The organism is Nostoc sp. JL31, assembly GCF_017114965.1.
Classification (GTDB): domain Bacteria; phylum Cyanobacteriota; class Cyanobacteriia; order Cyanobacteriales; family Nostocaceae; genus Nostoc; species Nostoc punctiforme_A.
In genome coordinates this window covers 5,880-52,183 of record NZ_JABXKO010000056.1, presented here as the reverse complement: position 1 = coordinate 52,183, position 46,304 = coordinate 5,880, and the positions used below count along the sequence as shown (strand labels likewise).

At 42.4% G+C, this 46,304-nt stretch carries 30 protein-coding genes; 14 read left to right on the top strand and 16 right to left on the bottom strand.

All coding sequences use genetic code 11. The features are described from left to right. Positions 1-175: 175 nt before the first annotated feature. From HWQ43_RS14145 to HWQ43_RS14130, 4 genes are all read right to left on the bottom strand, one after another. Complete coding sequence (locus HWQ43_RS14145) at positions 176-1,549, bottom strand: alpha-amylase family glycosyl hydrolase (RefSeq protein WP_292734521.1); 1,374 nt, start codon at positions 1,547-1,549, stop codon at positions 176-178. A gap of 177 nt (positions 1,550-1,726) precedes the next feature. Next, positions 1,727-2,599 carry an FkbM family methyltransferase gene (locus HWQ43_RS14140; protein WP_292734518.1) on the bottom strand — a complete coding sequence of 291 codons (873 nt, stop codon included), beginning with the start codon at positions 2,597-2,599 and terminating at the stop codon, positions 1,727-1,729. 111 nt (positions 2,600-2,710) lie between these two features. Then, positions 2,711-5,374 (bottom strand): CHAT domain-containing protein, encoded by a 2,664-nt coding sequence (locus HWQ43_RS14135; protein ID WP_292734515.1) that lies wholly within the window; start codon positions 5,372-5,374, stop codon positions 2,711-2,713. Between the two features lie 404 nt (positions 5,375-5,778). Next, a complete protein-coding gene (locus HWQ43_RS14130) occupies positions 5,779-6,750 on the bottom strand; it encodes a calcium-binding protein (RefSeq protein ID WP_292734512.1) in 972 nt (323 codons plus the stop codon). A 293-nt stretch (positions 6,751-7,043) separates the two neighbouring features. Between HWQ43_RS14130 and HWQ43_RS14125 the strand changes: the two genes are divergently transcribed. Beyond that, on the top strand, positions 7,044-7,211 hold the full coding sequence (locus HWQ43_RS14125; RefSeq protein WP_292734510.1) for a hypothetical protein: 168 nt from the start codon (positions 7,044-7,046) through the stop codon (positions 7,209-7,211). Here HWQ43_RS14125 and HWQ43_RS14120 read toward each other — a convergent pair. The 6 genes from HWQ43_RS14120 to HWQ43_RS14095 all read right to left on the bottom strand — a co-directional run bounded on the left by HWQ43_RS14120 (position 7,205) and on the right by HWQ43_RS14095 (position 22,833). Beyond that, positions 7,205-9,988: a filamentous hemagglutinin N-terminal domain-containing protein gene (locus HWQ43_RS14120; protein WP_292734508.1), complete on the bottom strand. Its 2,784-nt coding sequence runs from the start codon at positions 9,986-9,988 to the stop codon at positions 7,205-7,207. The two genes, HWQ43_RS14125 and HWQ43_RS14120, sit on opposite strands and share 7 nt — an antisense overlap. 124 nt (positions 9,989-10,112) lie before the next feature. Beyond that, positions 10,113-13,301 (bottom strand): S-layer family protein, encoded by a 3,189-nt coding sequence (locus tag HWQ43_RS14115; RefSeq protein ID WP_292734505.1) that lies wholly within the window; start codon positions 13,299-13,301, stop codon positions 10,113-10,115. 249 nt (positions 13,302-13,550) lie between these two features. Then, complete coding sequence (locus HWQ43_RS14110; protein WP_292734502.1) at positions 13,551-17,774, bottom strand: filamentous hemagglutinin N-terminal domain-containing protein; 4,224 nt, start codon at positions 17,772-17,774, stop codon at positions 13,551-13,553. A 453-nt stretch (positions 17,775-18,227) separates the two neighbouring features. Further along, a complete protein-coding gene (locus tag HWQ43_RS14105) occupies positions 18,228-19,730 on the bottom strand; it encodes an HlyD family efflux transporter periplasmic adaptor subunit (RefSeq protein WP_292734499.1) in 1,503 nt (500 codons plus the stop codon). Between the two features lie 191 nt (positions 19,731-19,921). Continuing rightward, entirely contained in the window at positions 19,922-22,141 is a 2,220-nt protein-coding gene (locus HWQ43_RS14100) for a peptidase domain-containing ABC transporter (protein ID WP_292734496.1), read from the bottom strand. A gap of 332 nt (positions 22,142-22,473) precedes the next feature. Then, positions 22,474-22,833, bottom strand: coding sequence for a hypothetical protein (locus HWQ43_RS14095; RefSeq protein WP_292734494.1), 360 nt, complete (start codon positions 22,831-22,833; stop codon positions 22,474-22,476). Positions 22,834-23,163: 330 nt separating this feature from the next. Between HWQ43_RS14095 and HWQ43_RS14090 the strand changes: the two genes are divergently transcribed. The 9 genes from HWQ43_RS14090 to HWQ43_RS14050 all read left to right on the top strand — a co-directional run bounded on the left by HWQ43_RS14090 (position 23,164) and on the right by HWQ43_RS14050 (position 33,312). Further along, complete coding sequence (locus HWQ43_RS14090; protein ID WP_292734492.1) at positions 23,164-24,363, top strand: sigma-70 family RNA polymerase sigma factor; 1,200 nt, start codon at positions 23,164-23,166, stop codon at positions 24,361-24,363. 58 nt (positions 24,364-24,421) lie between these two features. After that, complete coding sequence (locus tag HWQ43_RS14085) at positions 24,422-25,573, top strand: DUF1822 family protein (protein ID WP_292734490.1); 1,152 nt, start codon at positions 24,422-24,424, stop codon at positions 25,571-25,573. 511 nt (positions 25,574-26,084) lie between these two features. After that, entirely contained in the window at positions 26,085-28,442 is a 2,358-nt protein-coding gene (locus tag HWQ43_RS14080) for a CHASE2 domain-containing protein (protein ID WP_292734488.1), read from the top strand. A gap of 324 nt (positions 28,443-28,766) precedes the next feature. Continuing rightward, the gene (locus HWQ43_RS14075; protein ID WP_292734486.1) at positions 28,767-29,582 is read left to right on the top strand and encodes a DUF928 domain-containing protein; all 816 of its coding nucleotides are present in this window, start codon (positions 28,767-28,769) and stop codon (positions 29,580-29,582) included. Positions 29,583-30,232: 650 nt separating this feature from the next. Beyond that, the gene (locus HWQ43_RS33765) at positions 30,233-30,529 is read left to right on the top strand and encodes a chaplin (RefSeq protein WP_366932825.1); all 297 of its coding nucleotides are present in this window, start codon (positions 30,233-30,235) and stop codon (positions 30,527-30,529) included. 171 nt (positions 30,530-30,700) lie between these two features. After that, complete coding sequence (locus HWQ43_RS14065; RefSeq protein ID WP_292734484.1) at positions 30,701-31,036, top strand: rodlin; 336 nt, start codon at positions 30,701-30,703, stop codon at positions 31,034-31,036. Positions 31,037-31,094: 58 nt separating this feature from the next. Beyond that, positions 31,095-32,039 carry a MauE/DoxX family redox-associated membrane protein gene (locus HWQ43_RS14060; protein WP_292734482.1) on the top strand — a complete coding sequence of 315 codons (945 nt, stop codon included), beginning with the start codon at positions 31,095-31,097 and terminating at the stop codon, positions 32,037-32,039. Beyond that, positions 31,996-32,391, top strand: a complete 396-nt coding sequence (locus HWQ43_RS14055; RefSeq protein ID WP_292734532.1) for a hypothetical protein — start codon at positions 31,996-31,998, stop codon at positions 32,389-32,391. The genes HWQ43_RS14060 and HWQ43_RS14055 overlap by 44 nt, the downstream gene beginning before the upstream one ends. 294 nt (positions 32,392-32,685) lie before the next feature. Then, positions 32,686-33,312 (top strand): Uma2 family endonuclease, encoded by a 627-nt coding sequence (locus HWQ43_RS14050; RefSeq protein WP_292734480.1) that lies wholly within the window; start codon positions 32,686-32,688, stop codon positions 33,310-33,312. An 11-nt stretch (positions 33,313-33,323) separates the two neighbouring features. Here HWQ43_RS14050 and HWQ43_RS14045 read toward each other — a convergent pair whose 3' ends face one another. The 4 genes from HWQ43_RS14045 to HWQ43_RS14030 form a co-directional block, all read right to left on the bottom strand. Continuing rightward, positions 33,324-34,247: a tetratricopeptide repeat protein gene (locus HWQ43_RS14045; RefSeq protein WP_292734478.1), complete on the bottom strand. Its 924-nt coding sequence runs from the start codon at positions 34,245-34,247 to the stop codon at positions 33,324-33,326. 168 nt (positions 34,248-34,415) lie between these two features. Continuing rightward, a complete protein-coding gene (gene petJ / locus HWQ43_RS14040; RefSeq protein WP_292734530.1) occupies positions 34,416-34,751 on the bottom strand; it encodes a cytochrome c6 PetJ in 336 nt (111 codons plus the stop codon). Positions 34,752-35,113: 362 nt separating this feature from the next. Next, complete coding sequence (locus HWQ43_RS14035) at positions 35,114-35,608, bottom strand: GNAT family N-acetyltransferase (RefSeq protein WP_292734476.1); 495 nt, start codon at positions 35,606-35,608, stop codon at positions 35,114-35,116. Between the two features lie 163 nt (positions 35,609-35,771). Then, positions 35,772-36,944 carry an RpoD/SigA family RNA polymerase sigma factor gene (locus tag HWQ43_RS14030; RefSeq protein ID WP_292734528.1) on the bottom strand — a complete coding sequence of 391 codons (1,173 nt, stop codon included), beginning with the start codon at positions 36,942-36,944 and terminating at the stop codon, positions 35,772-35,774. Positions 36,945-37,753: 809 nt separating this feature from the next. Between HWQ43_RS14030 and priA the strand changes: the two genes are divergently transcribed. Continuing rightward, positions 37,754-40,369 carry a primosomal protein N' gene (gene priA, locus HWQ43_RS14025; protein WP_292734474.1) on the top strand — a complete coding sequence of 872 codons (2,616 nt, stop codon included), beginning with the start codon at positions 37,754-37,756 and terminating at the stop codon, positions 40,367-40,369. 435 nt (positions 40,370-40,804) lie between these two features. After that, the gene (locus HWQ43_RS14020) at positions 40,805-43,003 is read left to right on the top strand and encodes an Ig-like domain-containing protein (protein WP_292734472.1); all 2,199 of its coding nucleotides are present in this window, start codon (positions 40,805-40,807) and stop codon (positions 43,001-43,003) included. Positions 43,004-43,090: 87 nt separating this feature from the next. On the opposite strand, the gene HWQ43_RS14015 is transcribed toward HWQ43_RS14020, so the two are convergent. Together HWQ43_RS14015 and HWQ43_RS14010 are read right to left on the bottom strand one after the other, a co-directional pair. Then, positions 43,091-44,626 carry an ATP-binding protein gene (locus HWQ43_RS14015; RefSeq protein ID WP_292734470.1) on the bottom strand — a complete coding sequence of 512 codons (1,536 nt, stop codon included), beginning with the start codon at positions 44,624-44,626 and terminating at the stop codon, positions 43,091-43,093. Beyond that, complete coding sequence (locus HWQ43_RS14010) at positions 44,623-45,306, bottom strand: response regulator transcription factor (RefSeq protein WP_099104024.1); 684 nt, start codon at positions 45,304-45,306, stop codon at positions 44,623-44,625. The genes HWQ43_RS14015 and HWQ43_RS14010 overlap by 4 nt, the downstream gene beginning before the upstream one ends. 148 nt (positions 45,307-45,454) lie before the next feature. Between HWQ43_RS14010 and HWQ43_RS14005 the strand changes: the two genes are divergently transcribed. Together HWQ43_RS14005 and HWQ43_RS14000 are read left to right on the top strand one after the other, a co-directional pair. Further along, positions 45,455-45,724: a hypothetical protein gene (locus HWQ43_RS14005; protein ID WP_292734467.1), complete on the top strand. Its 270-nt coding sequence runs from the start codon at positions 45,455-45,457 to the stop codon at positions 45,722-45,724. Positions 45,725-45,870: 146 nt separating this feature from the next. Further along, on the top strand, positions 45,871-46,304 hold a 434-nt coding region (locus HWQ43_RS14000; RefSeq protein ID WP_292734524.1), incomplete at its 3' end, for a hypothetical protein.

Genomic DNA, 46,304 nt, shown 5'->3' with positions numbered 1-46,304 from the left:
CCCAGCCATACACAGATACACCCCTCTCATACGAGAAGTAGATTACCATATTTCGGTATTAGTGGGATAGGTTCATCACCAAAACGCAATAAATCGCCGTCAAGATGAAAGACTAATTATTGTAGAGACGGCGATTCATCGCGTCTCTTGCCTTGCTAAGAGCAGGATGGAGCGTCTACACTTGACATTGATTAAAAGGTTCTCGAATAAAATAGAGTGCATCGCGTTTTTGAACTTCCATACCGCCTCTATTCCAGCTTCCCCAACGAGTTATAAATTTTTTCTTGCGATCGCGACGTTCAATAGCAACAGTAAAATTATTACGGAGTTCTCGATAACATCCATCCAAATTCGTCAAGGTCAAATCTAGTGCTGGGATATTAAATTTATTCTCCCCTTTATTGACAACAAAGAATCCTTCACTGCCTCGCTCCATTAGTAATACAGTCGGACTATCAATTGCTGCTAAAACATTTTCTTTGGTATTTTTTCCTTGAGTTCTTCGTTGATGCATAATTTGGCGGAATTTGACACCATATTTGATAAAAGCAGCATCTCTATTATCCCAGTTCAGTATTAAAGGAGTGCCACTTTCTCTCGCCAGGATATATGCTGTTGCGAGGAAAGAGTCAGAAGGATCGCTATAGGGGTTAATGGCATTGGAATTAATCTCGCGGATAGTATCGTGATTTCTGCCAAAAGTGACACTACGCGGATCGTTTATGGCTGTGGGAACTCGCAGAGAACGCAAATCTCCACCAAAGCTGAAGGCATTTTTCATTGAATTGTAGAGAACAAAATCTGTGACAGCAGCAATCCAGTTATAATTTTCTGCACTGGTGTCGCTATCTGTGATTACCTCAAGATAATTCCATGCTTTTCCTTGACTTTGTTGATCCACATAGCTGATGTACTCTTTGACAACATCTGCTGGGATATGCTTGGCAGCATCAAACCGAAATCCATCAGTCCCTAAATCTAGCAATTTTTTTAGATGAGCTTTTTGAATTTTTTTAACATTATTGGTAAATCTCAATTCAGGAAGTCCACCTAACCAACAGTTAATTTCTGAATCTCTGTTGTTATCACTATAATTAATGTTACAAGATTTTTTTCCTGGACGGTTTGAGTCCGAATTAAAGTCATTGATAGAAAGGCCTGGAAATTTAGTTAAATCTTCAAAATCATCATTGCCATCTAAATTAGCCATGTGATTGAAAACAACATCAGCAATCACTTTGACATTACAATTGTGGGCTTGACTAATAAGTTTTTTTAAATTGAAGAGTGAACCTCTACCTTCGATAATGCTGTAGTCTACAGGTTGATAGCGTGCCCACCATTCTGGAGCAGGATTAGATTTTTGGGCTGGAGAAATTTGAATGTGAGAATATCCTTGCTTCCCTATTTCACAGACAAACTTTTCAATATCAGTGTACTGCTGATTAAATGCATGAAAAATCGCAGAAGGTTTTTCTCCTGCTGATGTCTTAATCGGGTAAATACAAGTTGTGCAGATTACAACTGCACAGATGAAAATATTTTTCATCAAAGATATTACTCCTAAACCTTATCGTGTTTTACTATGCCATAAAATTTCCTGGGAAAACCTTTAATTCTTCTTTGTCGATTTCTGCGATCGCTTCTCCCGATAGAATATAAATCCCAATGCCTGGATACTAAATTTCTGTGTATACGTTCGTGGCAAAAAGCTATTGTTGTTTTTTCAGATCGGCGTACCGAACTCTCGCAAAGCATACATATTGCAGATACCAGTACCTTTGAGATATTTTTCTTGCTCTACTATAACTTTATTAAATCCCTTATCTCTCAATAATCTTGAAATTTTATCTACTCTATTTTCTAGATCGTGTACTTCAAGAACAATCTGTTTAATCTTTGACCAATCTTGTTCTTTGATGCCTAAAAGTACATCTAATTCACTTTTTTCTACATCTATTTTTAGTAAGTCAATTTTATGAATTTTGTACTCTTGTATAACTTCAGATAAAGTTTTTAACTGACAGGTGACTTGTTTTACGATGAAAGCTTTCTTGAATTTATAGTCAAGTATCAACGAAAGCAAGAAACGAGGTATTTTAGTATACCAATATAAAGGTGAAGATAAATCGTTACAATCGCGAATAGCATCGATTTTTTGAAAAGCAGCTTTTTTAAATTTATCTATTTCCTTTTTTGAACCATCTGGGTATGCAGTGGATATAGATGTAGTATTAGGATAGTAAGCAAATGTCTCAACCTTTGATGTTTGTGAAATACCGCAAGCTATTGTCTTTATTTTTTCTGGATCGAGGCTTTTAACATTCTGTTCCAACACTTGATATGTTTGAGGAATAGGCTCAAACGCATAAATATTTACATTTTTATTACACAATTTGTATACCCATAAAGAGAATATACCAATATTAGCTCCTACATCAAACACTGTATCACCTTCATTTAGTTCAATTCCATATCTAAAATACTCTTGTACTTGCTCGTACATTAAAAATATTTCTTCATTTTTTTGCAGACAAAGAATCTCACTACTATTAGGAAGCGTTACCTTTGGTAAGTTAACTTTTTGATTGAATGACATAAGTTTTAGTTCTAAATTAAAAATATTTAAAATTAGTTCACTACATTACATAGCCCTTTTGTACACACTCCAAAAGGGCAATCTCTAGAAACTTCAATAAGTGGATATTCGTCAAAGCCAGTTACCAACTAAAACATAAGGTGCCCAGTAACCAGGACGACTGTAATTAGGATAATCTTTTAACAACTTTACTTGGGCACGACGCAAGGCTTCAGCCTTTGTCACCTTAGTTTTAACTAACTCACGATAAAATTCACCAATTAAGATAGCAGTAGATTTATCGCTGATATGCCATAGTGAAGCCAAGGTACTACGAGCGCCAGCTTTCACGGATGCTCCTGCTAGCCCTAGCGTGGCGCGATTATCACCAGTAGCGGTTTGGCAAGCACTTAACACCAGCATTTCCAAGGCTTCTGAGCGAGTTTGATCTCGACGACGCAGTAGGCTATCAAATTGCGTAACGTTGATCGGCCCATCATCTGCAAGTATAAAAGTATTCTCAACATTGGAACTAAATTGACCATGAGTTGCCAGATGCAACACATTAAATGGCACAGTATTTACCTTACTCTCTAGGTTTTTGCTGTTGAAGTCTCGGTCTAGTAACTGGGTGGTAGATGCGATCGCTTGGGAAATAGAGTCGAATTCTGATTTAATTTCTGGTAGCGGTGGAAATTGCTGTTGAAAGCCTTGTGGTGGTTGCACTAACCCGGCAGCTAGTACATTGAGTTTTGTTTGTGTCAAGGGTTTGAGTGCGAGTAACTGGAGTCCTAAGCTGAGTGCTACAGCGTATTTTTCTACCAGATATTGCTGACCGTCATACAATATAGCCATTGGCACATTTCGCAATATGCCATCCAGTACAAATACAAGGGTTTTGACTCCACCATCTTTTAAATCTGACTCAATTTCCTTGATTAACCACCCATAGACTTCCTGTGATAACGCTTGCACTTCCTCAGACCGATCGGGTTCTAATATATACTCTCTGAGTTTTTTAATAGTACCTTCTACCTCATTCTGGGACTTATTTACTGTATAATTACGCAGTGGTTGGTTAGGAATTTTGATAATCACTTGCAGTTGATCAGGCAGAATAATTGGATAAATAATTGCGGCTGTGGGATTATCTTTATCTACCACTGTGTCAAGCAAAACAGTTTTGGCATTAATGCAAGCTTCCCGGAAAAAGTCGTCTAATTCCGCTAGTTGCAGTGCTTCAATCCTCTGTCTAGCTTTGTCTAGGATTGGTTCGCTCGGATGAGTTTGCTGGAACTGCAACAATAATTCTACGGACTCTCGATATACAGGTTCTACACTTTCTTTAAAGGAAAACTGGACATCTCGATTCACAACTACTAAGTCACTACGGAGAGTCTGCAACTCACCGATCGCAGTATCATAGCTGGCAATAGCGCCCTCAATCTCTCTTTGCTGTTTTAACAAGCGTCCCAACTGCCAATGCCAACGATAAGCGATATCTGGGGCGTTGATTGTTTCGGCTATGTTCAGTGCCTGTTGGGTGAGGTTCTGGGCTATTGACCATTGTTTTGTTTGTTCGTATACACTGCCTAGAGTCCCAAGGGCAAAGCTCTCGGCTCGTTTATCTGCCAAATTTTGAGCTTGTTGCAAGGCTCTCGCGCAGATTTGAGCGATCGCTTGGGGTGTAGTCCCGAATTTCATCAAGCTTTGAGCTAGATTAATCTGGGCATAAATAGTTGTTACAGAAGCAGGTAGTTGTGTCAATTGAGTTTGAATTTGCGGCAATAGTGTCTGCACGGGGGCTGTTTGTCCCGTGTTCACTAGTAAATTCAACTGATTAACTTGAGCCTGAACTTTGCTAATCGGGTTAGGAGCGATCGCAGCAGCTTGCTGATAGAACTCTATTGCCCCTTTAAAATCTTGCTGTCCTTGTGCCGTGTTGCCTAAACTGAACAAAGCCGCGCTCACATCCTGGGGAGAATCCAATTTTTGGGCAATTGACAAACTTTGCTTTAATACCCGACGGGATTGATCCAAATCTCCTGCTAATTGCAAAGCATCCCCGAAAGACCGTAATTCTACTGCTTTACTAACTGAATTAGGTTTTGATTGTAACTGCTGCTGCAATTGAGTCAAGATTGTCAAACCCCGACGGTAAAATCCCAAAACTTGCCATGCTTGAGCTTGATTGATGCGATCGCGGATAATACCATTGCGATCGCCTAATTGCTTATAGCTGGCTTCCGCACGTTGCCAGGTATTAAGTGCCTGTTCAGCTTGTCCCAAGTCTAGTTGAATACTACCTTGAATATCTAGAATTGGAGCTAAAACCTGAAGATTTTCGGCAGGAGAGGATTTTTCGAGCAACTTCAAGCTATCCGTAATTGCCTGTTGCGCTGGTGGCAAATTACCCAGTTTTTGATATGCCAACGCCAAATTACTTAATGCCACAGCTTGCTGCAATTCATTACCTTGGCTGCCAAAACTTTTAACTGCTTGTTGCAAAACTCTAACCGCTTCTGCAAATTTTCCTGCCTCATACAGCACTTTCCCCTCTTGCAGCAAGTCTTGTGTTTGTGCAGGAGGATTTTTGATTGACACTCCAAGAGTTACGATATTTTGTGTCTCTATAGTTGCAGCAACAGGAAAAGCAGTAATGCACAAAAAAGCTGTCACCAGAACCAAGAGTATGAAAACAGGCAACTTATGGATTTTAAAGGGATGAATCAACCATATATTAAATCCGTCACATATCCGTTGCCACTGATTGTTTTTATGAATCTTGGGTTTCATCAGAATTCCTCCCTTGAATCTTGGAGTAACGAATTATTGACCACAAGACATGGCAGAGGGAATAAAAGAACTTTGCACAAATGGAGCCACAAGCATAATATCACCCTTACCATCAACAATCCATCCTTGAGCCTCCACAATCTAATTAACCTGATACTGTTTCTTTGTGAAGCTGCGCCAAATCTCTTAATTTCTTATTTCTTCTCTTCGAGACGCTTCGCGAAGGCGTACTTGGCGCTCTTGGCGGTTCGTTCTTTATTTCTTGCACTATAAGCGCATTTTCATACAGAATTGGTATGAGTTCGGGATCAGGAAAAGGACAGGTAGCTGAAAATAACAACAAATCCAGTAACCTGTCCTATGTTTTGTCATGTAGATGATTTCTGTAAAGCGTTTTGTCGTCATTAAACCAAAACGATGTCAACACTAGGAAGAAATCCGCTCCCTAAGTTGGTTTGGAGAGAGGCAAATTGAACCGATGCGATCGCATCAAACGGAGATTTATCAAAAGACAAAGCACCTGTGCTGTTGTTATAACTAAACTGACTGGTAGAACTCGCACCAAATCCAAATTTAGAAATCTGAATTTTATCTCCTTCAAAGTACTTAAAGTCTGCAATGTAATCAATTCCATCAGACAGAGAATCGAAGACAAATTTATCGGCTCCACTTCCTCCCACAAGGTAATCGTTGTCTGTACGACCATTTAAAATATCATTGCCGTCGCCTCCGTAGAGAGAGTCATTACCACTGCCGCCATTAAGATAGTCATCAAATGCCCCGGCATCCAAGACATCATTGCCACCATTACCGTATAGGGTGTCAGTGGTATTGTTGAAGGTAAAATTATCAACTCCGTTACTGCCATTGAAGGAAACTTTTTCGATGTTATTGAAGGAAAAGCTGTAGGGATCGCTGACATTAAAGTAGTCGACTACGAGTAAATCAATCCCCGTGCCGCCATCTATATAATCATTAACTCCAGATCCAGGATTAAGGGTATCGTTACCATCGCCTCCGTAGATAGAGTCACTTCCACTGCCGCCATTAAGATAATCATCGAAAGCCCCAGCATCCAAAATATCGTTGCCACCATTACCGTATAGGGTATCAGTGGTGTTGTTGAAGGTAAAATTATCAACTCCGTTACCGCCTTTGAAGGAAATTTTTTCGATATTATTGAAGGAAAAGCTGTAGGGACTGCTGACATTGGAGTAGTCGGCTACGAGTAAATCAACCCCCGTGCCGCCATCTATATAATCATTAAGTCCAGACCCAGGATTAAGGGTATCGTTTCCTCCAAACCCAAAGATACTATCAGTAAAAATACTACCGATAATATTGTCATTTCCGTTAGTCCCACTATAGGTTGGCATTTTAGTTATTCCTCTGAGTAGTAAAAGTAAAAGGTTTTAGTTTTTTGGTTTCAGCAAGGTCTATCTAGGGTGATATTTCATCACATAGAGACGCAATTGGAAGTCCGGTTTTAGCTCGACTTTATCGGTTTTGTTGGTAACAAGATATCTGCAACAAAACGCTAAAGAAGGTCTACACTATCCCTGAAACCTTTAAGGGAAGGCAGTTTTACTTAAAAAGCATTTGCCCAAGAGCCAGGGTTTTTGCTGAAGAAAGTTGAGCTAAGTGAATCTCCCTGCTGAACTCATATACGATGAGTTTTATTTTTTATGCACCCCAAGCAGAAATTTTGTATTATCGGTCGATAGACATCTTGCAGAAGTTGCTTTTGCAAGATGTCAGAGAAATGTTAAAGGTTACTGGGTTTGTTGAAAATTCCATACCTTTCCCCTTTACCCCACAATGCCAAGAAGTCTATTGACTACAAGACATGGCAGAGGGAATAAAAGAACTTTGCACAGATTGAGCCACAAGCATAATATTACCGTTACCATCAACGATCCATCCTTGAGCCTCGACAATCGGATCGGTAGATTTGGTCATAGATGCAGTAGATAATTTGTCCGTAATGGCTGTTGCTTGCGTGGGCAAATCTACCCAACCAGTAATCACTGCTCGTCCTCGCAACGGTTCATTAGGGCTTTGGGGTAATCCACCGCGTCCGGTAGCGATAAAACGACTAGCGGTTTGTCGTCTTCTGGGAGTGCAACCTTGAGCAATTTGTCGGGATGCATCCACGAGGTTGGAGGGTAGTTGAGTTAATCCGCGACTAGGGTCAGTATCTGGACTGTTGATAGTTACTTGACCGTTTAAAGTAGGACTTGTCTGGGAAATTGCCGTGATGCTACTTGGAAGCCGTTGAAGGTCGAGTTCAGCTAGGTCGTTAGTTCCCAACAGTCGCACCAAGTCTTCTCGACTCAGCACTGTCATACCAAAAATACCAGTAGCATTGATTGTGACTTTGCCACCAGAGCCTTTGAACGCATTGGCAGTAATATTGCTATTTTCTTTGGGAACGGCGACGATGAAGCCCGATGGGATATTGATGGTGATATTACCGCCATTTCCTTCTTTTTGGTCAGTACCAGCAGTAGTGGAGATTTGGCTGGTACGACGCAAGGTTAACAGGTCTTGCACGTTAAACGTAATATCTCCACCATTGCCTGATGTAGTTCTAGCTTGAATACTGCCTTTGTTATCAAGACGAATAGAACGGGCTGTAACTCCTATGTCGCCTGCATTACCCTGTCCTATATTACTGGTAGCTAACTCAGCACTGTTAGTTATAGAAAGTAACCCTGTGGTGATGTTGATGTTGCCGCCTGTGCCACTGCCCTGGCTGTTGACGGAGATCGTGGCTCCATCTTGAACAAACACAGACAATACTTGATTAACAGCTTGGGGTTGGAGGATAATGCTTCCACCCTGTCCGCTATTTGTAGTTCTAGCAAGCAGTCCGCTTGGCTCATTGAAGGAGCCTTGGTTGAGTCTTCCACTGAGAGAAATAAAGTCACGGACATTGACGATAATGTTTCCAGCATTCCCTTGCCCAAAGGTGTTGGCGGTGAGTTGTCCACCATTGGTAACGAATAGAGATCCGGTGGTGATGCGAATATCTCCCCCTTGCCCACTGCCACCGTCTATACCACTAATGATTTGACTGAGTGCAGGTTCTCCATTTTTTCGAAGCATCACTTGCCCATTTTGATCCACTCCAAACCCATCCACCTTAACCGTATCCCTGGCATTGATCGCTACATTCCCGGCATTCAATCCATTAGTGGTGTTGGCAGCAATTTGAGCACCTCCGGTAACCGAGAGCGATCGCGTATCAATGAAAATATTGCCTGCATTTCCTTGTCCAGCGGTAGCTACATTTAGCGTTGATCCGTTCGTGAGAGAAAGGGTATTCGTCTTAATAAAGATACTCCCGCCTTCTCCACTAACAGCCGGGTTCGCATTACTGAAAATCCCACCCCCCTGAAACCCTGTATCCAGGAAAACCGTTGGAGCGGCGATCGCGATATTGCCTGCATTGCCTTGCCCAAAGGTGCTGGTGTTGATTTCGCCGCCATCAGTGACCGAGAGCGATCTGGCTGTAATCAGAATGTTTCCGGCATTGCCAACAGAATTCGCCTGACTCACCGTGTTAGAAAGCTGACTCCTTTCCCCATCACTGGATTGACCGCTCAAGGTAATTGCACCCGTTGCATTTAACCTAATATCTCCTGCCTGCGTTCCGTTTAACCCTTCCCCAATCCCAGCTAAAAGTTTGCTGCCTTCCAAAATGCGGATATCTCGTGCATAAATTGAGATATTGCCGCCACTTTCAGCAAGAACACTGATTGTACTTCCGTGCCTGAATGATACATCTCCCCGTGCCAACTGATCTGGAAAACTTAGGCTCAGAAGGTTACCATCCGGTGTTGGCATTCTGGAGAGTTGGACAATGCCAGCCCCAGCAATACTCCCCAGTTCAACTTGCCCTTCCAGAATGTCAGCGGTACCTAAAACGCTTGATGTACCGTCTGGACTACTGCCTTCAGAATCGAAGCTGAGATTTCCGCCGAGTAAGACCAAACTCTGCCTTCCCTGAACTGTGAGGGAACTACCGAAGGTTTGAATGCTCCCAGGTTGCCGCTGAGAAGCCAGGAAACCACTCGGATCGCCTACTATCGTCAGTAAGCTACTCGGTTCACCGGGATTAGTTGCACTAAATTGAGCACCATTAGGAAACACGATCGCATCGACCGTTGTTGCCAAAAAAGAACCGACACTTAAACTGGCATTACGTCCAAAAATAATTCCATTGGGATTAAGTAGAAACAGGTTAGCGGTGCCGTTAGTTTGGATTAACCCATCAATATTAGACACCGCTCCACCTGTTACTCGGCTGATAATGTTCTGAATATCAAGAGCATTGTTAAAAAAAGCAATGCCACCAGTAGGAATAGAAAACTCGCTAAAACTGTGGAACAGATTGCCACCCGCTTTGGTTCCGCCTTCAATAATTCTGGTGTTCCCTTCTAGTTTGATGGTGGAATTATTCGGTAGAGTGGTATCGGGGGTAATTTGAGCAAAAGCGCAATTTGCCCAAAAAGCTGCGATCGCAATACCCATCCCCACAGAAACAGCAATTGTTGAATCAAGGTTAGTTTGTATAGTGATTGTGGTGATGGGTATTTTAAGCTGTGTCATCGCTTTGGCGATTCGCTTTAATGCTTTGGCCTAATTTTATTTTGCTAAGAGTAGTGAAAAGTAATAACTTTTCTGAAGAAATACTTAGATAAATAGAAATTCCTCCCCCGATTGGAGTAATGAATTATTGACTACAAGACATGGCAGAGGGAATAAAATAACTTTGCACAGATTGAGCCACAAGCATAATATTACCGTTACCATCAACGATCCATCCTTGAGCCTCGACAATCGGATCGGTAGATTTGGTCATAGATGCAGTAGATGATTTATCCGTGATGGCTGTTACTTGTGCGGGCAAATCTACCCAACCAGTAATCACTGCTCGTCCTCGCAACGGTTCATTAGGATTAAGGGGTAATCCACCGCGTCCGGTAGCGATAAAACGATTAGCGGTTTGTTGTCTTCTGGGAGTGCAACCTTGAGCAATTTGTCGGGATGCATCCACGAGATTGGAGGGTAGTTGAGTTAATCCGCGACTAGGGTCAGTATCAGGACTGTTGATAGTTACTTCCCCGCTCACCCCTAATTCCGAACTCGCTGTAATGTCACTGTTTTCGGTTGGGCGTTTTTGGGGAACAAGACCGAAAATACCGTTTGTTGTAATGTCAACTTTACCACCAATCCCTGTGAAGGCATTAGCGCTGATATCGCTATTTTCTTTGGGAACAGCGACAATGAAAGGGCTATTAATGATGAGATTACCGCCATTGCCACCGAATTCGCTACTGCCGGCAGTGGTAGAAATTTGACTATGATTGCGTAGTAATAATAAGTCTTGCAACTTCAGGGTAATATTACCACCATTCCCCGATCTGGTTATGGCGGCGATCGCTCCTTGATTATCCAGACTCAGAGAACGAGCTTGGATCTCAAGGTCGCCTGCCGTCCCCGCTCCGGTACTACTGACAGTGACTTCACCTCCATCCCGAACACTCATCTGCTCAGTTTCAATCTTTAAACTTCCCCCACTACCAGTACCTTCTGGCGTCACCGCAGCGCTGATTTGGCTGTTAAAGTTACTATTTGGTGATTTCCCAACGACTTCCACAGATTTCGACGCATGAATTCGCAATCTACCTGCATTGCCCACTCCAGCAGTGCCAACCGATATTATTGCACCACCTCTCACACTCAAGCGATCGGTTTCAATTGTTAAATCGCCACCATTGCCTCTAGGTGGAATAACTGTTTCGTCTGCGTCTAGTTCAATACCTGCATTGATTACTGTAGCATAGAGGTTATCAACAGGTGTATCAAATACTTCTACTTCAGAAGCCCGAATTGTGAGATTACCAGCGTCGCCTTGACCAAAAGTAGCGACTTGCACTTTGCCTCCATGACTGACACTCAAGCGTTTTGTCTCAATGGTCAAGTTGCCACCGCGACCTTCACCTCTAGGGTTTACCTGAGCAAATAAGCCAGCAGGATTTTCAATATTAGATGTAAACGATTTGATTTTTCCACTGATTTCCACTGACTCGGCAGCGTGAATAGTCAAATTTCCTGCAAACCCTTTACGGTAAACACTGCTTCCCACTTGACTATCAATGATATTCATGGTGACAGTTTCAATGTTTATATTGCCAGCATTCCCTTGTCCAAAAGTACTGGCAGATAGTTGTCCTTCTCGGACAATCAACTGATTGGTGTTAATTACCAAATCTCCTGCTGTTCCTGTACTCAATGTTTGAGTCACCAAGCTGCTGGGAAAGGGAAATAGACTATTACTATTAGTAGCAGATCCTATCAGTTTAACTGATTGGGAGGCATTTATCGTCAAACTTCCTCCAGCCCCACTACCGCTAGTTCGAGCTGAAATCGCTGCTCCATCTTGGATTAACAACTGATTGGTATTAATCGTAATCTTTCCTGCGGGCCCTGTGCTATAAGCGTTAGAACTTATTTTGCTAGGATACCATCTATTAGGAAACTGTGGAAGAATCGCAGTACCGACTAGCTGCACTGATTCGGCATTTACTGTTATACTCCCTCCAACCCCTTTACCTTCGTTATCGGTTATGATTCCGGCTCCATTTTGGATGAGTAACTGTCTAGTGTTAATCGTGATGTCTCCGGCGTCTCCCACTCCATTAGATGCAGCAAACATACCACTAGAACCTAAATTGGGATTATCTGGAATACCAATTAGTTGCACTGATTCTGAGGCATTCACGATCAAATTTCCTGCCAAACCTGCATTTGTTGTACTAGATGAAATCTTTCCTCCTGCTAAGATTTGTAACTGTCTGGTGTTAATTGTCAGGTTTCCTGCGCTTCCTGTTCCAAAAGTTTCAGCAAATAAACCGCTACGAATTCCAGTAGGTGATTCTCCAACGACTTGCACTGATTCGGAAGCATTTACACTCAATCCTTTTCCAGGTAATGCTCCTAAAGTGCTGGCTTCAATCTGGGAACCTCCACTGACTGTAACTCCTTTACCCCACACCTGAATAGCGCCGCCACCTTCGCCACTGGTACTGACCAAGGCTTGATTACTGAGTGAGATATCGGCTTTAGCTACATTATCAGGAACAATCAAACTCAAATTATTACCATCCACATTCAGTCCGACTGTCCCCTCACCTGCAATTCCTGCCAATTCCACTCGCCCACCCGGAGCATTCAATTTACCTTCGTTGATGGCAATTTCTCCACCCACTAATAGCAAACTCTGACCATCTGGCACTCGTAAACCAAAGATATTATCTTCTACTGGTGCAATTGACCTGTTTTCAATTCTGCCAGCCTGAAGTTGATTGAATAGTAAAGCAGAAGGATTAACTGTTAGTAATGAAGAAGGATTCTGAGGATTAGTTGCACTAAATTCCAACCCATTGCCAAACACAAAAGAATTCGCCGTACTCCCTACAAAGGAACCCGCTACATCCAGCTGTGCATTATTCCCAAATAAAATCCCATTGGGATTAATAAAAAACAAATTTGCGCCACCATCTACCCCTAAAGTGCCGAGAATATTAGAGATATTACTTCCCGTCACCCGTGTGAGAATATTGGAGATTCCCGTGGGATTGGCAAAATAAACACGTTGGGATTCTCCCACATTGAATTCCTGGAAACTATGGAACAGGTTTGCACCGTGAGTTGCTCCACCATCAATGCGGTCAGCCGGAAGTCCTTTAATATTGACATTGGGAGTGATTATTGAAGAGTTATTATCCAATGTTCCATCAGGCGTAATCTGGGCTAAGGCGTGATTTTCAGAACAAAATATGCCGTGAGCAAGCACTCCAATAATGCCAAAAACTCCTAATAAATCTGAGTGCCAATTCCTATCTTTACAGGTTGTCATATCAGAACCAGCCTCGCTTGCTCATTTCCTACCTGTGAATATGCAATTTTCTTACGCCACAGCTTTTAGCCACATCTTCAAGGGTTTTCAGCTAGCCGTTCCGATCAATTTTTCTACAATTAATTTCAGCAGATATTTTAACTAGATGAAAGTAAAGTTTTAAAAACTTAAAATTAGGTAATGCATCTGATTGTTTTGATCACTCTTGGGTCTCATCATAATTCCTCCCCCGACTCTTGGAGTAATAAATTATTGACTACAGGACATGGCAGAGGGAATAAAAAAACTTTCAGGAGATTGAGCCACGAGCATAATATTACCATTAGCATCGACAATCCATCCTTGAGCCTCCACAATCTGATCGTCAGATTTGGTCATAGATGCAGTAGATGATTTATCCGTGACTCTGTGTGTTGCTTGTTCGGGCAAATCTACCCAACCAGTAATCACTGCTCGCCCCCGCAACGGCTCGTTAGGATTAAGAGGTAATCCACCGCGTCCGGTAGCGATAAAACGACTAGCATTTTGTCGTCCTCTGGAAGTGCAACCTTGAGCGATTTGTTGCGATGCATCCACGAGGTTAGAGGGTAGTTGAATTAAGCCGCGACTAGGGTCAGTGTCTGGGCTGTTGATAGTTACCTGCCCACTCACTCCCAATTCCGAACTCGCTGTAATGTCGCTCTTTTCGGTTGGGCGTTTTTGCGGAAAAATACCGTAAATACCGTTTGTTGTAATGTCAACTCTACCACCAATCCCTGTGAAGGCGTTAGCGCTGATATCGCTATTTTCTTTTGGGACGGCGACAATGAAAGGGCTATTAATCGTGATGTTGCCGCCATTGCCACCGAATTCGCGATTCCCGGCAGTGGTGGAGATTTGACTGTTGCGACGGAGTAGTAGCAGATCCTGCACCGTTAGAGCAATATCTCCACCTTGACTGCTGTTTGCTATTGCCGAGAGGAAAGCCTTATTGTCAAGGGTAAGAGAGCCTGCTTGTACCTGTAAGTTGCCACCCTTTCCGATTCCTTGGCTATCTACGGCGATACCCCCACCATCTGCGATCGCTAACCGCATCGGGTCAATGAAGATACTACCACCATTTCCACTAGAGCCAGTCGCGGTGTTGGCAAACAACCCTGCTTCTGGGCGAACAGGATCAATTGTAGTCTTGGCTTGCTCCTCACCAAAGACTTTAGCAACAGAGTTAAAGCGATCGCTGAAGGTGGAATCACTGCCTGAAATAGTGATCCGGTCTTTAACTTTGACGGCGATGTTACCTGCATCGCCGCTGTTGAAGGCAGTGGTCAGAAATTGCCCACCATTTATTACTTCAAGCACATTAGCATTAACAGTGATATTACCACCCTTGGAGCCGCTTTGGCTGCGGGCGCTCAAAACCGCCCCATCTGATACACGTAAGATACCAGTAGTAACGCCCAGTTCACCACCTTGTCCACTGGCTCCTTTGCTGGTGTTCGTAAACAACCCACTAGAGAATCCGCCTGCACGACCATCTTCAAGGACTGGGAACGAAGCAACTCCAGATAGTTCAACAGAATCTGTTGCATTGACCAAAATATTTCCTGCATTTCCCCGTCCTTGAGTGCTAGCTGCTAGTTCAGCGCCACTGGTCAAAAAGAGCGAACCAGCAGTAATATCGATCTCACCACCCTTGCCTACCGCTTCAGGAAACACATTACTGAAGATGCCAGTGTCACTGCCTGCTAGAGAAACTGAATTTTTCGCTTGGACAAATACGCTACCAGCATTCCCCTGTCCAGCAGTACTGGTTTGCAGTTGAGCACCATTGGTCAAGGAGAGTGAACCAGCAGTAATATTGATATTGCCACCCTTACCATTGCCGACAATTCCTTGATCTGGTATCAATCCTAAAAATCCAAAAGTCTTGCCAGCTGGTAGCGCTCCCACTCCGCTGTAAACGCTGCTTGCTACAGGGATACCACTTATTTTCGCCGCACCGTCCAATAAAACTGCACCATCAGCTTTAATAGTTACGTTACCAGCATTCCCCTGTCCACCAGTGAAGGTACTCAATTCAGCGCCATTGGTTAGAGAAAATGAACCTGCAATGATATTAATGTCGCCACCATTGCCAATGCCCACACTTCCTAGAGTTGCTACTGGTATCACCCCGCTGTAAGCCCCGCTACCTCTAGGAAAGCCATCTATTACCCGCACACCGTCAAAGGAAACTGCACCATCAGCTTTAATCGTCACATTTCCTGCATTCCCCTGTCCAGGAGTGGCAGTAAGTAGAGCAGCGCCATCAGTTAAGGAAAGCGAGTCGGCGGTGATATTGATGTCGCCCCCCGTTCCTACTCCTACAACATTGCTAGAGATGAAGCTGGCACTTGCAAGCGAGACTCTACCCGATGCCTGTACAAACACGCTGCCTGCATTCCCTTTTCCAAGGATGCTGGTAACTAGAGCAGCTCCATCAGTTAAGGAAAATGTCTTAGCTTTAATATTGATATCGCCACCATTGCCGACTGCTCCACTATCTACACTGTTGAGCATGTAGCTATTTGTGAGAGAAACCGAGTCCGACGCTTGCACAAAAATGCTCCCGCCATTCCCCTGTCCAGATGTGCTGGCAGATAGGGAAGCGCCATTAGTTAAGGAGAGTGACCCAGCGGTGATATTGATATCACCACCATTGCTGCCGACTACTTCTTTTGCTACACTGCTGTCGATAAAGCTATTGTTTGCGAGAGAGACTCTACCCGAAGCTTGCACAAGTATGTTACCGGCATTCCCCTGCCCATATGTGCTGGCAAACAGGGAAGCGCCATCACTTAGAGAAAGCGCCCCAGCATTAATATTAATCTCACCACCATTGCCGACCGCTTCATTTTGTACAGTGCTGCCAATGATGCTATTGATGAGAAAAACCGAGTCAGAGGCTTGCACAAATACGCTACCTGCCTTTCCCCGTCCAAAGGTGCTAGCAATTAGTTGGCTATCAGTTAAGGAAAGTGTTTTAGTTTTAATGTTGATGTCGCCACCCAAGCCTTCTGCTTCAGTCCCTACAGCGCTGAGAATGTTGCTATTTGTGAGTGAAACCGAGTCAGACGCCTGCACAAATACGCTGCCAGCATTCCCCTCTCCATATATACTGGCATCCAGTTTAGCGCCATTGGTTAAAGACAGCGACCCGGCAGTGATGTTGATGTCACCCGCATTGCCTATCGCTTCGTTGTCCACAGAGGTGTAAACTCCACTGACACGTCCGTTATTCACCCCATCAATAGTGACAGCATCACGGACATTAATATTCACATTGCCAGCATCGCCACGCCCAGCAGGGAGATCAGAAGTTCCCCGAACCAAGGTTAGCAGTTGAGCGCCATCTTGTAATGAGAACTCACCAGAATTGATAGTAATGCTGCCTCCTTTACCTTTTGCTCCTTCTCCTACAAAATTGTGAATTCCGCTCTTAGAACCTGCAATTTTGATTTCCCCGGTAGCATTTAGCGTAATATCCCCAGCAATAGTCTCAGGTGTACCCAAACCTACCCCAATACCAGCAGATAGCCCACTTCCTCCTAAAATCTCTAAATTGCGGGCATTGATTGCAATATCACCGTCACCAGCCCCTTCGACATATATAACTGCTTGATTGGTAAGCGATACCGAAGCACGAGTCACATTATCAGGAAACTTCAAACTGAGATTATCTCCATTAAAAAGAAGATTGACATTTCCAGGAACTGCTAACCCCCCTAATTCAACTCTCCCACTATAAGCATTTAACTGCCCGCCATCCATGCTGACATTACCGCCCACTAGCAGCAAACTTTTACCATCTCCTACTCGTAAACCAGATGCATTAAAACCTGCGGGATCTATTCCTGCTGGTGCGACTGAGTTATTTTGAATCGGTGCAGCGGCAATTTGATTGAATAGTAAAGCAGAAGGATTAATTGTTAATAATGAGGAAGGAGTCTGAGGATTCGTTGCACTAAATTCCAACCCATTGCCAAACACAAATGAATTCGCCGTACTGGCGACAAACGAACCCACCACATCCAGCCGTGCTTTGTTCCCAAATAAAATCCCATTGGGATTAATAAAAAACAAATTTGCGCTACCATCTACCCCCAATGTGCCGAGAATATTCGAGACGTTACTTCCCGTTACCCTTGTGAGAATATTTTTAATTCCTGTGGGATTGGCAAAATAAACTCGCTGGGATTCTTCGACATTGAATTCACGAAAACTATGGAACAGGTTTGCACCACGAGTTGCTCCACCATCAATCCGGTCAGCCGGAAGTCCTTTAATATTGACATTGGGAGTGATTTTTGAAGAGTTATTACCCAATGTTCCATCAGGGGGAATCTGGGCTAAGGCGTGATTTTCACAACAAAATATGACATGAGCAAGCACTCCAATAATACTAAAAACTCCTAATAAATCTGAGTGCCAATTTCTATTTTTACAGGTAGTCATATCAGAATCAGCCTCGCTTGCTCATTTTCATCTGTGAATATGTTACATTCCGTTACACATTGGTTGCCCGAATTCAATCAACGACTGCCCGAATTCAATTAACGATTGCCCGAATTCAATTAACGACTGTCCGAATTCAATTAACGACTGCCCGAATTCAATATAGGAATTTAGCAAACTTGCTTTTATTAAACACAAAAGCGATGGCTTTGCCAACGCCAAGGGCGAAAACGCAACAGTTCAACTGATACAAAGCGTAGACGCTGCATCGGTGAGGGAGTCGCAGTCTTCTCCCAAGGGGAGACAGTTAGTAGGGGCGGGTTTCCCGACTTGAGGCGATTGTTGTTGTCTCTGCCGACTTATATTCCTACAAAGAAGCAAGTGGCATGAGGGTTAGGGTAGGGTAAAAAATATATGCGATCGCGGGCGGTAATAGTTACATTAAAGAAAAAGTTACAAATCACTAATCAACCTCGCCTTACGGAGGAAAAATTGCAGCACAGTTTCTTCACGGGAAATAATATCAACCCTACCCTCCATACCCAATTGAATGTGACACTGGTTTTTCCCTTTACCTAAAACCAGAGTTTCCGGTTCAATTGTGACTTCATAGAAAGCACCAGGCGCAGTAGCTTTTGGACTAGTAGTCCCATTCATCGATGTATTTGTGCCATTCTTTTGAGGAGCGATCGCATCTGGAGAAATCGTTTGCACTTGACCATTCAGAGTACCATAATCTGGGTAGGGGCAAGCGCTGACCCGCATTTGGACTTTTTGACCAATTTTTAACTTACTTTGATCATCAGATGCCACGGCAGCTTTCAAAACTTGAGGTGCATCAGTGGGGACAATTTGCAATACTTCCTCGCCAGCACGCACAGTTTGACCTGGGTTTCGCAGATTGAGTTGGGAAATGATACCATCGGCGGTAGCTGCGATCGCAGTTTGAGCTAAATCTATTTTGGCTTGTTTGAGTTCGCTAGTATCATGCTCTAACTGCTTTTCAATTTCAATCCGTTGGTTAACTAAGGCTTGGCGTTCCTTTTCTATTGTTGCTTTGTTGCTTTGTCCTCCGGCTTTTTCTTGAGCAATTCGCTCAGTAGCAACACTTACTGCTGCATTACTTGGATTGACGGCAACTTGGGCGCGTTGTCTTCTAGCAATCACAGCAGATACCGCTTGTTGTAACCGTTCAATTGTCTGTTTTTGCGCCTCCACTGCTGCTTGTTGCGCCTTTACCGCTTGCTCTTGCTGTCTGGCAGATAATTGTGCTTCTTCCAATTGATCCTGAGATAGCGCCCCTTGGTTGGCTACACTCTCATATCGCTTCTGTTTTGACTGGGCTACACCCAAAGCAGCTTCAGTCGCATGGAGATTTGCTTGTGCTGTTTTTAACTGTGCTTCCCCAGCCAGCAATTCTTTCTCAGCAATTTTGACGTTGGCATCAGCTTCTTGAAGTTCGGAAACAGTGGTCAGATTTTTATCTTGATATTCCCGACGGCGACCGCTCAATTCGGCTTGAGCGCCAGTAATAATCCGGTTTACACGGTCAGTTTCGGCTTGAATCTGGCTATTAAGGGAACTAATCTGGGCATTAATTTGCACTAGTTGTAACTTAGATTGTTGAATACTAGTTTGCAATTGGCTTTTTTTGGTTTGCAGACGGGAGTCATCGATAGTTGCGATCGCATCTCCTTTTTTGATAAGCTGATTTTCTTTGACATAAATGTGCATAACCTGACCTTCAGTTGCCGCTTGCACAATTCGCAATTCACCCGCCGGACGCACAACCGCCTGTGCTTGGACTGTAACCTTATATTTACTAATAGCAGCAAGTGGCACAGCTAGTCCGAGAACGCAGAGAATAAACATTCCGCCCCATGTTGTCCAACGAGTAATTGGTGGGAGAAATTCGTTTGTTTGAATTGGAGGGAGAAAATTTGTGTTGCTAACCATGATGTCTTAGAGGTTGTTTGAAAAGTGGTTGGCTGTGATTTTAAGCACTTATTTATCCCCCCTAGCCCCCCTTAAAAAGGGGGGAAAACTTCTTCAAGTCCCCCTTTTTAAGGGGGATTTAGGGGGATCTAAAACATTTTGCTACCAACAAGAGGACTTTTAAAACATCCTCTTACAAATTACGAATTATCTTAATTAATGGTGGCAGTCTTGCCGTTACGGTGAACCGGGGAAGCTATCAGCGCCAACCCATTATGAGAGGGAAAAATATCATCTAAGAAATCTAAATGTTCGCCAGGTAAAGAGCGCAATTCTTCTGGTGTCCCTTGGATTTTTAAGCGTCCTTGTTCTAAAAATACAATTAAATCTGCTCTCTGTATTACCTTGGGACGGTGACTAATTAAAATAGTCGTTTGATTGTGACGATGGGATAAAAGTCTATCTAATACTTGTCTTTCGCTTACTGGGTCGAGTGCGCCTGTGGATTCATCTAAAATTAAGACTGGTGGCTGAGTAACTATGGCTCTGGCTATGGCTAATCTTTGGCGTTGTCCACCAGAAAGATTTGCCCCAAATTCTCCTAATACAGTTTGATATTTATCAGGGAGTTTGCTAATAAATTCATCTGCACCTGCAATTTGACAAGCTTTGACAATTTCTTCAAAACTAATATGTGGATAGCTAAAGTTGAAATTATCAATAATAGAACGACTCCAAAAGTGGGGTTCTTGAGGAACTAATACCACTTGTTGACGCAAACATTCTAAGGATAAATCTTGCTGATTATATAAACCATAACGAATATTGCCAGACTCGACTTTATATAAGCCAGTTAGCAATTTTGCCAGGGTACTTTTACCACAGCCAGATTTGCCAATTAAAGCAATAACTTTACCGCCAGGAATAGTTAAGGAAAAATCTTGTAAGAGGTCAACTCTACCTGCGTGATGAAAGTTAAGTTCACTGCAAGTTATATCTGCATTGCCAGGAATTTGTGCCCAAGGCTTTTTAAAATCATTTTCGGATTCTGGGGTAGCGTCAATCACTTCTGTCATCCGTTGAAGGACTATCTGGGCTGTGATAAACTCATCTACTAAGCCGATCGCAGCACCTAAGAAGCCGAGAAAGTTGCCACTCATGCCGTTATATGCCATTAACTGACCGATTGTTAAGGTGTGATTAATGACTAAATAGCTACCTATCCAAAGGATGCCAATACTAATGAAGGTAGAAAGAATGCCAGTAACTGTACTGCTATACAGTCCCAGTTTCATCATACTCCAGCCTAAGTTGGCGAGGCGACCATAATTCCCTTGATATTCTGACCAAGCTTGGGGAGTGGCTTGGGTAGTTTTTAATACTTGGATGCCGCGAAATGTTTCTACCAAAAAGCCTTGGTTTTCTGTACCAGAAACAATTAAATTTCGGGTTTTCTGGCGCATTGCGGGTAAGAAAAGCAGGTTAACACCCGTGACAACCATAAATGCAACTATGGAAGCGAGAGTTAGTTCCCAACTGTAAAAGAGCATAAAACCCAAGGAAATTACAGCAATAAAGAATTGACTGGGTAATCCCAGGACAATTTGGGACACTAAGTTATTGATGGCTTTGACATCGGCAATGCGGCTGACAACTTCCCCACTGCGTCGTCCTTCAAAGTAGGAAAGGGGTAAATGTAAAAGTTTGCGTCCGTATTCTAGAATTAGTCCTAATTGCAATCTTTGACCAAAGTGACCGATGAGGTGAGATTGGACTAAACTAATGGCGCTTCTAATTAAATTCATGGCGATAACGCCAATTGCCACAGTCGTTAGTAGTTGGGTATCACCTCGTACTAAGACATCATCGGTGAGGAGTTGCATCATGAAGGGAGATGCCAAAGAAAGCAGTCCAATGGCGATGTTAATGGCGATCGCTTGGGCGAGAATAGAACGATAAGGCCAAACCCGTTGCAGATATCTTCCCAGTCCGCCAATTTTATCTGATTCTTGTTGATAAAAACGGCTGTCATCTGGAGTCAGCAGCAGCATGACGCCATTATTCCAACCCGCCATTAACTCTTGACGGGTAAGATGACGAATACCAACACCAGGGTCGGCGATGACGTATTTTTTGGCTTTTTGCCCGTATAATACAACCCAATGGTAGCCTTTCCAGTGGATAATCGCTGGTAGGGGAGCTTGATGTAATTGGTCGATTAATTGGGGACTGGCTTTAACTTGGCGGGCGTTGAATCCTAGTACTTCTGCACCCCGTTTCAATCCTAGCAAGGATGTTCCTCTAGAACCAGTACCTACGGCTTCTCGGACGCGGTTAAGGGTAAATGTGCGTCCGTAATGTTTGGCAATGGTGGCTAGAGACGCTGCACCACAGTCTTCTTCAGTGTGTTGGAGGACTATTTGGTATTTCATTTTCAGGACAACTGTTAGAGGAGAAAGAATCGTCGGAGCTTTTGCTCCGACTAGAACTGATGTTTAGCTTTCAGTTCAGACCTTTGATTGCTGTGAACTCTCTGCATATCACTCTTTACGACGACTTTGAGTTTTTATGCACTTGGAGCAGAACTATTTTGAAAAATTTGGCAAATCCTTATGCATAAAAAAATCGGGGCACTTGCCCCGACGTTATATTGTATTCAGCTTTTTAGCCCAGATTTTTGAGTAGTTAGCTTTTTGATCTGAACCGAGATAGGACAATCTAACCTCAAAAATTCAAATCAGTAAATCTACTTCAGAATTGCAGATTAGTCTACCCGATAGAGTTGTATATCGTATGGATTGCCAACAGTGTTCGTGTTGTCTTGAAACTCATATACTCCTCCATCGGCCAAATTGTACGTTATGTAATCCTCAAAATCATTTCGACTGTCTTTGTCATATCTAATGATTCCTCCACTAGTGGCAGTCCATACAGCATAACCATCATTAGGATTTGCGGCATACCCTGGTGCTGTTGTACCATCGAGAGTGTAGGAGACATTGTATGGCGTTTTGTTTTTAACCGTAAACACCTCGGTAGCTCCGCCACTAATTGTTTCAGCAGCTTGTTCGTCCATTTCTTCAATTAAACCAAAAGATTCTAGGCAGGTTTGATTAGTTAACATGGTTTTTCTCTCTTTGTTAATTAGGTGATGCAGAGATAATTAGGTAATTTTTAAGAAGTTGCATAATTGGGGGATGAATTTGCGGATGTAACTATCGAAATTTTGTTCTGTAGACGAACTTATTCAATGATTCCGCTATTCCCCAAAGAAAGCATCTTTTTAAATGAACTTCTTTGCATATCACTCTCTACGATGACTTTTAGTCTTTATGCACTGAGATCGGAAAATTTTTGAAAAATCTGTAAAATCCTTACGCAGTAAGGAATTAGCTTTTGTCCCTATTGTTGTATAATTGAAATCAGCTATGTTTCAAACAGCGGCAAGTATTCCATGCAACCCCGACAGGGCATTGTTGAAATCTTTTCTACCTTTGTGCAATTTGATGTAGACCAATTTAGTGGTTGGGCAACAGATGCCAAACTGCGACGCAGTATGAAAGTTTGCCTGGAGTCGTCAACTGAGAAATCAGATACCTTTTGGGCGCTTTACTGGTATAGAGTTTGGCAGACTCAATCTAGTGCTGTGGCACTTGCACATATTTCTGCTTATTTACAAGAGGTGTGCTACTGGACTGCCAGAAAATTCGCCCTCAACTTTCCCACGCAGTCGTCTGTAGCAGACTGTTTTCAGATGGCGATCGCTCATATTAACAGAATACTCAAAAATTTCAACCCTCAATACAGTTCGCATTTAAAAGCCTATGCACAATTAACTTTTGAATCGATTATCAAAGATGCACTGCGCTTACACCGGGAAGCAGACATTTGCTCAGACTGGGCATTATTGCATAAACTCAGCCGCAAACGACTAGTGCAGTCATTACAAAATGCCGGATTTAACAAAGAAAGCATCGAGAGTTATGTTTTAGCCTGGGAATGCTTTAAGGAACTCTACACAGGTGACAATACAAAAATTCGTCAGCTTCCCAAACCAGATGCTCTGACTTGGGAAGCTATTAGTAATCTTTATAATGCAGAACGTTTCAGCCGATTGAGTTCACCCACTGGCGCAGTCAATCAGCAAACTATAGAAACCTGGGTATTATCTGCTGCTAAAGCTGCCCGTACTTTCCTCTATCCTAAGTTTGTTTCCACAGACGCTCCCCTTAAAGAAGATGAGGGTAATTTATTAGATATATTGCCTGTAGATTTGCAAACATCTTTACTAACGGAAATTATTGAGCAGGAAGAAGCGGTGAATATGCGATCGCAGCAAGCTCAGTTAAACCAAGTTTTGTCCCAAGCGATCGCTGCACTCGATGCTGAGTCCCAAAAAGTACTACAAGCTTACTACGTTCAACAACTGACTCAACAAGAAATTGCTGCACAGCTAGAAATTAAGCAATATACTGTTTCTCGTCGCCTGAGCAGCATTAAAAAGTCATTGCTCCTGACTCTTACGCAATGGAGTCAAAACACCTTGCATATTTCCCCTAAATCCGACGTAGTAGATGCCATAAACACAAGTTTAGAGGAATGGCTCAAAGTCCAATATAGCCATACCCAAATTCAATCAGCAGACAAGAAATAATTTTGTCTCTCCCCTCTCCCCAGTATTGGTCTTTATATGGAGCCATTCTAGAATTTTTATGTTGAACCCACCTGCCCCATTCACTATTGACTCACAGCATTTATACTTGGAAATTACCCAATTTCCAGAAGTGCAAGAACAACCATACTCAACAGCTGGTGCTTGTCAACGTGGGTGGATAAATCAAAAATGCTTGCAAGCATTTTTGCCTTGGTTCCAGGAGGAAATTGCTCCCACCGCCAAGGTTTATCCTCACAGTGCGGCATTGCCGAGTTTTTGGGAAGTAGTCAATGGCACAGCTATTACTTTCGATCGCGATCGCCTGGTATTAATTCCCACCCTGGCGATGGATGACGATGAGTTACGCGTACCGCAGGAATGGGTAGATATACCAGAGTGGGTTGCTGACTATTACATAGCAGTACAACTTAATCCCGATGATGGCTGGATGAAGATTTTTGGCTACACAACCCATCAAATTCTGAAAACAAAAGGGGTTTATAATGCTGGCGATCGCACTTACAGCTTGGAAAGTGAAGATTTAATTCCAGATATTAATGTGCTGTGGGTTACACGCCAACTAGATCGGTCAGAAACCTTACGTGCCGAGATTACACCTTTAGATTCTATTGGCAAAACCCAGGCAGAAAACCTTTTAGAAAGATTGGGCGATCGCGATGTAAAATTCCCGCGTTTAGCAGTTCCATTTTCACTCTGGGGTGCGCTCTTGGCACATAGTGGTTGGCGAAAAAAGTTGTATGAACTGCGTCAGGGTTTACTCATACAGCGATCGATTCCGCAATGGTTGCAGACAGGAGTAGCCAATTTAGCCCAACAGTGGGGATGGGAAAAAAGAGAATTCGTTGTGGTACCTGCCGGAATGCGGAGTGCAGAACCAGTTTTAGGCTTGTCTCGGCAAATAAAAGTTGCAGAGCAAACATACGAGTTACGTATTTTCCCAAAAAGCGCTTCTGAGGATTATGTTTGGCGTTTTGAATTGCGAAGTACAACTCTTGATAGTCAAATTCCAGCTGGGTTTAAGCTTCGACTACTAACGGAAGACTTACAAGCTTTTGAAAATAATCAAGATACGGCAACAACTGCTGTAGATATGTTGTATTTGGAAGTAATTTTGGAACTAGGAGAAGGATTAGTTTGGGAAATAGAACCCGCACCTGAAGACTATGAACGAGAGATTTTGCGGTTTTAAATATTACCTTCAGAAATCTTCACGTTTAGCCTTTATTATTTGCTCTTAAACTGAATTTCACAACACACAGCAACCTATTTAGGAACCAAGATATATAGCAGGGTTAAAGTTGTCAATTTAACGTGAAACCCTTGTCAAGACGTAATATTGAGTTCATTCACTTATGCTTACTCACAGCATCACCTCACCCCGGTTTTGTCTAAACCCAAAACCGCCTTTCCCTTTACCAAGGCTACGGTGTACATACAAGTTGAATTACCCCCCTCAATCCCCCCTTGTAAAGGGGGGAAGCCGGAAATCCAGTTCTCTCTTAAAGGGGCTGGAGAATTGTCGCCCACTAACTAACCTTGCAAAGAGGAGAAGCCGGAAATCCAGTTCCCTCCCCTTTGCAAGGGGAGGGTTAGGGTGGGGTAAAGCGTATGTGGGACAAGCGTTTGAGGTTAAGTTTAGTGCCCTAACCCGACGGATGTACCTCACATAGATACAACTCAACATCTAGGGAGAACTAGCTGTGGACAAGTTAATCATCTTAAAGTTAGGGGAGGGAAACTTTGAACAAGGGTTTACCGTGACTCTACAGATTGGCGATGAAAATGTCCGCCCGACTGTGGAAATCACAGGTGAGCTTCCCCCCAACCCGGAAATTCTCCGCGATTATCACCGTTGGCAATCTATTTATCGTAATTTAAGGCTGCCATCTCGTCCGATTGGTTTAGCTAAAGAACTTAACCAAGCCCCCAGCCTAGAATACTGCCAGCAGGTGAGTGAGGAATTTAAAGTAAGTTTTAATACTTGGCTTGCTTCCGATTCCTTTCGTTTTATCCGCGAGAAATTGTTAGAAAAACTTGTGCTTGCGGATAATATTCGGATGCTTTTACAAACCAAAGACCTGCGATTACAGAAATTTCCCTGGCATCTTTGGGATTTGATAGAACGCTATCCCCAGGCGGAAATAGCCCTGAGCGCTCCTGCCTACGAACAAGTCAACCTTAACCGCATAGCAACTACATCCGACAAAGTAAAAATCTTAGCGATTTTGGGTAACAGTCAAGGTATTGATACCAAAGCAGACCAGGCGCTACTTAATTTGTTACCCAATACAGATATAACTTTTTTAGTTGAACCACAATGCCTTGACCTGACTGACCAGCTATGGGAGCAGAATTGGCAGATTCTATTTTTCGCCGGACATAGTTCTACTCAGGAAACGAATCAAACAGGAAAAATCTACATCAATCAAACTGAAAGTCTCACAATTAGCCAGTTAAAGTATGCTTTGAAAAAGGCAGTAGAACGAGGTCTAAAACTAGCGATTTTCAATTCCTGTGATGGCTTGGGATTGGCATGGGAGTTTGCAGATTTACATATTCCCCAAATTATCGTGATGCGAGAGCCTGTACCCGATCGCGTGGCGCAACAGTTTTTAAAGTATTTTTTAGAAGCCTTTGCGCGGGGAGGCTCATTGTATTTAGCCGTCAGGGAAGCACGAGAAAGGTTACAGGGACTAGAAAACCAATTTCCCTGCGCTACATGGTTGCCTGTGATCTTTCAAAATCCGGCTGAGATGCCGTTGAATTGGGGGGAATTGTTTAGAAATCCACCCAATCTTACTGCATCTTTGTCTCAAACTACGCCTGTTAGAGGAACCACAAATCGGCTTGGCTTTTCATCGATCTTACTGGCGAGCATGGTAGTAACTGGAATATTAATCGGGGTAAGATATTTGGGCGTGCTGCAAACATTAGAGTTAAGTGCATTTGACCAACTGGTACGCTTGCGCCCTCCTGAAAAACCAGACTCACGCCTACTGGTTGTCACTGTGACTGAAGAAGATGTGCAAGCGCAAAAACCGGAAAAACCTCAAGGTTCGCTGTCAGACAAATCACTTGCCAAACTGTTAGAAAAATTAGAGGCATATCAAGCACAAGTTATTGGTTTGGATATATACCGAGATTATCCAGTGGATAAGGATTATCCAGCATTGGCAGCAAGAATGCGAAAAAGCGATCGCTTTGTGGGGGTTTGTCAACTCAGCGATTCTCAAGCCGGAAAACCAGGTGTAAAACCACCTCCAGAACTTTCTTCACAGAATCTAGGTTTTAGCGATATTGCCATAGATTCAGATAATGTTGTGCGTCGCCATCTGTTAGCGTTAACTCCTGCGCCCTCATCTCCTTGTACTGCGCCCTATGCCTTGAATGTTCAACTCGCACTGCGTTACCTGTACGCAAAGGGAATTCAGTTGCAATTTACCTCTGATGACGCATGGCAATTAGGAAAGGTGACATTTAAACCAATAGAACCTCATGCTGGAGGTTATCAAAGGGTTGACGCTTTTGGACACCAAATTTTATTAAATTATCGTTCTTCTCCTTCACCAGAAGCGATCGCACCAAGTATGACCTTACAACAAGTGCTAACGGGTAAGCTCAATGCCGATGCAGTTAAAGACAAAATAGTAATTATTGGCACAACAGCAGAAACTTTTGGTGATTACTGGTTAACTCCCTACATCACTCCTCAAGGAAAATTACAGGCAATACCAGGAGTATTTTTACAAGCCCAGATGGTCAGTCAACTGCTCAGGGCTGCTTTGGATGGACAACCTCTGTTGTGGACTTGGCCGCTTTGGGGTGAGGTAATTTGGGTTTGGGGTTGGTCTTTTTTAGGCGGTTTGTTTACTGCTTATCTGCACCGATTCATTTACTTAAGCTTGGCAGGAGGAATCGCTATTATCAGTTTATACGTTAGCTGTTTTATATTTTTAATTGTATATAGTTGTTGGGTTCCGCTAATTCCTGCTATGTTGGCTTTAGTAGGCAATAGTTTAATAGCTACAACTTACTTAAACATGAAATTTAAAAATTAAGAGGATGTTTGAAAAGTCTGTAGTAGTGTATCAAATATTTGTTTACCCCACCCTAACCCTCCCCTTGTAAAGGGGGGAGGGAACTGGATTATTTATACCGAGTTGCATTCAAAAATATTAGTTTTGGCAGGCAGGGGAAGCAGGGGGGAGAAATACTACATCTGATTGCAACTTGGTATTAGTCTCCCCCCTTGGAAAGGGGGGATTAAGGGGGATAAAAATGTGATTAAAATCACAGCTAACCACTTTTAAAACAACCTCTAATAATAACGCTAATTTGAAGCATGAAAATCGCCGTTCAGCAAGCAAGTGTTAGGAGGTTTTATGAAAAGCCATTGGCAAAAAATACAATTAATCGCTGCATTGGGAATGACTTGGTTGGGAATTATCGGCTATTCTCCAATGATTTGGATGACACCAGTTGCGGCCACTCCTAAGAAATTTTCGCCTCCTCCGCCTCCTCCTGATAGAGGGGCAGCAGGCGATCGCGGAGGGGCTGCAAGTCGTGGTTGTGGTGTTGGGAATCAGTCTGTTGTTGCATTTGTACCTGTATACAAAGAGACATTTAATCAAGGGAAAACAGAAGCTGTTGCTGTTACTAAAGTTTGGGGCTTGACGAATGAGGAATATCCAACTTTTTGGTTTTTTGTCCCCTATCAAAAGTCTCTAATTGATTCGATTGAGTTTGTTGTCAAAGATGAGTCAGGTAAACAAAGTCAAACACTTTACCGAACAATAGTAACAATACCAGAAGTACCAGGAATTGTTAGCATTCGCTTAAACGCAAATACTTCCCCATTGCAAGTAGACAAGATGTATCACTGGTTTTTCAAGATAAAAGTCATTTGCAATCCCCAACAACCTCCAGAACGAGAGTATGTGGAAGGATGGGTGCAACGAGTCAATCCAAATCCTCAATTAGTAGATAGCTTGAAGCAAGCAACTTCTCAGCAACGGGTAAACCTTTATGCCGAGAATGGTATTTGGTACGATGCTTTGACTACTTTGGCTGAATTACGTCTTAGCAAACCTGAAGATCCAACTCTAGCGGCGGAGTGGATGAATTTGCTTCAATCCGTAGATTTAGAGAATTTAGCTAAACAACCTTTGATAAAATGTTGCCAAGCTGATGCAAAGTAGCACAGCAAATTTACAATATGGAATTATTCAACAGTTGAGCAACGACATACCCTTAACAAATAGATTATCAAAGTTTTTATCAGCAAGCAGTTTTAACATGCTTCCGAATCTGTAACTATTTCAACTACAACCAGGGCGATTATAGCTCAATACGGTTCAGTTAAGCCTAAAACTCTTTGTAAAAGTCAATTTTTTTAACGAACCGCCTTCGCGTTAGCGTCTCCCCTTGGGAGAAGGACGCCAAGGACGCAAAGAGAAGAAAGAAATGATTAACTGAACTGTATTGGATTATAGCTTTTGTCCACAAATATTCTAAAGCAGTTTGGCTCATTTACAGATCAATTCAAGCTTGTCCCTCTTCTATCACTTTGAGGAAATAAAAATAAGTAGAAGGTTGGGTTTAGGAACAAAACCCAACCTCTATCTTGGGTGAAGTAGGAAAAGTAGGAAAAGTAGGATATTAAGTAAAAACTGTTGACAATGTGTCAAATAACTTGTTAGGTTTCAAGTTACTCTCAAGCCCAATAAATTTAAAAATTAATGGCTTATGCCTTATCAAATAAGAATTATCTCTTTTTTGATAATTCATGCAAGAGAGCCATAGCACAATCAATTACACAGTTTGAAAAAACCAAAAGGAGTCAAATAATATGTTAAAAATATTTTCAACAAAGAAACAAGCAACAAAACAAGCACCTACAGTCACTCAAGAAGATAGGGAATTGTTTGAAGAACTAGAATTGTTTAAAGAACTAGATGATGCTGATTTATTGACTGTAATTGGTGGAGATGCTGGTGCTCAAGGTGCTGCTATTGGTTCTCCTGGAGTTCTTTCGGGAAACGTTGTTCAAGTACCTGTTCATATACCAGTTAACGTTTGTGGTAATACTGTCAATGTAATTGGTCTACTTAATCCAGCTTTCGGGAATACTTGTGTAAATACGTAACCATTTGCACTCTATTGACTATTAGGATTAAATGGCGATCGCAAGCATGTTGGATAAATCTTTGAAACGTTCAAGGATTTTTTTGAAAAACTAATACATCTGAACCTGAAGCAAATTAAGCGTTAAAACATACTCAAATCAATGCAACTTCAATTAGTGAACAAATAACTTATGATAAACAACAAAATTGCTGACTTGGAAACTAGCTTGTTTGAAGAATTGAGTGATGCAGAATTAATGGCAGTAGTAGGAGGTCTAGATATATCTCCTGAGTTAGGATTAGTTCAAGGAACTTTGAATAAACCATGTATAGGTTTACCTGCTAAAATTAATGCTCAATCGCTAGTTGGTTTAGTAAATGTAGGAGTTCAAGATATTAATGTTTTAAGTAACCCACAAAATCAACAATGTACAGAGAATTCAACACAAGCAAAAGGAGATGAACCCCTGTCACACATACTAGACAATATACCAGTTTTGTCTGGCAATGCTTCTGCCGGTAGCTGAAACTTAGATAGGATATATAGCTATTGACTATTACGATTAAATCGCGATCGCAAGCATTATGTATTTAATTTCTCTGATAAGTTCTTTGGTGGTTGGCAGTGTATTTCTGGTGACTGGTGTTGTCAAAGCAGTTGCACCAACTAGGTTTATTATCCACATCAGCCAATTGCAGTTATTTCCGCAAAAAGTGAATATAGGTGCAGCGATCGCTTTTACACTTATAGAGTGCGTCCTTGGAATAGCCCTGATTTTGCGTCTGTTTCCTCAGTGGCTATTTATCGGTACAATTGTTTTACTATTGCTTTTATCAGGTTTAACTTACTGGAGTACTTCGACCAAACGCACAGATGATTGTGGTTGCTATAACGGTCTAATTGATATCAGTCCCAAACAAAGTTTACTCCTCAATGCTCTCTACATTACTTTGATGGGGTTGGCTTGGTTTTATCCGGTTGCCGATATTTTAACTGTTTCGCAGCAAGTGACAGCATTATTGATTTCTTTAGCAACAAGTAGTTTATTAACTGCTGTTTCATATATATATTATTGGAAGAAGAAAAAACCTATTTTAGACTTAGAACCGCTTAAGGTTAATCGTTCTTGGCAACCACAATGGATAAAAGAATATCTTGAAAGCTTAACAACAGGAGAAAAACTGGTTGTGTTTTTAATGCCTGGTTGTCCAACGTGCAAAAACTGGCTCAAAGTGCTAAAAGTGGTTCACCAAAGAACTGATTTACCTGATGTAGTGGCGGGAGTTCCCCAAACATCAGAACAAGTTGAAGAATTTGTTCAATCTAATAATATCAACTTTCCGGTAGTGGCAATGAGTCCTACTGTCGTGGCACGCTTAACCAATGCTTTTCCAACTGCTGTATTGTTAGAGGAAGGTATAATTCGAGAGAAATGGTTGGGAGTAATGCCGTTAACCTTTGTGAAACGCGTTAAGCCAAGCTTATCTGTCTCGTCAAAAACGTACATCCCGCGTTTTAGAAAAAGCTGAATTAAGAGCATCTGGGATGAAATCGATTCTTCCAAGCATTAAATTTGAAGAGGATTATACTTTAGAAAAACTGATTGATTCAATCGAACAGTTACGTAACAAAATTGATGTTCATAATAGCGCTCTGGCTATAGTTGACTCTACTTTAACAGAAGTTGAAGAGATGGAAAAAAACTTGAAGCAGCTTTCTGAGAAAATGTTAATGGTGGTTGCTATCAAGTACGGCAAAGACAGCGCTGAATATGAAATGGCGGGTGGTGTTCGTAATAGCGATCGCATCCGTAAAATGAGATCGAGCCGCTTAAAAAATATTGCAGAACAAGCATCAGATAAGAATGGGAAAACTGCATAGAAAATGAGGTACTTTGACTTGTGGTGGAGTTTCTTTTTCCAGTCATTATGATGTACTTCTTCACCACACTATCATTTAGTGGTAGTCTATGTAGGGTAAGAAGGCAAAGCAAATGACCCAAAGGACGAAAACTCAAAAACTGCTGACCTTTGAACACACAAGTCGAATTACCCCCCTTAATCCCCCCGATGCATTGGCACTTGTCGATAACCGCTATATATATATAGCAATTGCGAATTACGTTAGGATTGAGAAAAATGAATACTTTGCAAACACAATAGAAGACAATAATTTATGATTCAAGCCTTACGCAAACTAGTTACATTCGATGAATTCGTTGCTAAATATCCTGACAACACAGAAAAACGTTATGAATTGCATGATGGAGTAATAGTTGAGATGTTGCAACCCACAGGCGATCATGAAGAGGTAGTTGGATTTTTAGCCTTTGAAGTTACTAGAGAGTGTATTCGTTTAAATCTCCCCTATTTCATACCTAAAACAGCATTAGTCAAACCGCCTGAAAATGAATCTGCTTACTCACCAGATGTGCTGATATTAAATCGCCCTAATTTAGTAAACGAACCTCTGTGGAAAAAAGAATCTACTATAAGCCAAGCGGAATCAATACCTTTAGTAGTTGAGGTAGTGAGTAGCAATTGGCGTGATGATTATTTAAAAAAAGCTGCTGACTATGAGGCTATAGGCATACCAGAATACTGGATTGTAGACTATGCGGCTTTAGGCGGTAGGCGATTTATTGGCAACCCTAAACAACCAACTGTCTCTCTCTACACTTTAATTGAGGGAGAATACCAAGTTAGCCAGTTTCGAGGTAGCGATCGCATTATCTCACCTCTTTTCCCCGAATTAAACTTAACCGCCGAACAGATTTTTCAAGCTGGTGGATATCCTCTATAGTTATTACACTGTTAAAAAAGAGCGACTTCCGTTACAGACGAAATTTGTTGTCGCAGATTCTTCAGTAAATCTAGAGTTTTTTCGTAAGCAACTTTTTTTCCTTGCTGTCCATAGTACTCAGATGCTTTTTGTAAATCAGCGATCGCTCCTAAATGATATCCTAAGCGATACTGAGCTACTCCCCGATTAACATAAGCCTGGGCATTACTGGGGTTCAGTCTGATGACTTGAGAAAAATCACGCACTGCACCAAAGTCATCTCCATTTCGTCCGCAAGCACAACCCCGGTTAAAGTAAGCTCTATAATCGTTAGCATTGAGACGAATTGCTAGATTAAAGTCGAGCATCGCAGCTTGGATATCTTGCAAGACAAAATGCGCTAAACCTCGGTCATTATAGATATCTGCAAGCAATAAGCTACTGATTCGAGGAATTTGAATTAGGGCTAAATTAAAGTCAAGAATTGCCTCCGAGTCTTTCCCATCGCCGGCACGGGCTAGCCCTCGGTTATAGTAAGCTCGAAAATCGGAGGGTTTAAGTGTAACGGCTCGATTATGATCGACAATAGCGGCAGAATAATCTCCTTGTCTGTAGTATGCTACTCCCCGGTTTAGATAAGCCTCAAAGTTATCCGGTGCAAAATTTATCGCTTGAGTACAATCTGCGATCGCTTGATGGTAATCTTGTAGTTGGAGATAAGCAAGACAGCGATCGCTATAAGCTACAGCCAAATCTTTCTCAAGTGCAATCGCCTGGTTGAAATTCTTTATTGCTTCCTGATAATCACCGCGTCGCATCTTATCTACACCCAACTCTAAGAAATCACCTGCTGTTATTTGGGTAATTAAAATGGGTGAGGAATGTGCAGGTAAAGTCAAAAAAGTGAGGGATAAAGCAATAATTATACTGAAAAATAATCGCCAGAAATCACTCATAAGACCAAATTAGGATAGGTAGTATTGTTTGATATTCTTGGAACAATCTTTTTGTAAAGACTCTAATCCAAAATTGGTATAAGCATCCTATTTGATAATTTCAGTAGCAACAAAATTAGCGGGACACAAAGCCCCGCGAATTATTAATTTTTGAAGTTAGATTTTAGTCTACTTCCACGCATTATCTGCTTGTGAAAGAACATAAGCAGCTACATTTTCAATTTGGTCAGCTTTTAAACGAGCGCCGAAGGCAGGCATAGCACCTTTACCTTTTGTAACCTGGGCAACAATAGCCTCTGCTGAGTACAAACCATACTTTTCTAAAGCTTCCTTCTTCAGGCTTTTTTCAGCTTTAACCAGATTCTTTCCTCCTGCGTGACAAGAGGCACAATTGGCACTAAATACTTTAGCTCCACTAGCAGCATCGGCTGCCAATGCTGGACGACTGAAGGCAAAAGTGAAGATTGCTATGCCTAACAGCATGACTGTAATCATTTTTTTCATTTCGTGTTCTCTCTGCAATAACGGCTTATTCGGTGCAATATCCTCCATAATTGTGAGTTGACCCGTTGCCATAGTCAAATGACAAGCTGTCAAACTTTGCTTTATTAAATAAAGTTTTTGGATTTTGAATCTTGGTGATTTTAGATTTAGGTTTATTAGCACAAAGCAATATGTAACAAGAATATGCTTCTCTCCAAAATACCCTAGCTTACTTATTTGCAAAAATGTGCATTTATGCTGATGATTAAAATCCCAATTTATATAATTCTGAATATTTTATAAAAAAATGATTAAAATTTAAGGATGAAATATTAAAGATGAAAATTTTCTTGATTCATTCTTTATACTTCATCCTTTGTTTTTTATTTTACGGAACCTAATTGAGTAAGCACATCTTCTGTGACGCGACAAATTCGCCAATCATCTAATATAGATGCTCCCATACTACGGTAGAATGCTTGGGCTGACTCATTCCAATCTAAGACGCTCCACTCTAATCGCCCACAATCACGTTCTACAGCTATCTGAGCGACTTTAGTTAGGAGAGCCTTACCAATACCTTGCCTGCGATATTCTGGTAAAACAAATAAATCTTCCAGATAAATTCCTGGCTTAGTCAGAAATGTTGAATAATTATGAAAAAATAGCGCAAAACCGACAGATTCACCCGCAGATTCTGCTAATATTGCCTCTACATACCTCCGCGAACCAAATAAATGCTCCTGAAGTGCTAGAGCATTGCCAGCGATCGCGTGAGATAATTTTTCATATTCTGCAAGTCCCTCAATTAATTTAAACAGTACGCTGCAATCGTCTGCTTGGGCAAAACGCACAATCAAATTGCTACCCGAAGTCATTAGTCTATAGTCCATAGTTTATAGTCCATAGTCTATAGGCAACTGGGCAATTTTTTTTGAGTATCAACGAAAGAAGAGCCGAAAAACGCTACAAAACGCCCGATTTCTGCGAATTGCAAAGCTAATTAAGTTCCAGATTGCATCTCTATCTTGAGCAATGTAGTTAAATTAACCAACCTTTTAAGCGTTTGGCTATGTGAGGACGACGCAATTTCCGCATGGCTTTGCTTTGAATTTGACGCACTCGCTCACGAGAAAGATTGAACATATTGCCAACCTCTTCTAAGGTACATGGTTCGCTGCTTGTCAAACCATAACGCAGAGAAATCACATCTTTCTCTCGTGGAGTTAACACATCACCCAAGACTTCCCAAATCTCCTGACGCATCATGTTTTCATTCATTTTTGCTTCTGGAGACAAGTTATCTTCATCTTCTAGCAAATCCATCAATTCCGTGTCTTCTTCTTTACCGACGCGGTGGTTGAGAGAAAGTGCTTGTCGCCGTAGCTGTTGTAGCTGGCGTAGTTGTTGCACACTAATCTCTAAATATTCTGCCATTTCACCTTCGGTAGGATTACGACAGAGTTTTTGTTTGAGTTCCCGTTGAGCTTTTTTTAGCTTGTTCAGCTTTTCAACAATATGAATCGGTAGCCGAATTGTTCGCGCATCATTAGCTATAGCTCTAGTAATCGCTTGTCTAATCCACCAATAGGCGTAAGTAGAAAACTTATATCCTTTATCGGGATCAAACTTTTCTGTAGCGCGATTTAAACCCATCGCTCCTTCCTGAATTAAATCCAGAAAAGGCACTCCCCGATTCAAGTATCGTTTAGCAATAGAAACTACCAATCTCAAGTTCGAGCGAATCATTTTGCGTTTCGCTACTCTCCCTTGATACAAGCGACTTTCTAGTTGCTTTTCCGTCATTCCTAACTCGGAAGCCACTTCTAATTTGCTGGCTTCATGTTCCAGTTTTAACCCTAAAGCCGCTTGTATTTCTCTAAATTCCTCTAGAAACCTGACTCGCCGCGCTAACTCTACTTCTTCATCAGCTTTTAAAAGCGGATAACGCGCCATTTCTTTAAAAAATGCGCCGACAGCATCATCATGTTCGGTTTTGTTGTATCCCGAAGGACGAGCCGCCGCCATGTCATCGCCATCGCGTTCGTCTGATTCCAGATTTTCTACTACAATTGGAGATTCTTCTTCTGCCACTGCATTTAAACTATCAAGCGATGGTTCTTCGATATCAGCAGCATTCTCCAGTATTTCCATTTTTCCCAATTCAACAATATTCATATTTTCCTTTAGGGATTGTTGCTTTGTTTGGTACATCATTTATTTACACCTACTCGTTTGAGGCTTGGTAGTTTTCCCTAATGGACGATGCACCCGTAAAGAATAGCGAAATATAGGCTGATGCAATTTGTCTATAGAAATAAAAATCGGCATCTACCTAGTATCTATAGGTTACAGTTATATACAACCTATAACGAAACTTACCTTAGCACCCAGCAAAACTTTTTTCTTAGATTCCCAACAGATATATTCTTCATTTTTTTCTGAATTATCAAATATGTCAAACCCTCCTCAAACTTTCTCAACCTTAACAAATATAAAAATTCCAGCTAATCATCCAAATTTCTTAAACTTTCATATATTTTTATAAATACTTATAATGAATGTTTGAGGCGCTGGAGACCAATCTATAAAAGGAAGACCTACTAATGGCTTTACGCATTCCTGATTTGATTTCAAGTTACCTATATGATACAAATTACAAGAGTAGCAGCTTAATTTTGATCTGATCTTACTTTGTATAAAAGCATCTCATATACAGAAAGGGTTGAATATCTACCGATAGGCGGAAAAAGGCTACCCCATATTTAGTAGATAGAGCAACTGTTGCAGCAATAGCCGACATGCTTTTATTTGTATAGTGGGCACCAAATATTTATTGCATATATAGTTGATACGAATTTGTCTAGTAGATTACATAAGAGGAAAATTATCAAGTATTATGAAGAATAACAGTATTGAGAAATACCATTTAAATTTAAGAAAGCGAAAAACTAAAATTTAGCTAGCTAGGTTGATTTTGACCAGCTATGTGAGGAAAATATTTAATTATAAAATCCGCAAGTATGTATATTAATGACATAAATTTATCTCCTTTAGTGGTGAGTGAACCGAGTGAGTCATACCAGTCAAGTGAAACTGTTAATCGGTGGGTTGAAGTATTGGTAGACTGTCCAGGAAGTACAGGACTATTTACTTATCGATTGCCAGCCCAGTTAGAAATAAAACCAGGGGATATTTTGAGCGTGCCATTTGGGGCGCAACAATTAGGAGCGATCGCGATTCGATTACTGGCACAACCAAATATCGATTTACCACCAGAAAAAATCCGGGAAGTAGAAGATATAGTTAGCGTTGGATTTTTCCCAAGTGCTTATTGGGAATTACTCAACCGAGTTGCTGCATATTACTATACGCCGCTGATTCAAGTTATCCGGGTTGCTCTACCACCAGGGTTACTGGGGCGATCGCAGCGTCGTATCCGCCTGGTTGGAAGCAGAGGGGCAGGGGGGCAGGGGAGCAGGGGAGCAGGGGGGAGTAGTTATTTACTGGGATCTGCCGCTCCTTTGGCTTTTTTGACTCCGACTGCGCGGCAAGTTTGGGAACTTTTGCAAGGGCAGCCGGCGGGGGACTATAGTTTTGTCTACCTTCAACAAAAAGTCAAATCTGCTTATCGGGGAATTCGGGAGTTATTGCGATTTGGTTTAGTAGAAAGTTATTTAGAACCGCCGCGACTAACTCGACCAAAGTTACAAAAAGCAGTTACGCTCACAGGTACAATTGACCAAGAGTTAACTACTCGCCAACGAGAGATTTTAGAAGTGCTGCGGCGACAGGGTGGGGAGTTGTGGCAAAATGAATTACTGCAAATTTGCAATGCTAGTTCTTCTATTCTCAAGACGTTGACACAAAAGGGTTACATCGTTGTTGAAGAACGGGAAGTATTGCGAACTGAACAAGGCCCAACTTTAGTAGGGGATGGTGCTAAATCTTTAACTACAGATCAAGCTAGCGCCTTAGCGACAATCCAAACACTAGATGGATTTGCTCACGTTTTATTGCATGGGGTGACAGGTTCAGGAAAAACCGAAGTATATTTGCAAGCGATCGCACCTCTCCTCAATCAAGGTAAATCTGCCCTGGTTTTAGTTCCAGAAATTGGACTCACACCGCAGTTAACCGATCGTTTTCGCGCCCGTTTTGGTAATAAAGTCAGCGTTTATCACAGTGCCCTCTCAGATGGTGAACGTTACGACACTTGGCGGCAAATGCTCACCGGAGAACCCCAAGTTGTCATTGGTACTCGCAGTGCCGTTTTCGCCCCTTTACCCAACTTGGGTTTAATTATTTTAGATGAAGAACACGATAGCAGCTTTAAACAAGATTCCCCTATACCCACCTACCACGCCCGCACCGTTGCCCAGTGGCGAGCCGAATTAGAAAATTGCCCCTTGGTGTTGGGTTCTGCTACGCCTTCATTGGAAACTTGGGTAAGTGTCAGGAGGCAGGGGGCAGGGGGAGAATTCATAACTCCTCACTCCTCACTCCTCACTCCTAACTCTTCACAGGCTAAACGCCCCGCTACCGCTAACAGCACTCATTATTTAAGTTTGCCTGAGCGCATCAACTCTCGCCCTTTACCGCCTGTGGAAATTGTCGATATGCGGCAAGAGTTGCAACAGGGAAATCGTTCTATATTTAGTAGATCGCTGCAAGCAGCTTTGCAAGAGTTGCAAGAAAGAAAACAACAGGGAATTTTATTTATCCATCGCCGGGGACACAGTACTTTTGTCTCTTGCCGCAGTTGTGGATATGTGTTGGAATGTCCGCACTGTGATGTGTCATTGGCATATCACCACACTGAAGAAAAAGCGCCGGAATTATTGCGGTGTCATTATTGTAATTATGCGCGATCGCACCCCAAATTCTGCCCTGATTGTAGTTCCCCTTACCTGAAATTTTTTGGTAGCGGTACTCAACGAGTCACGCAGGAATTAGCGCGACAGTTCCCAGAGTTGCGCTTGATTCGTTTTGATAGCGATACCACTCGCAACAAAGGCTCCCATCGTACCCTACTCACCCAGTTTGCCAACGGCGAAGCAGATTTGTTAGTCGGTACGCAAATGCTCACCAAAGGTTTGGATTTACCACAGGTGACACTTGTGGGCGTTGTCGCCGCCGATGGATTGCTAAATTTATCAGATTATCGTGCCAGTGAACGAGCGTTTCAAACCTTGACTCAAGTCGCTGGACGTGCCGGTAGAGGTGAAGATCCGGGTAGAGTAATTGTGCAGACTTATACTACAGAGCATCAGGTAATTGCAGCAGTGCGATCGCACGATTATCAGTCTTTCTCTCAAGCTGAATTAGAACAACGCCAAGCACTCAATTATCCTCCTTATGGGCGGTTAATTTTGTTGCGTTTAAGTAGTCTCGACCCGATTCAAGTGCAAAATACAGCGCAAGTTATTGCTACAGCCTTGAGTACAGAAGAAGAATTCGAGATATTGGGGCCAGCACCAGCGAGTATTTTACGAGTAGCTAATCGTTATCGCTGGCAGATATTGATTAAATTTGCCCCAGATGCCTTACCGCGATTACCAGATTGGGAAGAAGTGCGATCGCTTTGTCCTTCGTCTGTAAGTTTAACTATTGATGTAGACCCGATTAATATTATGTAATCGTAAACTAATAACCCACCCAGTAGCGTACTTATAAATAAACCTGATTTGTTTGGTAATTGGGTTAATCTATGCATAATCCGCCCTCAGATAGATGAGTGAATCAAAATATCAACTCTGCTAGCACTAATTAAAGATTGGTTTACGGTAATAATTTTGAAGATTTATTGCTGTTTACGTAAAAATACTATACCAACTTGAGGAATTAGAAAGTTCCTTTATAATTCTCTTAACAAAGAAGTTCAGTATTTATGTAATTTCAAGTATTTACTAAATAATTTTTACACAGTCTAGAGAAATGTGTTCCCTGAGACTTGCGGTCATTACGTTCGTTTCTAGCCAGTGAAGGATTGCCAGAAATCATCATTGCAGATACTTGGTCAATGTTAATGGACTACTCACGTATCAACTACGAACACAACGGCAAGGCATACTATGATTTACAAGATCAAACCCCAAATACTAGTATTAGCAATTGTTCAAGGGATTGCTTTCCAACCAAATGACGCGCCTGTACTATCTGGGTATATTAAAGATATCGGTCAAGCCTACAGTGATACTAAAGGCTTTGGTTGGGTGCGTGAAGATAGCTTAGGCAATACTACACCCACTCCCCTTGATATCCAACTCAATACACGCGATCGCAACCAAAGCGGCATCGATCGGCGACTAAATAGACTGATTCATTTGCAATATCCTCTTAGCAGTTCGGGAACCGCAGTTAAGATACCTGCTGCTTGGGAATATGCCCTATCCAAAGGTTCTTACAATGTGACTGTTAGCGTCGGTGATGCTAGTAATACTGTAAATAGTAAGCACCAGATCAATATAGAAGGGACGGCTGCTATTTCTGGCTTTGTACCAACGGCAACCAGAAAGTTTGCCGCAGTTACCCGAATTGTTAATGTTATCGACGGCAAGCTCACCATTGATGCTAAAGGTGGTAAAAATACCAAACTCAACTATATTGCGATCGCACCAGGTAATCGTCCCTCGATCAGAACGACCAATCCCAATGATGGTCAGACAAATCTCTCGCCAGATATCTCGATTACAGCAGACCTAAATCTTCCCAATAGTGGGATTGCGGTTAATACTATTTCTGCCTCCACTATCAAGCTGATTGATTGCAGTACTAACACGCAAGTCAATGCTACTTACAATACTTCTGGTGGCGGAGATGTGATTGTAGTATCTCCGATAAATCGTCTCAAGAACAATACCAAATATTTGCTACAAATCACTGACGGGGTTCAAGATAGCAATGGTGCTGCATTCTTACCCTATAGCATCAGTTTCACAACAGGCACTTTTGTGAACCCAGTAAGCAATATTACTTTCGAGCAAATCTCACTAGCGAATGTACCTGCCAAATCTTACACCACAGTATTGATTGGGCCTGATAATAAACTCTATGCTGCCACCCTACTAGGTGAGATTTTGCGTTTCCCGATCAATGCTGATGGTACTCTGGGTATGCCACAAACGATTTCCTCGTTGCAGACTGCAAATGGTGGTAATCGAACGATCATTGGTATGCACTTTGATCCCTCATCAACCAATGCCAGCAACCTAATTCTCTGGGTAACTAATAACTACTACTGGAATGGAACTATTGATGCACCAGAGTGGAGTGGTAAAATTACTCGTTTAAGCGGCACCAATCTAGAGATAGTAAAAGACTATGTGGTTGATTTACCGCGATCGAGTCGGGATCATCTAACCAATAGCATTGAGTTCAAGCCCAACGAGCCAAACGTGCTGTATGTGTTGCAGGGTAGTAATAATAGTACAGGCGCACCAAACACTGCCTGGAGTAATCGTCCTGAGCAGTTGTTAACTGCTGCTGTATTACGAGTTGACCTGTCCAAAATCATCTCACCTCCTTTAAGCGTTAAGACGGAGGATGGAGGTACTTATAACCCCTTTAATCCGGGAGCGCCTGTAACTATCTTTGCTAGTGGTATACGTAATGGCTACGATCTGGTTTGGCATACCAATGGTCAGTTGTATGTGCCAACGAATGGTTCGGCGGCTGGTGGCAATACACCAAATACACCTATCTCTCTACCTCTTGCCTGCCAAAACCGGATTGATAAGGCTACTAATGGGGCTTATACTACTCCATCTGTAGCTGGACTTAGCAGTTTAGGCACGCAGCGAGACTTTCTGTTTCGCATTGTTAAAAATGGTTATTATGGTCATCCCAATCCGAAGCGTTGTGAGTGGGTGTTGGGTGGAGGAAATCCCACAGCTGGTACAGACCCAGTTCAGATAAATGAATATCCCATTGGTACTCTACCTGACCGGAATTGGAAGGGTATTGCCTTCGATTTCGGAGAGCATTTTTCACCTAATGGCATCATTGAATATCGTAGTAATGCTTTAGGTGGTCAGCTGCAAGGCAAACTGCTGGTGACACGCTTCAGTTTAGGGAAAGACATCATTGTGCTAACACCAGGTGGCGCAAACTTGGATATTATAAATTCCCAAACGGCTATTAGTGGCTTCACTGGTTTTAACCCAAGTCCATTGGATTTGGTTGAGAATCCCACGAATGGAAATCTCTACGTGGCGCAACTCAGCCAAGAGACGGGTATGGGCAAAATTACACTTCTGCGTCCACTTAATTAATATCAATACCGAGCGATCGCTCAATCTAATACCAATTCAAAAAATGTTTACGATATCTATGTGTTGCATTCTTTTTTTTAATTGGTATTACTTCATCGGTAAGGTGAGGGTGAATGCTGTTTGATCAGAAGATGTTAAGTCAAGAGTAAGGTTGCCACGATGTGCCCTGGCAATTTCTCGGGCTAGGCTCAGTCCTAGTCCAATTCCTTCGACATTGCGGTTACGCGAGGGGTCGCCGCGATAAAATCGGTCAAAAATGCGATCGCGATCGCTTAGGGGAATATCTTTTGATGCATTGACAATGGTAATGTGAAGAGTTGTTGGAGTTTGATGAGTGCGAATTTGTATCCAGCCGTTGGCGAGATTGTATTTGATCGCATTGCTAAATAGGTTTTGCAAAACTTGAATTAAAAGATCGCGATCGCCTTTTACCCGCAACCCATCAATAAAGTCAGTTTCCACTGTCAACTGGGGAGCTAGCATTTCTATATCTTCTAGCATCTCCATCAGCAACTCAGACATATCCACTTCAACCAGATACATGCTCATTTTTCCGGCGTCTGCCAGAGATAGCAACAAGAGTTTCCGCATAATTCCACTTAGGCGGCGCACCTCATCTAACAGGTTGCTTAAGCGCTGTTGTACTTCACTACCGGGATCGACCTGTTGGAGTGTTCGTTCTAGTTCGCCTTGCAAAATAGTTAGTGGGGTTTTCAGTTCATGAGCCGCGTCGCCACTAAAACGGGAAGCTTGGGTAAAACTACGTTCCAAGCGTGACAACATCAGGTTAAACACCTGAATCAGTTCGACAAATTCAACATCAGTTGTCCCAATGGGAATCCGCTGATCTAGCCCTTTGACAGTTACCTGTTGAATTACACCTGTTAATTGCCGGATGGGACGCAAAGCGCCACCAGAAACCAACCATGCCCCCACCGCAACCAGCAGTAGCGCTCCCGGAATTGAAACCAGGAAAATATTGCGAATGGTAGCCATTTCTTGATCTACGGCTTGCAAGCTAACGGCAATGGCAACCTGAGCATTGGGTAATTTAGTTGCGCCAATCCGCCAGACTGTTATTGCCGTCTGCTCTGTGACAAATTGAGGTGGGCGTGGCCGAATCAGTGGTGGCCGCTCGAAAGATGGATTTGTATTGGAGGGTAAAGGTGGTGGTTCTCTCTTCGGGGGTGATGCTAGAGGCGTCAACTGGAGACGCGCCAGCAACAGACGATTCACCTCAAGGTCAGCAGGTAGGGAGTTTGATTGATAAAGTATGTTGTTGTTTGCGTCCAGCACCACCAGGGCGACGGGGGTTTTTGTATTGGTTCCGAAAGTATAAGATAATGAATCTTCGTAAAACTGCCATCGCGAGCGATGCCTGCGGCGGGCTGCGCCTACGCGTAAGCCTTCTCTTCTGGGAGACGCTGCACCAACGGGAGGTTCCTCTCGTGGAGGGAAGTTCGGAGTTGCCCGCATCAAGTGATTTAATAGTTCTGCATCCAGGCGGCTAATCTTAGCATTGTAAATCTGAAACCAGGAAACCGCGCCAAATCCGACTAATGTGCTTCCAGCTAGAGCCGTAGACAACAGAGCAATGCGGAGTCGAAACGAAGGAAGTTTCATGATGAAGAATCTGGTTTGCGAAATCGATATCCAACCCCTCGAATGCTTTCAATCCAAACTACTTCATCAATAGGGTCAATCTTTTTACGAATTCGCTGGATACAAACATCCACAACATTGGTGTTGGGGTTAAAGTCGTAGCCCCAAACGTGTTCCAAAATTTGGGTACGAGTGAAAACCCTTCCGGGAGAGCGCATCAGATATTCCAGAAGATTAAACTCGCGGCTGGTGAGTTCTATGGCCTGGCGATCGCAAGTGACTTCTCTAGTGATGCGATCGAGTTTGATCGGGCCAACACAAAGTAGATTTTGGCGCTCGCTTACACTCCGACGCACAACCGCATGAATTCGAGCCGCTAATTCTTCCACAAAAAACGGTTTAGCGATATAGTCATCCGCTCCCAAATTTAGCCCTTGCAAGCGATCGTCTAGTTCATTTCGAGCCGTCAACAAAATCACCGGAGCATTCCGACCTTGCCGCCGTAGTAGTTTTAGAATCGATAGTCCATCCTTTCCCGGCATCATAATGTCGAGTATGATCGCATCATATTCGTTGTCTAATGCCCGCAGATATCCATCATCACCGTTATCGCAGTAGTCTACAACAAATCCCTGCTCCTTTAGTCCAGCTCGGACAAAGTTAGCAATTTTCGCTTCATCTTCAACAAACAGAACGTTCACAGCATTTATTAATTCATATATTCTTCTATTCTAAATTCATTATTTTTTATTCAAATTACAAAACTGTAATTTAGAACATAGGAAAGCTGTAATTTTGAGGTGGCTTAATTAGAAATATGAACACCCTAGCTTTTGAAGGTTGATTTTTATGAATATTCGCCGAATCTTAGCGGTAGCCGCAATTCCTTTTTTGATTGGTACATTCGGTTTTGTTGCACCCAATCAGGCAAATGCTGCTAATCCGTCTGATCGGAACGAAGAGATTTCACAACAGCCCAACAAACGGCAAATATCTGATAAAAAACCACAAATCAGACATTTTAAACCCCGTCCACATCAGAAAAAACGTTCTCCCCAACTTACCCAAACTCATAATCAGGAAGCAGTTCAAAATCGGGTAGAACACAATAACCGTTAATTGATGCACCCTTGCATTTCAACTCACCCTCAGTGGCGATCGTGTCAGCGAATTTCTATTGCTAAATTACAAAACTGTAATTTAGAAACAGGGCAGACTGTTATTTTGAGAAGACTTAATTAGAAATATAAACCTTTGGAGATTTAATGATGAATATTCGTAGAGTACTAGTAGTAACAGCGATTCCTGTTCTGGTTGGCACATTTGGTTTAATTTCACTCAATCAAGCAAATGCCGCTAATCAATTCGATCGAATTGCACAGGCGCAACAACCGCCCAACGAAGCATCAAACGAACGGCCACGTCCACCCAGACCAGATTTTGCCGCCGCAGCAACAAAGTTAGGAGTTACAGAAGCCCAGTTAAAGGCGGCGTTAGGAGTTCCTGCCAATCCGCCAAATCCAGGCGATCGCAGTCAACGCCCACACAGACCTGATTTGAAAGCTGCGGCAACAAAGTTAGGAGTTACAGAAGCCCAGTTAAAAGCAGCGTTAGGAGTTCCTGCCAATCCGCCAAATCCAGGCGATCGCAGTCAACGCCCACACAGACCTGATTTGAAAGCTGCGGCAACAAAGTTAGG

Coding starts and splice junctions, on each gene's coding strand:
- HWQ43_RS14095 (WP_292734494.1), bottom strand. CDS start 22,833: ATGTTAACTAATCAAACCTGCCTAGAATCTTTTGGTTTAATTGAAGAA.
- HWQ43_RS14050 (WP_292734480.1), top strand. CDS start 32,686: ATGATTCAAGCCTTACGCAAACTAGTTACATTCGATGAATTCGTTGCT.
- HWQ43_RS14130 (WP_292734512.1), bottom strand. CDS start 6,750: ATGCCAACCTATAGTGGGACTAACGGAAATGACAATATTATCGGTAGT.
- HWQ43_RS14110 (WP_292734502.1), bottom strand. CDS start 17,774: ATGACTACCTGTAAAAATAGAAATTGGCACTCAGATTTATTAGGAGTT.
- priA (WP_292734474.1), top strand. CDS start 37,754: ATGTATATTAATGACATAAATTTATCTCCTTTAGTGGTGAGTGAACCG.
- HWQ43_RS14135 (WP_292734515.1), bottom strand. CDS start 5,374: ATGAAACCCAAGATTCATAAAAACAATCAGTGGCAACGGATATGTGAC.
- HWQ43_RS14105 (WP_292734499.1), bottom strand. CDS start 19,730: ATGGTTAGCAACACAAATTTTCTCCCTCCAATTCAAACAAACGAATTT.
- HWQ43_RS14020 (WP_292734472.1), top strand. CDS start 40,805: ATGATTTACAAGATCAAACCCCAAATACTAGTATTAGCAATTGTTCAA.
- HWQ43_RS14030 (WP_292734528.1), bottom strand. CDS start 36,944: ATGTACCAAACAAAGCAACAATCCCTAAAGGAAAATATGAATATTGTT.
- HWQ43_RS14140 (WP_292734518.1), bottom strand. CDS start 2,599: ATGTCATTCAATCAAAAAGTTAACTTACCAAAGGTAACGCTTCCTAAT.
- HWQ43_RS33765 (WP_366932825.1), top strand. CDS start 30,233: ATGTTAAAAATATTTTCAACAAAGAAACAAGCAACAAAACAAGCACCT.
- HWQ43_RS14060 (WP_292734482.1), top strand. CDS start 31,095: ATGTATTTAATTTCTCTGATAAGTTCTTTGGTGGTTGGCAGTGTATTT.
- HWQ43_RS14090 (WP_292734492.1), top strand. CDS start 23,164: ATGCAACCCCGACAGGGCATTGTTGAAATCTTTTCTACCTTTGTGCAA.
- HWQ43_RS14075 (WP_292734486.1), top strand. CDS start 28,767: ATGAAAAGCCATTGGCAAAAAATACAATTAATCGCTGCATTGGGAATG.
- HWQ43_RS14100 (WP_292734496.1), bottom strand. CDS start 22,141: ATGAAATACCAAATAGTCCTCCAACACACTGAAGAAGACTGTGGTGCA.
- HWQ43_RS14115 (WP_292734505.1), bottom strand. CDS start 13,301: ATGACAACCTGTAAAGATAGGAATTGGCACTCAGATTTATTAGGAGTT.
- HWQ43_RS14035 (WP_292734476.1), bottom strand. CDS start 35,608: ATGACTTCGGGTAGCAATTTGATTGTGCGTTTTGCCCAAGCAGACGAT.
- HWQ43_RS14005 (WP_292734467.1), top strand. CDS start 45,455: ATGAATATTCGCCGAATCTTAGCGGTAGCCGCAATTCCTTTTTTGATT.
- HWQ43_RS14065 (WP_292734484.1), top strand. CDS start 30,701: ATGATAAACAACAAAATTGCTGACTTGGAAACTAGCTTGTTTGAAGAA.
- HWQ43_RS14120 (WP_292734508.1), bottom strand. CDS start 9,988: ATGACACAGCTTAAAATACCCATCACCACAATCACTATACAAACTAAC.
- HWQ43_RS14015 (WP_292734470.1), bottom strand. CDS start 44,626: ATGAAACTTCCTTCGTTTCGACTCCGCATTGCTCTGTTGTCTACGGCT.
- HWQ43_RS14125 (WP_292734510.1), top strand. CDS start 7,044: ATGAGTTTTATTTTTTATGCACCCCAAGCAGAAATTTTGTATTATCGG.
- petJ (WP_292734530.1), bottom strand. CDS start 34,751: ATGAAAAAAATGATTACAGTCATGCTGTTAGGCATAGCAATCTTCACT.
- HWQ43_RS14085 (WP_292734490.1), top strand. CDS start 24,422: ATGTTGAACCCACCTGCCCCATTCACTATTGACTCACAGCATTTATAC.
- HWQ43_RS14045 (WP_292734478.1), bottom strand. CDS start 34,247: ATGAGTGATTTCTGGCGATTATTTTTCAGTATAATTATTGCTTTATCC.
- HWQ43_RS14145 (WP_292734521.1), bottom strand. CDS start 1,549: ATGAAAAATATTTTCATCTGTGCAGTTGTAATCTGCACAACTTGTATT.